Annotated in this window: 50 protein-coding genes, 1 tRNA gene and 11 pseudogenes (1 of these 62 only partly in view); 45 read left to right on the forward strand and 17 right to left on the reverse strand. The window is 38.7% G+C overall.

The annotated features are described in order from the left end of the window. Window positions 1-76 precede the first annotated feature (76 nt). Genes NYZ99_RS20015 through NYZ99_RS20025 form a run of 3 tightly spaced genes read right to left on the reverse strand, consistent with a single transcriptional unit; the run spans window position 77 to window position 1,563 of the window. Window positions 77-325 carry a hypothetical protein gene (locus NYZ99_RS20015; RefSeq protein WP_260572826.1) on the reverse strand — a complete coding sequence of 83 codons (249 nt, stop codon included), beginning with the start codon at window positions 323-325 and terminating at the stop codon, window positions 77-79. Between the two features lie 44 nt (window positions 326-369). Further along, window positions 370-1,038 carry a hypothetical protein gene (locus tag NYZ99_RS20020; protein WP_260572827.1) on the reverse strand — a complete coding sequence of 223 codons (669 nt, stop codon included), beginning with the start codon at window positions 1,036-1,038 and terminating at the stop codon, window positions 370-372. 33 nt (window positions 1,039-1,071) lie between these two features. Then, window positions 1,072-1,563 carry a YybH family protein gene (locus NYZ99_RS20025; RefSeq protein WP_260572828.1) on the reverse strand — a complete coding sequence of 164 codons (492 nt, stop codon included), beginning with the start codon at window positions 1,561-1,563 and terminating at the stop codon, window positions 1,072-1,074. Window positions 1,564-1,923: 360 nt separating this feature from the next. Between NYZ99_RS20025 and NYZ99_RS20030 the strand changes: the two are divergent. After that, window positions 1,924-2,866 (forward strand): annotated as a pseudogene (locus NYZ99_RS20030) (SPFH domain-containing protein). 110 nt (window positions 2,867-2,976) lie between these two features. Here NYZ99_RS20030 and NYZ99_RS20035 read toward each other — a convergent pair. Then, window positions 2,977-4,666 (reverse strand): annotated as a pseudogene (locus NYZ99_RS20035) (glutamine--tRNA ligase/YqeY domain fusion protein). Window positions 4,667-4,888: 222 nt separating this feature from the next. On the opposite strand from NYZ99_RS20035, the gene NYZ99_RS20040 reads away from it, so the two are divergent. The 21 genes and pseudogenes from NYZ99_RS20040 to NYZ99_RS20130 all read left to right on the forward strand — a co-directional run bounded on the left by NYZ99_RS20040 (window position 4,889) and on the right by NYZ99_RS20130 (window position 26,000). Further along, window positions 4,889-5,866, forward strand: coding sequence for a hypothetical protein (locus NYZ99_RS20040; protein WP_260572829.1), 978 nt, complete (start codon window positions 4,889-4,891; stop codon window positions 5,864-5,866). Continuing rightward, a complete protein-coding gene (locus NYZ99_RS20045; protein WP_260572830.1) occupies window positions 5,769-6,779 on the forward strand; it encodes a hypothetical protein in 1,011 nt (336 codons plus the stop codon). Before NYZ99_RS20040 ends, NYZ99_RS20045 begins: the two co-directional genes overlap by 98 nt. Continuing rightward, window positions 6,745-7,137 carry a gliding motility-associated C-terminal domain-containing protein gene (locus NYZ99_RS20050; RefSeq protein WP_260572831.1) on the forward strand — a complete coding sequence of 131 codons (393 nt, stop codon included), beginning with the start codon at window positions 6,745-6,747 and terminating at the stop codon, window positions 7,135-7,137. The genes NYZ99_RS20045 and NYZ99_RS20050 overlap by 35 nt, the downstream gene beginning before the upstream one ends. 8 nt (window positions 7,138-7,145) lie before the next feature. Further along, window positions 7,146-7,667 carry a PorP/SprF family type IX secretion system membrane protein gene (locus tag NYZ99_RS22535; RefSeq protein WP_420845150.1) on the forward strand — a complete coding sequence of 174 codons (522 nt, stop codon included), beginning with the start codon at window positions 7,146-7,148 and terminating at the stop codon, window positions 7,665-7,667. Continuing rightward, window positions 7,564-7,821, forward strand: a complete 258-nt coding sequence (locus NYZ99_RS23115; RefSeq protein ID WP_420845151.1) for a type IX secretion system membrane protein PorP/SprF — start codon at window positions 7,564-7,566, stop codon at window positions 7,819-7,821. Before NYZ99_RS22535 ends, NYZ99_RS23115 begins: the two co-directional genes overlap by 104 nt. Then, complete coding sequence (locus NYZ99_RS22540) at window positions 7,803-9,236, forward strand: type IX secretion system membrane protein PorP/SprF (RefSeq protein ID WP_338039168.1); 1,434 nt, start codon at window positions 7,803-7,805, stop codon at window positions 9,234-9,236. Before NYZ99_RS23115 ends, NYZ99_RS22540 begins: the two co-directional genes overlap by 19 nt. Window positions 9,237-9,749: 513 nt before the next feature. Then, window positions 9,750-10,466: a hypothetical protein gene (locus tag NYZ99_RS20060; protein ID WP_260572832.1), complete on the forward strand. Its 717-nt coding sequence runs from the start codon at window positions 9,750-9,752 to the stop codon at window positions 10,464-10,466. Then, entirely contained in the window at window positions 10,423-12,828 is a 2,406-nt protein-coding gene (locus tag NYZ99_RS20065) for a hypothetical protein (protein WP_260572833.1), read from the forward strand. Before NYZ99_RS20060 ends, NYZ99_RS20065 begins: the two co-directional genes overlap by 44 nt. A 126-nt stretch (window positions 12,829-12,954) precedes the next feature. Then, window positions 12,955-13,233, forward strand: coding sequence for a hypothetical protein (locus NYZ99_RS20070; RefSeq protein ID WP_260572834.1), 279 nt, complete (start codon window positions 12,955-12,957; stop codon window positions 13,231-13,233). A gap of 68 nt (window positions 13,234-13,301) precedes the next feature. Further along, complete coding sequence (locus tag NYZ99_RS20075) at window positions 13,302-13,481, forward strand: SprB repeat-containing protein (protein ID WP_260572835.1); 180 nt, start codon at window positions 13,302-13,304, stop codon at window positions 13,479-13,481. 104 nt (window positions 13,482-13,585) lie between these two features. Then, entirely contained in the window at window positions 13,586-13,756 is a 171-nt protein-coding gene (locus NYZ99_RS20080; protein WP_260572836.1) for a hypothetical protein, read from the forward strand. Next, a complete protein-coding gene (locus NYZ99_RS20085; RefSeq protein ID WP_260572837.1) occupies window positions 13,732-14,004 on the forward strand; it encodes a hypothetical protein in 273 nt (90 codons plus the stop codon). Before NYZ99_RS20080 ends, NYZ99_RS20085 begins: the two co-directional genes overlap by 25 nt. After that, on the forward strand, window positions 13,949-14,500 hold the full coding sequence (locus NYZ99_RS20090; RefSeq protein ID WP_260572838.1) for a hypothetical protein: 552 nt from the start codon (window positions 13,949-13,951) through the stop codon (window positions 14,498-14,500). Before NYZ99_RS20085 ends, NYZ99_RS20090 begins: the two co-directional genes overlap by 56 nt. 146 nt (window positions 14,501-14,646) lie before the next feature. After that, on the forward strand, window positions 14,647-15,885 hold the full coding sequence (locus NYZ99_RS20095; RefSeq protein ID WP_260572839.1) for a SprB repeat-containing protein: 1,239 nt from the start codon (window positions 14,647-14,649) through the stop codon (window positions 15,883-15,885). After that, on the forward strand, window positions 15,885-19,370 hold the full coding sequence (locus NYZ99_RS20100; RefSeq protein ID WP_260572840.1) for a hypothetical protein: 3,486 nt from the start codon (window positions 15,885-15,887) through the stop codon (window positions 19,368-19,370). The genes NYZ99_RS20095 and NYZ99_RS20100 overlap by 1 nt, the downstream gene beginning before the upstream one ends. An 18-nt stretch (window positions 19,371-19,388) precedes the next feature. Further along, the gene (locus tag NYZ99_RS20105) at window positions 19,389-22,613 is read left to right on the forward strand and encodes a SprB repeat-containing protein (protein WP_260572841.1); all 3,225 of its coding nucleotides are present in this window, start codon (window positions 19,389-19,391) and stop codon (window positions 22,611-22,613) included. 29 nt (window positions 22,614-22,642) lie between these two features. Then, window positions 22,643-24,211 carry a T9SS type B sorting domain-containing protein gene (locus NYZ99_RS20110; RefSeq protein ID WP_260572842.1) on the forward strand — a complete coding sequence of 523 codons (1,569 nt, stop codon included), beginning with the start codon at window positions 22,643-22,645 and terminating at the stop codon, window positions 24,209-24,211. Beyond that, window positions 24,180-24,338 (forward strand): T9SS type B sorting domain-containing protein, encoded by a 159-nt coding sequence (locus NYZ99_RS20115; RefSeq protein WP_260572843.1) that lies wholly within the window; start codon window positions 24,180-24,182, stop codon window positions 24,336-24,338. Before NYZ99_RS20110 ends, NYZ99_RS20115 begins: the two co-directional genes overlap by 32 nt. 18 nt (window positions 24,339-24,356) lie before the next feature. Then, window positions 24,357-25,313, forward strand: a pseudogene (locus tag NYZ99_RS20120) (PorP/SprF family type IX secretion system membrane protein). Between the two features lie 50 nt (window positions 25,314-25,363). Continuing rightward, on the forward strand, window positions 25,364-25,741 hold the full coding sequence (gene folB, locus NYZ99_RS20125; protein ID WP_260572844.1) for a dihydroneopterin aldolase: 378 nt from the start codon (window positions 25,364-25,366) through the stop codon (window positions 25,739-25,741). 185 nt (window positions 25,742-25,926) lie between these two features. After that, window positions 25,927-26,000 (forward strand) — tRNA-Cys (locus NYZ99_RS20130). A gap of 27 nt (window positions 26,001-26,027) precedes the next feature. Here NYZ99_RS20130 and NYZ99_RS20135 read toward each other — a convergent pair. Further along, complete coding sequence (locus NYZ99_RS20135; protein ID WP_260575293.1) at window positions 26,028-26,396, reverse strand: DoxX family protein; 369 nt, start codon at window positions 26,394-26,396, stop codon at window positions 26,028-26,030. A gap of 32 nt (window positions 26,397-26,428) precedes the next feature. Beyond that, a pseudogene (locus NYZ99_RS20140) lies at window positions 26,429-27,590 on the reverse strand (DNA polymerase III subunit). 114 nt (window positions 27,591-27,704) lie between these two features. On the opposite strand from NYZ99_RS20140, the pseudogene NYZ99_RS20145 reads away from it, so the two are divergent. The 5 genes and pseudogenes from NYZ99_RS20145 (at window position 27,705) to NYZ99_RS22545 (ending at window position 31,655) form a co-directional block, all read left to right on the forward strand. Beyond that, window positions 27,705-28,896, forward strand: a pseudogene (locus tag NYZ99_RS20145) (phosphoglycerate kinase). Window positions 28,897-29,014: 118 nt separating this feature from the next. Beyond that, window positions 29,015-29,212: a hypothetical protein gene (locus NYZ99_RS20150; RefSeq protein WP_260572845.1), complete on the forward strand. Its 198-nt coding sequence runs from the start codon at window positions 29,015-29,017 to the stop codon at window positions 29,210-29,212. Between the two features lie 58 nt (window positions 29,213-29,270). Beyond that, window positions 29,271-30,647, forward strand: a pseudogene (locus tag NYZ99_RS20155) (lytic transglycosylase domain-containing protein); the annotation flags it as partial. A 14-nt stretch (window positions 30,648-30,661) separates the two neighbouring features. Next, window positions 30,662-31,534 (forward strand): DUF4837 family protein, encoded by an 873-nt coding sequence (locus NYZ99_RS20160; protein ID WP_338039170.1) that lies wholly within the window; start codon window positions 30,662-30,664, stop codon window positions 31,532-31,534. Between the two features lie 22 nt (window positions 31,535-31,556). Beyond that, window positions 31,557-31,655 (forward strand): DUF4837 family protein, encoded by a 99-nt coding sequence (locus NYZ99_RS22545; protein WP_338039470.1) that lies wholly within the window; start codon window positions 31,557-31,559, stop codon window positions 31,653-31,655. A gap of 77 nt (window positions 31,656-31,732) precedes the next feature. Here the strand turns inward: NYZ99_RS22545 and NYZ99_RS23120 are convergent, their stop codons facing one another. The 7 genes from NYZ99_RS23120 to tatA form a co-directional block, all read right to left on the reverse strand. After that, window positions 31,733-31,792 carry a hypothetical protein gene (locus NYZ99_RS23120; protein ID WP_420845239.1) on the reverse strand — a complete coding sequence of 20 codons (60 nt, stop codon included), beginning with the start codon at window positions 31,790-31,792 and terminating at the stop codon, window positions 31,733-31,735. Window positions 31,793-31,794: 2 nt separating this feature from the next. Then, window positions 31,795-31,914 (reverse strand): DUF6747 family protein, encoded by a 120-nt coding sequence (locus NYZ99_RS22550; RefSeq protein ID WP_338039171.1) that lies wholly within the window; start codon window positions 31,912-31,914, stop codon window positions 31,795-31,797. A gap of 248 nt (window positions 31,915-32,162) precedes the next feature. After that, entirely contained in the window at window positions 32,163-32,606 is a 444-nt protein-coding gene (locus NYZ99_RS20165) for an OmpA family protein (protein ID WP_260572846.1), read from the reverse strand. Next, entirely contained in the window at window positions 32,579-33,220 is a 642-nt protein-coding gene (locus tag NYZ99_RS20170; RefSeq protein WP_260572847.1) for a hypothetical protein, read from the reverse strand. The genes NYZ99_RS20165 and NYZ99_RS20170 overlap by 28 nt, the downstream gene beginning before the upstream one ends. Window positions 33,221-33,224: 4 nt before the next feature. Next, a complete protein-coding gene (locus NYZ99_RS20175) occupies window positions 33,225-33,527 on the reverse strand; it encodes a hypothetical protein (protein ID WP_260572848.1) in 303 nt (100 codons plus the stop codon). A gap of 19 nt (window positions 33,528-33,546) precedes the next feature. After that, window positions 33,547-34,536 carry a hypothetical protein gene (locus NYZ99_RS20180; RefSeq protein WP_260572849.1) on the reverse strand — a complete coding sequence of 330 codons (990 nt, stop codon included), beginning with the start codon at window positions 34,534-34,536 and terminating at the stop codon, window positions 33,547-33,549. A gap of 465 nt (window positions 34,537-35,001) precedes the next feature. Next, window positions 35,002-35,187, reverse strand: a complete 186-nt coding sequence (gene tatA / locus NYZ99_RS20185; protein WP_260572850.1) for a twin-arginine translocase TatA/TatE family subunit — start codon at window positions 35,185-35,187, stop codon at window positions 35,002-35,004. Between the two features lie 191 nt (window positions 35,188-35,378). Here tatA and NYZ99_RS20190 point away from each other — a divergent pair, with 191 nt between their 5' ends. From NYZ99_RS20190 to purD, 15 genes and pseudogenes are all read left to right on the forward strand, one after another. Then, on the forward strand, window positions 35,379-36,248 hold the full coding sequence (locus tag NYZ99_RS20190) for a M23 family metallopeptidase (protein ID WP_260572851.1): 870 nt from the start codon (window positions 35,379-35,381) through the stop codon (window positions 36,246-36,248). 5 nt (window positions 36,249-36,253) lie between these two features. Continuing rightward, window positions 36,254-37,759: pseudogene (locus NYZ99_RS20195) on the forward strand (GH3 family acyl-acid amido synthetase). Between the two features lie 41 nt (window positions 37,760-37,800). Beyond that, window positions 37,801-39,479, forward strand: a pseudogene (locus NYZ99_RS20200) (DUF6909 family protein). Window positions 39,480-39,645: 166 nt separating this feature from the next. Further along, complete coding sequence (locus NYZ99_RS20205) at window positions 39,646-40,479, forward strand: hypothetical protein (protein WP_260572852.1); 834 nt, start codon at window positions 39,646-39,648, stop codon at window positions 40,477-40,479. Between the two features lie 22 nt (window positions 40,480-40,501). Then, window positions 40,502-41,525 (forward strand): annotated as a pseudogene (rfbB, locus tag NYZ99_RS20210) (dTDP-glucose 4,6-dehydratase). Next, window positions 41,522-42,379, forward strand: a complete 858-nt coding sequence (rfbA, locus tag NYZ99_RS20215; protein ID WP_260572853.1) for a glucose-1-phosphate thymidylyltransferase RfbA — start codon at window positions 41,522-41,524, stop codon at window positions 42,377-42,379. The pseudogene rfbB and the gene rfbA overlap by 4 nt, the downstream one beginning before the upstream one ends. 328 nt (window positions 42,380-42,707) lie before the next feature. Continuing rightward, window positions 42,708-44,030, forward strand: coding sequence for an O-antigen ligase family protein (locus tag NYZ99_RS20220; RefSeq protein ID WP_260572854.1), 1,323 nt, complete (start codon window positions 42,708-42,710; stop codon window positions 44,028-44,030). Then, window positions 44,011-45,435 carry a lipopolysaccharide biosynthesis protein gene (locus tag NYZ99_RS20225; protein ID WP_260572855.1) on the forward strand — a complete coding sequence of 475 codons (1,425 nt, stop codon included), beginning with the start codon at window positions 44,011-44,013 and terminating at the stop codon, window positions 45,433-45,435. The genes NYZ99_RS20220 and NYZ99_RS20225 overlap by 20 nt, the downstream gene beginning before the upstream one ends. 25 nt (window positions 45,436-45,460) lie before the next feature. Beyond that, window positions 45,461-46,858 (forward strand): O-antigen polymerase, encoded by a 1,398-nt coding sequence (locus tag NYZ99_RS20230; RefSeq protein WP_260572856.1) that lies wholly within the window; start codon window positions 45,461-45,463, stop codon window positions 46,856-46,858. Beyond that, window positions 46,845-47,936, forward strand: a complete 1,092-nt coding sequence (locus tag NYZ99_RS20235) for a glycosyltransferase family 4 protein (RefSeq protein WP_260572857.1) — start codon at window positions 46,845-46,847, stop codon at window positions 47,934-47,936. Before NYZ99_RS20230 ends, NYZ99_RS20235 begins: the two co-directional genes overlap by 14 nt. Beyond that, window positions 47,902-48,885 (forward strand): glycosyltransferase family 4 protein, encoded by a 984-nt coding sequence (locus NYZ99_RS20240; RefSeq protein WP_260572858.1) that lies wholly within the window; start codon window positions 47,902-47,904, stop codon window positions 48,883-48,885. Before NYZ99_RS20235 ends, NYZ99_RS20240 begins: the two co-directional genes overlap by 35 nt. 19 nt (window positions 48,886-48,904) lie before the next feature. Continuing rightward, window positions 48,905-49,657 (forward strand): glycosyltransferase family 2 protein, encoded by a 753-nt coding sequence (locus NYZ99_RS20245; RefSeq protein WP_260572859.1) that lies wholly within the window; start codon window positions 48,905-48,907, stop codon window positions 49,655-49,657. Between the two features lie 199 nt (window positions 49,658-49,856). Next, window positions 49,857-50,852, forward strand: coding sequence for an MraY family glycosyltransferase (locus NYZ99_RS20250; protein ID WP_260572860.1), 996 nt, complete (start codon window positions 49,857-49,859; stop codon window positions 50,850-50,852). Next, window positions 50,849-51,825: pseudogene (locus tag NYZ99_RS20255) on the forward strand (UDP-glucuronic acid decarboxylase family protein). Before NYZ99_RS20250 ends, NYZ99_RS20255 begins: the two are co-directional and overlap by 4 nt. A gap of 42 nt (window positions 51,826-51,867) precedes the next feature. Then, window positions 51,868-53,139, forward strand: a complete 1,272-nt coding sequence (purD, locus tag NYZ99_RS20260; RefSeq protein WP_260572861.1) for a phosphoribosylamine--glycine ligase — start codon at window positions 51,868-51,870, stop codon at window positions 53,137-53,139. 61 nt (window positions 53,140-53,200) lie between these two features. On the opposite strand, the gene NYZ99_RS20265 is transcribed toward purD, so the two are convergent. After that, complete coding sequence (locus tag NYZ99_RS20265) at window positions 53,201-53,422, reverse strand: DUF6341 family protein (RefSeq protein WP_260572862.1); 222 nt, start codon at window positions 53,420-53,422, stop codon at window positions 53,201-53,203. Between the two features lie 215 nt (window positions 53,423-53,637). Between NYZ99_RS20265 and NYZ99_RS20270 the strand changes: the two genes are divergently transcribed. From NYZ99_RS20270 to NYZ99_RS20280, 3 genes are read left to right on the forward strand one after another with little or no spacing between them, the layout of a single operon-like run. Next, window positions 53,638-54,402: a hypothetical protein gene (locus tag NYZ99_RS20270; protein WP_420845152.1), complete on the forward strand. Its 765-nt coding sequence runs from the start codon at window positions 53,638-53,640 to the stop codon at window positions 54,400-54,402. A 30-nt stretch (window positions 54,403-54,432) separates the two neighbouring features. After that, complete coding sequence (locus tag NYZ99_RS20275; RefSeq protein ID WP_260572864.1) at window positions 54,433-55,032, forward strand: DUF4254 domain-containing protein; 600 nt, start codon at window positions 54,433-54,435, stop codon at window positions 55,030-55,032. Further along, complete coding sequence (locus NYZ99_RS20280; protein WP_260572865.1) at window positions 55,019-56,068, forward strand: glycosyltransferase family 9 protein; 1,050 nt, start codon at window positions 55,019-55,021, stop codon at window positions 56,066-56,068. Before NYZ99_RS20275 ends, NYZ99_RS20280 begins: the two co-directional genes overlap by 14 nt. Here the strand turns inward: NYZ99_RS20280 and NYZ99_RS20285 are convergent. The 3 genes and pseudogenes from NYZ99_RS20285 to arsS all read right to left on the reverse strand — a co-directional run. After that, window positions 56,065-56,271 carry a hypothetical protein gene (locus tag NYZ99_RS20285; protein WP_260572866.1) on the reverse strand — a complete coding sequence of 69 codons (207 nt, stop codon included), beginning with the start codon at window positions 56,269-56,271 and terminating at the stop codon, window positions 56,065-56,067. The two genes, NYZ99_RS20280 and NYZ99_RS20285, sit on opposite strands and share 4 nt — an antisense overlap. A gap of 39 nt (window positions 56,272-56,310) precedes the next feature. Continuing rightward, window positions 56,311-56,682 (reverse strand): TetR/AcrR family transcriptional regulator, encoded by a 372-nt coding sequence (locus tag NYZ99_RS20290; RefSeq protein ID WP_260572867.1) that lies wholly within the window; start codon window positions 56,680-56,682, stop codon window positions 56,311-56,313. 327 nt (window positions 56,683-57,009) lie between these two features. Continuing rightward, window positions 57,010-57,671: pseudogene (gene arsS / locus NYZ99_RS20295) on the reverse strand (arsenosugar biosynthesis radical SAM (seleno)protein ArsS); it runs 395 nt beyond the window's last position.

Genomic DNA, 57,671 nt, shown 5'->3' on the forward strand with positions numbered 1-57,671 from the left:
GAACAAGATAGATTGATTAGTAGAAAAATGGCGGCAACAAAACGGTTTTTCATTTGTAATCGACTTTGCTTATTTTCTATTTTACTTTAAAGACTTTGAGCATGTTCTTGGTTGAAGCCTCGGGCACCTCCGAAATCAAGGCATAGGTGCCAGGCTCCAAGATGGCCGTAAAGTATCCGGTTTTACCGGCGGGCATATCATTGACACCACCTAAAAAGGTAAAGCCCTCCGGAACAGGGTCTATGAGCCCATCCAGATTCAGCCAGTTCATCCAGGTTTCAAGTTTTTTTGTATCCGCACCTTCTGATATCTGTACCAAATTCACGTCGTGCCCTTGAAAATGTTCGTGTTTTTTTTGGTCCGGATAGTTTACTGAGAACGTAAAGGTTCCTGCGCTAGACGGTGGTTCAAATGATATACCGGTTTCTCCGGAAATTGTAATGGAAATGTCCGCACTGGGTTCGGAAGGGGAGAAACTTCATCAGACACCACTAATACCTTATACATACCCATATTGGTATGGAACATACCGTTTGGCATTTTTACATAGCACTCCATGATATAGTATCCCGGATTCAATTTAAGAGTGGTCCGGGCGGTATGCCCTCCGGAAATCAGTCCAACACCACCCGGCCATACGGTGCCTCCATACCATTCTGGTATTTTTCCAAATGCGGCAAAAGCCTCATCATTTTTTCCTTCATATAAAAGGGTAATACCCTCGCCAAATGGGGGCAACAACTCTTCTTCAAACTCTTTAACGGTAATAGTGTCGATGGGGTCGTCTATTAAAATAAAATGGGGCTGGGAAGATTTATTTTGGTATTTCCAAGTGACCCAACCGGAGGGTATGGTATCCGGAGCCTGAAAATCCATATTATTGGTGATTACATCAATAACCGATGTTATTTCCTTTTGTTCCGGGATTTCTTCGGTTAGTTTTTTCTTTTCTTCTTTACAGGATTGGATGGCCAAAATGATGACTAGAAATAAAATTAGAGTCGATCTAGCACTGTTGAATCGAATTGGATTTTTCATGTTTTTAGTGGTTTAGTTGGTTATCAGGAGAAATTAATTGTTGTGTAGGGTTTCAAAAGCTATTTTCCATGAGTCGTCGGGTTGTCTGCGCCAGGCGACGATATAGGTGCCCACATTTTTAGTGGTATCCTGGGTTTGTTTGTTAATGAAAATCTCATTAAAACTGTTATAGGAAATCGCCATATCCTCTGAAGCTATAATAGTTGGTTCACCACGGGCCAACAGCTTAACATTGTATTTTTTATAGAGTCCACTCCAGTGTTGTCTTAAAGAGTCGGTTCTGTTTACTTCTATGGGTGAATCTGGATATATGTAGGTATAGGGGTCTTCATAAAAATCAATCCAGTCATAATCGAATCTGGAGTATACGGTATATAAACTGTCTACGTGCTCTTTGATTAAAGCTTTTAATTCTGCATCCGGGGTTTTAGTTTTTGTTTCTTGTATCTTCTCTTCTTCGCAGGCCGTTAAGTAGAAAAGTAAGGCACCCACAAGAAAAATCCGAGTGGTAATTATAGTTTTCATTTTAATAGGTTTTAGTTGGCTTTGGATATTTTGATTGGTGACAAACTCCTTTTAAAATGTAACAAAAATCATTGATTTATTGAGCTTTATACTGTGTCAATCGTTTGTTTTTGTGTGTAAATAGCACGCACACTAAAAATCGGCCCTTAATTATAATGAACGGTATTTTCATTTTGTTTATATTTTCTTACACAAGGGTGACTTAGGTTAAGTCGTTGGCTGACATTGTTTTATGGTCACTTGAATTTTAGGCCATCGTGGCATATAAACGCATCTTTAGTAACAAAACCATATTGTTTGCTACTAATAAAATGCTATGATTTTGTACATTCATTCAAATTAACTTTAAACCAAGGAAACATGGGAAATTTTATTTTAATACCGATAGTAATTATTTTAGGGCTTTTACTTCTGTCCTTTGTATTTATCGTAAAGCAGCAAACCGCGGCGGTTATAGAGACTTTTGGAAGGTTTAGCAGCATACGTCATTCACGGACTTCAGTTTAAGATTCCGTTTGTTCAAAGAATTGCGGGAAGATTGAGTTTAAAAATCCAACAATTGGATGTTATCATCGAAACCAAGACCTTGGATGATGTATTTGTAAGATTGAAGGTGTCCGTGCAGTATATGGTCATTAAGGATAAGGTATATGATGCATTCTATAAACTGGACTATCCCCATGAGCAAATTACATCATATGTTTTTGATGTAGTTCGAGCAGAGGTTCCTAAAATGAAATTGGACGATGTCTTTGTAAAAAAGGACGACATAGCCTTAGCTGTCAAGGCAGAACTAAATGACGCTATGTTGGAGTATGGGTTTGATATCATAAAGACTCTTGTTACGGACATTGATCCAGATCCACAAGTAAAGGCTGCGATGAACCGTATCAATGCATCGGAAAGGGAGAAAATCGCCGCCCAGTTTGAAGGTGATGCTGCTCGTATCCTTATTGTTGAAAAGGCAAAGGCAGAAGCGGAAAGCAAAAGGCTACAAGGGCAGGGTATTGCAGATCAGCGTCGTGAGATTGCCCGTGGCTTGGAGGAGTCCGTTGAGGTTTTGAACAAAGTGGGTATCAACTCCCAAGAAGCTTCGGCCTTGATTGTGGTGACGCAGCACTATGATACGTTGCAAAGTATAGGTGAAGAAACGAACACCAATTTAATTTTGTTGCCAAATTCGCCTCAAGCAGGCAGTGATATGCTAAACAATATGGTGGCTTCTTTTACGGCAAGTAACATGATAGGCGAGCAAATGAAGAAGAATCAGGGAACAAAACCCGATGAAAAAGGAAGAGCCTAAGATTAGATACTTTTCAATACTAAAATCAAAAGGCGCGATATTGAACTATCGCGCCTTTTGATTTATAAACAGATAATAATCAATATTCAACATTAATATACCTTTTGGTTTTAATCATTTTTTTGCTGAATCTTGGCCCAAGAATCACGAAGCCCTACCGTTCTATTAAAAATGAGGGTTTCTTTGGAAGACTCCTTGTCCACACAAAAATATCCCATACGCTGAAATTGAAAACGTTCTCCAGGTACCGCCTCCTTTAAACTTGGCTCCACATATCCTGTAATGATTTCCAAAGAGCTTGGGTTTATAAACTCCATAAAATCCTTGTCTTTTTGTGTGTCCGGACTCTCGTGGGTGAATAAACGATCATATAGACGGATTTCTGCTGGAATCGCGTGGGGTACGGAAACCCAATGCAGCGTTCCTTTAACTCTTCTCAAACTTTCAGGTGTACCACTTCCACTCTTACTTTTAGGGTCATAGGTGCATTGCACCTCAACAATATTCCCATCAGTATCTTTTGTACAGCTCTCAGCCTTAATAATGTAAGCGTTTTTTAACCGTACCTCTCCACCTAATTTTAGGCGAAAGAATTTTTTGTTGGCCTCCTCTTTGAAATCGTCCTTTTCAATATAGAATTCCTTCGAGAAAGGAACTTGCCTAAATCCTAAGGATTCGTCCTCAGGACTATTTTCTGCCTCTAGCCATTCTTCTTGTCCCTCGGGATAGTTGGTAATGACAACTTTTAGAGGATTCAGAACGCCCATAACCCTTGGAGTGGTTTTATTCAAGTTTTCGCGAACGTGAAATTCCAATAATGAAACGTCTATTAAGTTGTCCCTTTTGGCGATTCCGATGGTGTCGGCAAAATTCCTAATGGATTCCGGAGTGTAGCCCCTTCTTCGCATACCGAGAGATGGTTGGCATTCGAGGGTCGTCCCAACCGGTCACCACCTTTTCCGCTACCAGTTGCGCCAATTTTCGCTTACTTACCACAGTGTGGCTTAAATTTCTACGCGCAAATTCCCGCTGCTTGGGCCTTAACTTTTTCGGATCATATACTTGATCCAAAAACCAATCATACAGCTCCCTGTGGGGCAGAAACTCCAGAGTACAAAGAGAATGGGATACCTGCTCTATGTAGTCACTTTCGCCATGTGTCCAATCATACATTGGATATATACACCAATCGGTATTTGTTCTATGATGTGCTCGGTGTAGTACCCTATACATTATGGGGTCCCTCATAAGCATATTGGTCGCGGCCATATCTATTTTGGCCCTAAGAACGTGTGAGCCTTCTTTGTGCACACCCTTTTTCATCTCTTCGAAAAGCGCAAGATTTTCTTCAACGCTTCTATTTCTAAATGGGCTATTTGTTCCTGGTTCTGTCGGGGTACCTTTTTGAAGCGCCATTTCTTCAGAAGACTGACTATCCACATAGGCCTTACCGTCTTTTATAAGCTGCACTGCCCAATCGTATAACTGCTGAAAATAATCCGAAGCATACCTTTCGGTATCCCATCGAAAACCTAACCAAGAAACATCTTTTTTGATGGCATCCACAAATTCTTGCTCCTCTTTTGCCGGATTAGTATCGTCAAACCTCAAGTTTACAGGCGCTTCGTACCGAAGACCTAAACCAAAATTCAGACAAATGGAGCTTGCATGGCCAATATGTAGGTAGCCATTTGGCTCCGGAGGAAACCGAAACCGTAAATCGCTCTTGGAGTAACTGTTTTCAAGATCTTCCTCTATGATTTGTTCAATAAAATTTAAAGACTTGGATGTCTCGCTCATGGTATGATTTTTCAAGCTACAAAAGTAGCAAAATTGCCGAAAAACCTAAGATTAAAATAGGCTCACCCTGTATAAAATGCATTTCACAACAATTTTAATCTTTGCCACAACAATAAATTCCCTACGCGCGTTATTAGAGTCATATTTGTTTTGAGTACCAAAGGTTTAAGGTGAACGACCTACAACATCACTATCATTTGGGGCACAAAACTACACATCACTATGAAAAAAAATTACAAATCTTACTACTTGACCGCAATCATTGTATTCATGGGCATCCTACAGCTCTCCGCACAGGCAATTGTTATCAATGCCCCGGAACCTGCGGATAATCCAAATTTGGCAGGAAACTCGGTTTGGGGATATATTTGCGCCGGTAATGGCGGTTTTAACGAGTATTTCGTAAATATTACTTGGGCAGGTACGGCAAATGCCGGAAACCAGTTTATTCTTGAACTTTCAGATGCCAGTGGTAGTTTTTCGTCTCCAACGACGCTCGCCACAATTACAGATAAGAATTCAACTAACGACTTTGACGTTAGTTTTGCAATTCCCAGCGACACAAGAGGCCTTGGCTACAAGATGAGGGTAAGAAGTACAGATCCTGTGAAGATTGGTACTGCATCACCTGGATACAATATGTATTACATGGACATTACCAGCAACTTGAACATAAGCGAACTAGGCGATGGTGTGCCTCCAGGAAGTGTTTGTGCCACTGGCCCCATTACGCTGCAAGTTGATAATATTCCCAACCCGGAAACCTATCAGTATATTTGGTATAGGAGCGGAACCCTTTTGACCGGAGAGACGGGCCACACCTTGAACGTGACCCGGAGTGGTATGTATAATGCCTATGTGGATTATGGATCTAATTGTACAGGTTACGGAAACACAGATTCAAATATAGTGGATGTGACAATAGGCGGAACAGGTGCAGGAATCGCTATTAATACTCCGAGTAAAACCATTTTGTGTAGTACGGATACAGAAACATTGTCCATTGACCAAACAGACCCATCTTGGAGTTATCAGTGGTATAAAAACGACGTGGCTATTTCCGGTGCGGTTGGAACTACATATACTGTCAATGGTGGAGTTGTTGGATTCGAAGGGGATTACGCCGTTGAAATATCTCGGCACAGGTATTTGTACCGAGCGGTCTGCAACAGTAACCATGAACAATCCTGGTTCCTATAGCGTTACTAGGGTCAATCCCGCAAATGTAGTCGTACTTCCAACGCAACCACAAACGTTGTCCGTCACAACGGATGCAAGTTCGCCTACCTATAAATGGTTTAAAAATGGCGTTGAGGTTACAGGAGAAACCAGTAGCACATTTAACATTACCGAAGCAGGCAACTATTATGCACAAGTAACCGAAACCGGAGGAACCTGTGGCAGTACAAGTAAAAACTCGGAAACAACGGTGGTGGTTACCCCAGCTTCGTTTGAAATAATACTTGATTATGCAGATAATTATACTTCTTGCGTTTCTACCAGCACAGTACTTGAAGTCGTTACCATAAATGCGGTGGCATCTGGTGGTACTAAAACGGATGTTACTGCGAGTCTTGTGGATGCCTTTGCCTATCAGTGGCAAAAGGATGGAACTGACGTACCTGGTCAGACAGGCAAATCCATTAGCTTGGCTTCTAACTTGGAAAATGGAAACTATAGGGTAAATGCGACCATTGATTCCTATAATGAAACTTCCAACACCTTGGCCGTACAATTATTGACCAGTGATACAGTTACTATAAATAGTACAAGTACTGTTTATTGTAGTTCAAGCGATGTTGTAACACTAAGTTCGTCCTTGGATTTGGCCTCGGAATCGTATGAATGGCAAATGGATGGTACCTCCGTAAGCACCACGGATACGGTCTTGAATGTAACTTCAACCGGAACATACCGCTTGGTCTTGGATAGGGATGGGTGTCAATTAATTTCCAATGAAATTACAATTTCCCCCTTGGATGAAAACCTTATTACTTTGGAGCCGTCCGGAAACTTGGTAATCCCGGAGGGGACTACAAGAACTGTAACTGCCTCTCGGAGGAACGGCATACCGATGGATGGATGGAAACAATACCGAAATAAGCACCTCTGACAATGCCTCCATTACGGAGCCTGGAACGTATACACTTATTGCAAGTATAGACAATTGTGATATTGTAAAACAATTTGAGGTATCCATATTGGATACGTTCAAGGTTCCCAATGTAATTACGGTGAATGGCGATGGAATAAACGATCAATGGGTAATTCCTAATTCATATTCCAACAGGGCCGACGTAAACGTAATTATTTACAATGGGCAAGGAGAAGAAGTGCTTAATGAATTTGAATATAAAAACAATTGGCCACAGACCTCAACTGCTTTTACCAAGCAGAACATGGTGTTCTATTACAAGATACGGAACGCCAACGAGGTGCTGAAACAAGGCACGATTACCGTAATACGCTAAAACCAAACATGCTACCTAAAAAACGTATACTGCTTTTATTTGTACTTCTTGCCCTTGGGTTTACAAAGACCCAAGCGCAGGAAGACAATCCTTATTTTGGGTACGAGGTACCTTCCCAAAACTTGTTAAAATATAATCGGTTTTTAATCAACCCTACCTTTTCAACGGTTAGGGAGGACAAATCGTACATTAACCTTCTGCACAGAAACCAAGCGGTACAATTTGATGACAATAACCAGAATTATTTCTTAAGTTATAGTGGTAGAATTAGTGACCGTACGGGGTTGGGATTAAGTTTGTATACCCAGCGTTTAGGGGCATTAAGTAATTATGGAGTCTTGGCAAATTATGCCTATGGAGTAAAATTGAGCGAAAAAAGTAATTTTACTTTTGGAGCTAATTTATCCTATTACAATAGCGGTTTTGATGAAGGAAGGGCCACTACTGTGGAACAAGATCCTTTCTTGGCCGGATTCCAAGACCGAGAACCTATTATCGTTTCAACCTGGTTTCAACCTTTCTTATGGTAATTTCGACATTGGTGCTTTCGCTGAAAACCTTTTTGACTATAATTTAAAGACCAGTGAATCGCTAACGGATTTCAGTAATAAAACATACTCCGGACACCTACAATATACCCATCAGTTTAAAAATACCTCGGGATTTTGGAAGCAGGACGTTTGATGCCTTTGGCTAGGGTACGAATGGATGGTGAGGATGATAACCTGACCTTGGGTGGAAGTCTAATTTTAGATCTTCCCAAAATAGGATGGATTCAAGGAGGGTATGACAGTTTTTATGGTGCCGCTGCGGGGGTGGGCTTTAACCTGAACCAAAGGATTTCGCTAGGCTATACAATGGAGAAAGGGCTAACTAACAACTTCGATAACTTTGGTCTTACACATGAAATATCATTCGCCTATTCCTTTACGCCAAACCTAACTGAAGATAGGGTAATGCTTGAGGATGACAATTTTGATGACTTGGTGGAGAATAATATCGAACCGGAGAATATCGCTACCAATGAGGAAATTGAGGAGCTGAAAAGAAAGTTGGCCGAAAACGATGCTATTATAGAAGAGTTAATGTTTCGTCAGGATTCACTGGAATCTAACAGACAGGCGGATTTAGAGCGTAGGTTCAATATGGTTATGCGAATGATCCGGAACGAGACCGATGGGCAACGACCAGATTTGGAGAAAAGAGCTGAGGAAATTTTTAAGGGAGATGATTCTGATATGAAATTGGCATCGGCCAGGAATACGGAAAATGAAAGGGTTCAAGATAACCCAAATACCAATCAGAATAATATCCAAAAGGATGCATTGGTAACCAACACTAAACCATCTAGGAATATCAATGAAACCAATGTTCCTGAGTCATCTCCAAAAGAAAGCATAACTGTTGCTCCGGATGCGATTTCAAATAATGTAGCTTCAGCTGAGAATAACGCTGAGAAAAGCATTATTAAGGAAGATGCCAAGAGAGACGTTCTTGCCTATAATCCACCTAAAAGAAACTCTGTAAAACAAGAGCAGGAGAAACCTGTGGTTCAGGACAGGGTAAAAAGTAGAAAATTCAATGACCTGCCAAATGTTACCGATGGCTACTATGTAGTGGCCAATGTATACAAGGGCGGTCAATACCTAGATAAGTTTTTGAATACCTTGGAATCTAGGGGAATTAATGCCAATTACATTGACAATCCCAACAACGGCTTAAAATATGTATACCTTGAACGATACGATTCTTGGGAAGAAGCCGTAGCTGCTCATGACACTAATTTTAACGGAGCATATGAAGGCAACACATGGATAATGAACGTGGAGAACAGATATTCCAATGAGGCCTATGTAAACAATGTAAATAAGCTAAGGGAAAAATCCTCGAAATATGATACGGACGTACTTCAAAAAAATGTAGTGGAGCAGGATAAAGTGGCTTCTAATAATACGGAACCCAAAAATTACGAGATTGATGGTATTGGGTCCGGATATTATATTATTGCAAACGTATTTGCAAACCCTAAAAATGCCAATAGATTTGTGGCCCTATTAAACTCCTATGGTCTTAGTGCCAGTTATTTCATCAACCCGTAAAATAATTGGAGATACGTATACCTAAAAAGACATGATTCTTGGACAAACGCATTAATTTCTTATTACTCCAAGATAAATGATGCCTACGATGAAAAAATGTGGATTATGAGGGTATCACCAGGACAAATGGCATAAAGCCCTAAAAAGAACTAAAAAATGACCAAGGGGATACTGTTTTCTTTAGTCCTTTTTTGCGTTTTTAAGTTAACAAAGAACCGTTGGCAATCATATTAATTCATTTTTTATAGTCTGATATTTTTACTAAAAAACATCTTTAGCCAAATCCAAAAATGATGTTTTTTCGAAATTGATCAATCTTTGCCATTCCTGTAAAACACTTGGATTTCACTGATATTTTTAGCCTTTTTAACAAGTATCCAAAATTAGGGAAATTGCGAAAAATGGAGGATTTGTATTCTTCTAACCATCAACAAACCTCTTTTCACAACATATAGCCATCAGACTACAACATTAAATTCCACACCTTCTTAGTATGGACAATCTTTGTTATTGGTGTATTCCGTGGTGTTAGGATCAAAAATCATTTCGGAAGACCGAGAAGAACAAAGTACTATGATCAAACTGACTACTCTTTTTAGATTGACCAAACCAAAATTTAAAATGAAAGCATCTTTCTTGAAGCTTTCCCTATCTGTCATTTTTTTAGCACTAGGAATCTTTACAACATTTGCACAGGTAAAAAATGATTTTGAGGTTAGATATTCGGCAGACATAAGAGGCGAACTAACTTTTGCAGGAAACAATATTGTTAACAGACAGACTCAAGAAGAAACAAGACGGGAATGGCAGTTCATTAACGGAAGGTGGAGAAGGGTAACTGTTACGATTCCGGCCGCATCTCCAAATGACCCTTATAATTTGACGGGTAGCTCATCTGAGTATAATGATAACCTGGACATGCAATATATTGATGTAGATAGCGATCCAAGTACGTTTAGTTCTAGCAGTGCAATACTAACGGTTCCGGATCCTTCTTGTACCTTAATTAGATATGCCGGCCTATATTGGTCCGCAGTCTATGTTAATTCAGATAGAAGCAATATTGAAAATATTAGGTTTAGGGTACCAGGTGGTACGTATCAAGATATTACTGCCGACGAAATTTTGTTCGATGGTGATGGCGATGCAGACTTTGGTTATTATAGCCCATACGCTGCCTATAGGGATGTTACGAACATTCTTACTGCGTTACCGAGACCCAAATGGTGAATATACCGTGGCAAATATTAGGGCAAGCTCAGGAAGTAATATCCAAGGGGGCATTTCAGGGGGATGGAAATTGGTTGTGGTATACGAAAACCCCAACCTTCCAGGCAGTAGATACATCACAACCTTTGATGGGTATGCAGGTATAGCATCCGGTCAAACAGTTGATATTCCAGTAAGTGGATTTACAAGTTTACCAGCTCCATTCCCAGTAAACGCAAAGATTGGAGTGGCTGCTCTTGAAGGGGATAACAGAATTTCCGGGGATGGCCTTGCCATAGATGCCTTTGGGGGAGGAGTTTTTACTCCTTTATCTAATTCTGTAAATCCAGCAACCAACTTCTTCAATTCTAACATTACCGTAAATGATGTTCTTGTAACCGATAGAACACCAAATAGCGTAAATACACTGGGTTGGGATGTAGATTTATTTGAAATCAATAACCAGTTTAATAATGTAATTCCTAATGATGCTACTAGTGCCGTACTAAGGGCAAGTTCTACACAGGATAAATACGATATCTTCTTTACTTCCTTCGATATAGAAATCATTGCACCGAATATTGTATTGGAGAAACGCGTAAACACACCTGGAGGGGTAGATATTACTGGACAGGGAGTAAATTTAGGTCAAGTATTGGATTACGTTTTATCCTTTCAAAATATTGGAAATGATGATGCGGACAATTATACCATTCGAGATGTCCTACCAGTAAATGTTTCTCCGCCTGACGGCAGAACAGACTTTATTCCATCTGATTTTTCGTTACCTCCAGGGGTAACTTATGTATATACGCCAGCTTCAAGGGAAGTTATTTTTTCGATCCCGAATAATCTGGTAGAAGAGGATGGATCTGAATATTCTATTCGTATGCGGGTTCAAGTTGCAGAAAATTGTTTCGATTTTATAGATGCCTGTTCGGATTTGATTCAGAATTTGGCCTACTCTTCATATCAAGGAGTTGAAAATACCGCTATGGTTACAGATGACCCCAGTGTTACCGACTTTAATGCTTGTGGCTTTGTGGTTCCTGGGGCTACGAACTTCCTATTGGATGACCTTTCCGACTGTAATTTTGAACGTACAGTAGAACTATGTGGAAGTTCGGCAATATTGAATGCTGGTGATGGCTTTGACGAATATATATGGGTAAGGGACGATAACGGAAACAATCAATTTGACGCGACCGATACGGTTATTACCGATGGCGACCCGGATAATGACCCAAGCACCATCGTTGTTACTCAGGTTGGCACTTATATTGTTGATAAGATTGTCGCAGATCCCTGTAAGGGATTTAAGGAGATTATTACGGTAACTCCTTATGGTGCCGGGTTAATTCCAAACCCAATCATTGAGCTCATGGATGCTGTAAATAACGATACAGATCCATACAATGATATTCCAGGTGAAATAGTGCAATGTAGTGTGGACAATGCCCTCCTACCTAAATTATTTTTGTGTGGAGCTGCTGACACTAAAGATTTACAGGTCAACATCATTGACGCACAATCCATTGTTTGGGAACAGTTGGACGAAGGTAGTTGTACCCCTTCCGGGGATGATTGTGCTAATAGGGCATTGACGTGTACTTGGAATCAAGTGGCTTCAGGAAATAATTATACGGCAAATACCGAAGGTCAGTTCCGCTTATCTGTCACCTATCAAAATGGCTGTACGAGCCGTTTCTACTTCAATGTTTTCAGAAACAACCTGGACATCCAATACACAAAGGAAGATATTATTTGCGCCAATCCAGGAAATATCACGATTACAAATTTGGGGAACGGTTATGGGTATCAATTGGTAAATGACGACAATGATACTGTAGTAATTCCTTTTAGTGCCAATAATGGGCCTAGTTTTGATTTTAATGCAGGAGAAAATGGCAGTTATGTAGTAGAAGTTACACAGTTGGATCTTAATGGGGATCCTATTAACAATGCTTGTATTTTTAGAACTCCGGTTATTGGGGTTTTGGATAGGGATGTAACTTTTGATGTATCCCATATGGATCCCAACTGTATCTCATTGGGAAGCATCAACATTCAAATAAATAATGCCGAACCCAATTATGAATATGAACTTCGTCCGGACGATGGTTCCAATGGCGGACAAGGGACTTTGATCGATGACGAAACAGCACAAACCAGTAATGACTACACTTTTCAGGGATTAAACCCCGGAGATTATATCGTCATAGCAAGAACTGCGGATGGCTGCAGCTTTACTGAACAGGTAACATTAGTAGACACGAATAACCTAGAAATAGAGGCAAGGGTGTCTCAACATATCACCTGTAGGGAAGGTAATATTCTAATGAGTTCCTCCGGGGGCCAAACTCCCCATAGATACGCAATTTGATCCTATGAAGATGAAACAGGTACTGTAGTTACTTCATACCCAACACCTCAGGATATACCGGCGACCGAATTCCAGTCCAGTCAAATCTTTGATATCTACAATCCTGGTAATTATACATTTGTTGTTGTGCATCGCAATAATTGTTTTGCGTTTTCCAATACGGTACCCATCGAATTTAGGCCGGCAGCTGAGTTTTCCGGCGCTACCATTGAAGATCAAGCCTGCTTTGGTGACCCTTCAGGGTCTATTCAAATGAATCTTTTGGACGACAACGGGTATCAGCTAACCTATTATTTATTCGATTTCGATATTCCTCAAATAGATGTCATTAATGACAATTTTAATATAAATGATGCTATTGCCGCAAATGCTTCCGGTTATTTTGGAAACTTAATGCCGAGATGACTACACTATTGTGGTCAATATGCGCAAAGGCAGTGCTGATTGTAACTATCCATATTACCATACAGTAAATGGTCCCTACAAGTGCCTTGTATGCCGAATCGGCACTAATACAGGATTATTCATGTTTACAAGACGGTATTATTGAGGCGCAAAATGTTTCAGGAGGAACCGCCCCATATAGTTATAGTATCGATGGGGTAAACTTCATTCCGATTCGACCCCAAATGCACACAGGTTCGAAAATTTAACCCCCGGCACATATACCATTACGGTTAGGGATGCGGCCAATTGTACAACGCTAACGGATCCTATCGTTATAAATCCAACGGACACACCAACAGACCTGACCTTTGTGGCCACGCAGATTACCTGTCCGGCTCAGACCGTAGACCTCCAGGTAACGGCTGTGGACGGAACCGCTCCATTCGTTTTTGAAATAGTAGCACCTTCCTCTATAAGTGCGGACACTACTTCGGCAATACGGCAGATTTTAATGGGTTGGCACCTGATACCTACACGGTAAGGGTAACAGATGTAGACGGATGTTTTTATGAAGAGAACTACACCATAATGCCCATTGTTCCTATAACCATGAGTGGTTCTACCATAGTTCCTGTTACTTGTTTTGGGGCTACGGATGGTACGGTACAGTTCAACGTTAATTACCAAGTTGGACAAAATTTCACCTATACCGTAACCGATTCATTCCGGCACCGTGGCAACGGGTGGGGTACAGGCAAGCATAAGCCTACCAAACTTAGGTGCTGGTGATTATACCTTGGACATTGTAGATACGGACACCAATTGTAATTACAGTACAACATATACGTTAGAAGGTCCGCCTTCAGCTTTAACAGTAGCGGCTCCCAATGTTACCCAGCCAACCTGTTTGAATGATGGAAGCGTAATCGTTTCTGCCATGGGTGGATGGGGAAGTTATGTATACACGTTGGTGAATCCGGACACCTCTGTATTTGGCACCAATACTAATGGTTCATTTACCGGTCTTACACAGGGAGGCACCTATACAGGTACTGCAACGGACGCTAATAATTGCGTTGTCCCCTTTACATTTGATTTAAGTCCCGCAACTGCTCCAGTACTTGCCTTAACGCCCAACAATATTTGTTATGACGATGCGGTAGGTTTGACTATTACTGCTAACGTTACTTCGGCGGGGACGGCAATTTTGAATATAATATCAATGGTGGATCCTACAGTACTTCCAATACATTTACAGGTCTTGCCCCAGGAACCTATACCATAAACGTTAGAGATGGAAATAGCTGTACGGATACCCAAACAATAACTATTGACCCGGAATTAAGCGTTATTGCCAGTGCGGCAAACATTTCAGCTTGTGCTACGGATACAGATATAGACATAACAGCTGCTGGTGGTGACGGAAATTATGTGTATGCCGTCGTTGCCGATGGCGTAACTCCTACTTCAGGTGATTTCGCAATTACAAACCCTGTAACAATCAGCTCACCAGGTGATTATGATGTGTATGTTAGGGATAACAATGGGAATGCCGGATATTGTGAAGCTAGTTTTGATATTACTGTTCTACAGGATACTCCAATGGGCATTTCTGTATCCAACACTCCCATTCTTTGTAGTGGCGACAACCAAGCAACGATTACCATTACCGCGAGTGGCGGGGAAGCCCCTTATACTTACAGTATTGATAATGGAACTACCTATCAAATATCCAATACATTCAATAATCTTGGTGCAGGTAATTATAATATTAGGGTAAGAGATGCCAATAATTGTGAAGCAAATCAAACTTACTCAATAACAGAGCCGTTCACATTGTCTGCCTCTGCCGCTGTTACCCAGTTGGTTGAGTGTAACCCAAGCGATGGTGCAGAGGTCAGAATTACCAACGCACAGGGAGGTACAGCACCCTATACCTATAGCTTTGATGGAGGATTGACCTACGGTGCAAATGCCATAGGATATTTATTGGCAGGAACCCATACGCTTTATATACAAGATGCGAACGGCTGTACCTATCCAATGACCGTTACTATTGAGCAGGCTCCAACACCTCCAAACGTTACGTTGACCCCAACGGTTGATTATTCTTGTGACGGAACAGGAATTGTGACGATAAGTCCAGATGATGCCAGTTTAGATTACACATATAGTATTAATGGAACGCCAAATACTCCAGCAGACTCTAATGTATTCACCAATGTACCTATAGGAACACATACCATTTCTGTAGATTACATAAGCAATGCTGCTCCAACACCAAGTACATTATTATTGGAAAGCTTTGGGACAGGTGTAAATACTAGTATCACCCAAATAGATCCTGCCTATTGTTATGAGCCTCAAGATGGAACAGTGAGAGCTTGTGACCCAGGAGTTCCAAATCGTATTAATGATGGAGAATACTCGGTTACCCAAGTTATATCATCACCCTTTGGAACTTGGTTAAGTCCCAATGACCACTCAGGAGACATAAATGGAAGATTTCCGGCCATTAACGTAGGTGGAGTAGCGGGTGTTGGAGGTATTATTTACGCCAAAAGAGGGATTGAAGTGATACCAAATCGGGATATCTCTGTTTCCCTATGGGCATTTAATTTATTAAGATCTGGAACTTCGGCGGTGACCCGACCATCGAAATCCAATTAGTGGATGGTATAGGCAATATTATCGCAAGTACAGCAACGGGCAATGTGCCAAAAAATAATAATGCCAATGACTGGCATAACTATTCCGTAACCCTGAATCCTGGAGCGAACACAAATTTGGATATCGTAATTAGGATCAATTCCGCGGTAGTCAACGGAAATGACATTGCTATTGACGACATTGAGGCCTATCAGCTACGAGAACAATGTTCTCAAACTGTAACCATTGATGTTACCGTACAGGATGGAAATGCGTTTGAAGCTTCTGTTGTAAACGCTACCGATGCCCTTTGTAATGGTGATAGTACAGGAACTATAACCTTTGATGTGGATAACTTTGGAGCCGGAGGTTTTGAGTATAGCTTGGATAACTTTACAACTATATTGGGAAGCTCCACAACATCCCCACAGACTATTTCCGGTCTTTCGGCAGGAAATTATACTGTTTATGTAAGGGATGTGGATAACCCAATTGCAGGTTGTACGGTTACTTTAAATCAATCCATCAACGAACCTACCCCTGTTGTAGCTTCAGCAAGTATTACCGAACAATTTTTATGTACCAATACAGGTGCTACGATTACAGCAAGTGCGACCGGTGGAACACCAACCTATGAATACCAGTTAGAGGATGATTTGGGCGGTATCATTACTGCCTATCAGAGTAGCGCTACATTTACCGGAGTTGCTGCAGGTGATTATATTGTTAGGGCTAGGGATACGAATGGTTGTATAGACACTATAGACGTACCCATAACGGTAGTTGCTCCTGTTACACCCGCATTTACGGTGACACCAACGGCCTGTTATACCGGAAACAATGATGGGAGCATCCAAGTAGATGTAACCGATGGAAATGGATTGTACCAGTTTAGCATTAATGGTGATCCTTGGTTAACACCTTCGCCAAATACGGCTACCACCTATACTTTTGGCAATTTAGGAAACGGAACCTATACTGTTGATGTAAGGGACTCTTATGGATGTACAGCAGCACAACAGAGTGTTACATTGGATCCATTGCTAACGGCGGTTGTGGAGGTTACGCATGTTAGTAGTTGTGCTGACGGAAGTATATCAGTAACGGCCACTGGTGGAGATGGTAATTATGCATATGCATTTATACCTACAACTACGAGCCCTACAGGTTTATTTGGCCCTTCAAATACCTTCACGGTAACAGCAGTTGATGCTGGTACATATGACGTCTATGTAAGGGACAATGCTGGCGGAACCCCGTTCTGCGAGTATATGGAAACGGTAACTGTAAATCCGGCTGTTCCACTCGCATTTACGGCAACGCCAACAGACCCTTTATGTCACGATGGTGTTGGAACAATCGAGGTAAACGTTACCTCCGGTGATAACCCATATACTCTTGAAATTATCGATTTGGACAATGGTGGGGCATCAAACAGAACATTAAACAACATTTTAAACCCAACGACTACTTTCTATAATTTGGCTCCGGGGAACTATACGATCAATGTTACCGATGCTAACGGTTGTATAGTTACACAGACGCCAATTACCATTAACAATCCAGATGAGTTGACTGCGGATATTACAGCGATATTGCCATCTGCTTGTTCAAGTATTGACCCAAATGATTATGGTTTCCAGTTTATAAATTACCCTACTACTTTAGGAACTATCGAGTTTAGTGCCGATGGCGGAGCTACTTGGGTTGCGGACAATAGTGTTCCCGGAACCTCTGATATTATCACGGGCTATCTTTCAGGTGAAAATGTCTATCCTTCGATGAGGACAGTGGACGGCCTAGGAAATACTATTTGTCAGATAGATCTTCCTAGATATACCATACCATATCCGCTGGATGATTTGGATATAACGGTTACTACAGTAGTAGTCAATTGTAACGAGTTACAGGTTACCGTTCAGGGAACTGAAGGTGTAGCTCCTTACGAATATGCCTTTACGGACGATCCGGCTAATTTTAACCCAGCCACTACAACTTGGAATCCTGGGGGCTCGGTAGATAATATGGGAACACCTGTAACTGCTGGACACGGGATGTATCAATGGACGGGTTTGATTCCCGGTAGAACCTATGTATTCTACGTTAGGGATGCAAGTGGGTGTATCAGGCAGAGTAATGTAAATGTTAATGACATCACCACAAATCCATTAGAAATCGATGCTACTTATGAGCCAACTTGTTCAGGGGCAAATGATGGTACCATTACATATACGATTACGGACACTGATGGTAATATAGAGCCTAATATGCATTGGGAATTCTATGATATTACAGGTGCTTTGATTCAATCTAGTGGAGGAAATGTTCCTTTTAACAATACAATTATTGTAAGTGGTATCGCTCCGGGTGAATACTACATCGTAGTTACCGAAGTTACTGCCGGTGGAGTAGACAATTGTATCTCAGGAAGTGAAAACTTGATAATTGATGAGCTAGATCCTATAACTGCTACATTGAACAAACTGAGCGACATATCTTGTAATGCTCCAGGCCTTATTGCCATTGAAAATATCCAAGGCGGGGGTGGACAATACACGTATACCGTGACCGATCCAGCTCCTTTCGTGACGATTACAGGCACTCCGGATAACCCAGTAGAGATTCCCGTGAATTCTGTCGCAGGCCCCTATAATGTGGTTATTACGGATCAATATGGGTGTTCAACGGATTTAGGAACAATTGTTCCTGATCTATCTCCAAATCCAACTATTGATTCTATGGTTGTAGACAATTGTGCGTCTCCAACCTCATTGACCATAAACGCGAGCAGTACGGCGGCTCAAATATTGTACTCTATTGATGGGGGGACTACCTATGTGGATAATGGGGGTGTATTTAACAATTTGGCCCCTGGTTCCTATAATGTGGCCATTATAGACAGCAATGGTTGTACAGATACAGATGTTATTGATATACATCCTGTTCCGGAAGCGAATGTAAGCTTGACGAAATTATTGGATTGCTCTGCCTCTCCGGATGCTGAAATTACTATCGATGTGAATTTTGGCTCAGGTAATTACGATTATGAGATTACCAATGGCCTAGGAAGTGTAGTCGCTAGAACCTCTTTACCTAGCAATCCTTACGTGTTTAGTACTACAGTACCGGAAGACTATACCATAACCATTTATGACAATGGAACTTCTGCTCCTGAGTGTAATAGAATTTTCACGGTAACGGTTCCTCCGGCGGTATTGCCAGTTCTATCTATTGCTTCATATACGGACGTGACCTGTAATGGTGCCGATGACGGAACTATTAGGGTATCTGCAACAGATGGCGGAATCTCTCCATATACTTTTGAGATTATATCCGATCCAGGAAGTAGTGCCTCTTTCCCAATAGCACCTACTTCAAGTACGGCCACTACGGCCACTTTCGAAGGCTTAGAGGGTCTTGTGGCACCTGGTATTACATATACCATTAGGGCAACAGCCGCAAATGGATGTACATCAGACATTACACAAGTTATTGAAGAACCGTAAATAATAGCCAATGTAAATGTGACAGTTGTTGACTTTGCTTGTACGGTTGGAAACAATGAAAACAATGCAACGATTACAATTGATACAGGCAGCATTACCGGTGGTTCAGGAAACTATGTTAGGTATGAATTTATCGAAGAGGATAATCCGAATACCATCCCGGTAGAGTCTCCGGTTGTAGTACAGTCCGGCACAAATCCAGTGTATACGGAAACGGATTTTGCCGGAGGCAGCTATACTATCAATGTATATGACAGTAATGGATGTATAGGTTCCACAACGGCCATCATCGCTCCGTTTGATGAATTGATATCTGCTTCGGTCAACATCACCAATACCGTTACCTGTAACCCAGGAAATGATGGAGAATTGACAATGAGCGTGGTATCTACTTTGGGTGACCCATCAAGGTTTGAATATAGTATCGATAATGGAGGAACCTATCAAGCTTCCAATGTTTTTGGAGGTCCGGCAGCAGGCCCATACACCATTTTGGCTAGGCATATCGATACAGGGTGTATTATCTCAGCATCGGAAACTTTACTGGAACCAAATACCATTACGATCAATGTTTCTAAAACAAGCGACGTAGTTTGTTATGGAACTGCTACAGGCGCGGTAAATTTCGAATTGGTAGATGCTACGTATCCTGGTGGATTTACTTGGACTATTTATGATACGAATGGAACCTTGTCAAACACAGCCGACGATATTTCTGTAGCAACAGGCAATGAGGCCACGAATGGCCCAACTGCGGACATCAATTTACCGGCTGGAAGCTACTATGTGTCCATTTCTCAGGATAACAACCCATTCTGCGTCAATACGGAGGCGTTTACCATTGCAGGGCCAAACGCCGATATTACCGCAGGAATAGAAACTTCTGACATTACTTGTGTTCCAGGTAATGACGGTACTATAGAAATAACCAATACCGCTGGTGGTTGGGGAGGTTATACATACTATATTGGTATCGCTGCTCCAAGTGCCCCTTCTGATTATACCGCCGCTCCATTTTTAGGAGGTCTTTCCGCGGGAACATATCAAGCATGGGTTATGGACTCTCAAGGTTGTGAAAGGTTAATAGATAACAATATTGTATTGGTCGATCCAACACCTATCAATGCTAGTCTGCAAGTTAATCAAGAGAACTGTACCAATTTGGAAGGAGAAATAGAAGTTGTGGGCGTAACAGGGGGTCAAGGCTCCAATTACACTTACCAACTAATTCTGAACGGATCTAATTTCCGCTCTCCGCAAAATACACCTGTATTCTCAGGACTAGGAGCCGGAAGCTATGAAGTAGAGATCACAGATCAGTGGGGATGTTCGTTTATCACGCCAGCCGAATTGTTGTACGAAGAAATGAATTTGACAACAACTGTTGCCAAACCAATCGATTGTACATTAAGTCCGGGTGGTGAAATTACGGTTAATGTAACGGGAAGCTCTACTAACCTTGAGTTTGTGATGACCACACCGTCCGGCGCTATAGTTACCCAATCCACTGGGGTTTTCGTGAACCTAAATGAAATTGGCACCTATGGTTTCGTTGTAAGGGATTTGGATACTACAAACCCTGTGTGTGAAAAAACTATTTCACAAGAATTGTTTGCACCAATTACACCGGTCTTATTGGATGCAACCATCATTAATGTAAGTTGTAATGGAGGTAGCGATGGTAGTTTAAGGGCAATACTGGATCCCGCGACGGATGGAAATCCTGATTATCAATATGAATTGATAGGAATAAGCGCTGGAGCTCCTAGTAGACCTTTACAGAGCAATCCATTGTTCGACAATCTTCCTGCAGGTGATTATCAGGTGAGGGTCGTATCAGGTCTTGGTTGTGAAGACATAAAATCTGAAACCATAACTGAACCGGAAGAATTGCTAATTACTGCTACTGCTACTACGTTCGATTGTGCTCCTGATAATAGCATCAATACGGCTGTGGTTACCGTAACCGTAGAGGATGGTGCAGCTACACCCGGGGTTCTTTCGGGCACAGGACCATACTTATACAGTTTGGATGGTATTACTTACCAGTCAGCAAACACGTTTAACGTGGCAGATAACGGTGCTGTTCAGAATGTAACCGTCTTTGTTAGGGATGACAATGGATGTGCCGCTACAGACACCGTTATCATCCAACCTATAAATAGGTTTACAGCCTCCGTATCAACAGATGTAGACATTACATGTACTAACTACGAAACGGTGACCATTACCGTTTCGGACAATGGCCTAGCCCATAATTATACCTATGAGTTATTACCAATTGGCAACACCAATGCAGTCCAAACAGGTTCTACGGCTACAACGGCTACTTTTGATCTTTTGACAACAGGGTCCTACACGTTTAGGGTCACAGATGTTGACACGGGATGTTATTATGATACCCCGGCCTATAATGTAGAACCATATGATTTCATTAGGGCTACTGCAACAGCGGTGACTCCTGTAACCTGCTTTGGCGATACTAACGGTGAATTGCAAATAAACATAACCGGGTATACAGGTAACTATAATTATCAAGTGTTCGATGCCGCAGGTAACCCAGTAGGCGGAGTGGTAAGTACGGATACTTCCGTAAACCCAAGACTTGTTGGTGGGCTATCTGGTGGCAATTATTATGTGACCATCACCGAAACAGAGGTTCCTTTCTGTTCTGAAGACACCAATATAGTGACGATCGTTTCTCCGGATAGAGATCTAACGGCTGCTGTGGACATACTATCCCAGCCAACATGTACAAATGACATGGGAGCAATACGTGTTGTGCCGGACGGCGGATATGCACCTTATAATATTGTCATGACCAATGGAACGGATACCTACTCAGCAAATGGGGTGTACGCTAATGTATTTAGTGGACTTGCTGCCGGAACCTATGACATCACGGTAACCGATAGTCAAGGTTGTGAACGTGTTTACTCGGAGACCTTGGATCCAGCTATACCTATTCAGGCCGATGCGACGCCTTTGGTTACCGACCTAGCTTGTTATGGGGATATGGGTGCTACGGTAACTGCAAATATTATAGTTGCAGGAGGAAGCGGTTCTTATGAATATCAATTAAATAGATATGATGCTACGGGAACTACCATTGTTTCCACTACAGCATCTCAATTAAGCCCAGATTTTAATGATCTTGGTGCTGGAATTTACAGTATTACAGTTACGGATGGTTGGAACTGTGATGTAACTACCAATACCGTTGAGATTAGGGAGCCGAAGTGATTCGTGCACAATTGATCCGAACCGATCCTTTGACCTGTGCGACCGGAGTAGAGTTTGAGCTTACGGCTACAGGAGGTAGTGGTACCTATGAGTATAGTTTGGATGGTGTTACGTATATGCCAATGACTAGTAATCCAATGGGATTACCGGCAACCGGTACACTTGGAGCCGGCACCTATCAGTACTATGTTAGGGATGCCGTTAATGGCTGTGAGGCGGTTCAGTCAAATGCCATTACCGAAGACATGATTGACCCATTAACATTATTGGTAGATCAATCTGCTGCATATATCAATTGTACGGGAGAAAGTACTGCCATTATCTACGCTGAAGCCTTTGGAGGACTTGGTAACTATCAGTTTGAGTTGTATACAACTGCTTCTTTGGATATTGCTTCTCGAATTGCAGGGCCAACTTCCGTTGGAGAGTTCAGAGACCTTCCTGCTGGTACCTATTATGTATCAGTAACCAGTGAGGATTGTACTACGTTACCGGAAGAGGTTATTATTACAGAGCCTGCTCCATTGACTTATACTGATGAAGTGATAAATGTTACTTGTGAAGGAGAAGGAAATGGTAGTATTACAGTAACACTTTCCTGGTGGCTCGGAGGATATCAATATGCGATTTCTCCCAACCTGAACCAATTCGATACCGTAAATACGTTTACGGATCTAGAACCAGGTGATTACATCGTAATCGCTCAAGACCAAAATGGATGTTTCGAATATCCGGAGTATACCATTACGGAACCTTCAATGCTAATGGTAAATGCGACCACAACTCCAGAGATTTGTGTTGATAGTCAAGATGGTACTATTTCCTTGGATATTACAGGAGGTACCGCCCCTTACAGTACAGCGTTGAACTCCAATGATGATGCGGATTTTGTTCAGGATAGAATAGACTTTGTGGATATGGCTGCCGGCAATTATCTAATCTTTGTTAGGGATGCCAATGGTTGCGAAACCAATATAGTAGTAGATATAGAGCCAGGAGTAAATCTTAATGCAACTGTAGAGCCTATTTATGTTTGTACAGATGATGTTCCGGACAATTATGTGAACATTACCTTAGAGGATGAAAGCGTCATAGGTGATGTTATGTATGCATTGGATTCAACAGACCCATCGGCGTTACAGTTAAATCCGGATTTCACAAATATTGCTCCTGGAGACCATTATATTACAATCGCTCATGCGAACGGTTGTATGATTACCTTAGATTTCACAATAGAGAGTTTTGACCCATTGACCTTGGTACTTGAACAGCGAAATCTTAACGAGATTACGGCTGTGGCAGAGGGAGGAAAACCTGAATATACTTATTACTTTGATGGAATCGATAATGGTAACGACAATACGTTCTACATTACTAGAACCGACACCTATGAGGTTAGGGTAGTGGATGAAAACGGTTGTGAGATGATTGCCAGCATCTTCATGGAGTTTATAGATGTGGAAATTCCAAATTTCTTTACGCCTGATGGTGATGGACAAAATGATTTCCGGATTCCGAAGAATATTCAACAGTTCCCGGAGATACTAATAAAGATTTATGATCGTTATGGTAGAGTGGTTTCCGAGACAGGCCCATGATGCCCAGGGCTGGGATGGAAAATACGAAGGGAAGGAATTACCAACAGGAGACTATTGGTACGTAATTCAACTGAACGGAGAAGAGGATAGCCGAGAGTTTGTAGGCCATTTCACCCTTTATAGATAAAACTTAACCTAAAAAACTATGCGTAAGAGACTATTGACCTTAGCCTTTGTAATAAGTACCTTGGCAGTAACGGGTCAAGAGCTTAATTCTCCCCAACTTTCGCAGTATTTGGCTGACAACCCATTTGTATTGGCCCCGACCTATGCAGGTATTGGGAATACGTTAAAATAAGGTTGAATGGATTGGCCCAATGGGTGGGGATAAAGGACGCACCCAGGACCCAGTCCTTGGCAGCGGATATGCGAATAGGTGAAAAGTCTCGGTATCGGAGTATTTTTGTATAATGATTCAAACGGATATACCAAGCAAAGGGGGGCGAGGGTTTCCTTTGCCCACCATTTGACTTTGGACCGTTATGAGGACGAGTTTTTATCCTTTGGTCTTTCATACAATTTCAACCAATTTAATATTGATACGGCCCAGTTTGATCTTCTTGAATTTCCTGATGGGGGAGTCGTTAACAATAGGCAAACTACGAACCACAACTTTGATGTGGGCGTTTTGTACCGATATGATAAGTTCTACTTTGCCGCCAATGCATCAAACCTATTGGACAAGGACCCAAGGAGTCTTACGTTTGATATAGATGAGCCAAATGAGCTTAGGAACTATTATGTCTACACAGGCTATAGATATACAAAAAGCAGGACCAGTAATTTGGAAATAGAACCCTCTGTGCTGTTCAAGATTTTTGAAAGTGATGGAAGATCCGAAACGGATTTAAACGTTAAATTCCGTTGGTACGATTTTGAGGATTACTATTATGCAGGGGCTACCTACAGATTCCTCAATGATCAAATTGGTAATCCGCTTTATGTTGCCCCAATTGTTGGGTTCAAAAAAAGCAACTTTTATTTTGGATACTCCTACCAAATAATTCTTAATGAGATTTTGGGGTACAGTACCGGAACACATGTGGTAACTGTAGGGGTTGACTTGTTCCAAGGTATTAGTAATTGTAGGTGTACCTATTAATGTTCCCGCTCTTTGTTTAAGTTTGCAGTTGTAAAAATTGATAACTGAAAATGGGCACAATACGTGTAGATAACATTCGGGTATATTCGTATCACGGATGTCTTTCCGAGGAGACAAAAATTGGAAGTGACTATTTGGTGAATGTTGAGGTAAAGGCGGATCTCTCCAAGGCCATAGAATCCGATGAATTAAGGGATACCGTAGATTACGTCCATATAAATCGAATCGTGGTGGAGGAAATGGGTATCCCCTCAAAACTATTGGAACATGTGGCCAAAAGAATCGGGAATAGAATTTTAGGAGACTTGTCAATGGTCAAAAAAACAACTATATCCGTTGCCAAAGTAAACCCACCTATAAATGGCGATGTGGAAAAGGTCTTGGTAAAGTTATCCTTTAAAAGGAAAACAGGTTTCAAATCATTGTAGCAGATGGATTAGGCAAAATCTCGCAAGATTACTATGGTTAGCTTCCAGTTGATGCCTCAAATAGAAAATGATTTCAATCCTAAAATCCATGGCTTAAAAGATCATGGATTATTATTTCGAACAAACCTCATTTCTTTTAAAACAAAAGGATTAATTTTTACTAAATTTGCAATCGATTTAAAAAGGGCATCGTGGCCGAGTGGCTAGGCAGAGCTCTGCAAAAGCTTGTACAGCGGTTCGAATCCGCTCGATGCCTCCAAAAACCTTCCGAGAAATGGGAGGTTTTTTAGTTTTGCAGTAGAAACAACAAAAAAATGCTAGGCATAAGATATATAACGATGGTTCTTGCTCCGTCATAATCCTTGGCCACACGCTGTCCCATTAAGAGCATCAATAGGGTTGCACATCCTACAAGGGCTCCCAAAAAAGCGAATGATGTATTGCCGGAACTTAAAATCCCATAAATTCCAAATAGGGATATTATACCCGTAAATACTTCCGGAACAAGGATAATTCCCAATAAAAGGGGGACAGAATTCTTAAAAAGGGTTTTAGCAAAGTGCCCTTTTAACCATCCTATATTACCCTTCCAGTCCGTAATTTTGTCCAATCCGCTTTGTAGAAAGGTAATGGTTAAAAAAAGAAGCAAAATCAGTTACGGCGCGTAATCTCTTAGTACTTCCATGGTTAACTTATTTTAGTTGGTTTTTTATGTAAAAGCCTTGTAAGACGTATGGATAAATCGGTAAAAATAATTTTTGCGTTCCCATTTCTTTCAACATGGTAGATGGCCTCTTCCAATTCTTTGGTGATATCCAAAATGTTATTTTCATGAACAAAGGGGGCAAACTTTTCTAATTGAAATCCGTCCGAATGTATCTTCATGTAGGCGAGTTCATGTACACCATAGTTAATGAGCATGGCCTGGCGCATTACCATTATGCAATAATGAAGAAACTTTTTTTGTGTTTCCCTTCCTGTTTTCGATACTTCTTCGCTCCATAGAATCAATTCATGTATGGCGGCTTTGTTGCCTTTGGCCTTAAAGGCACTACGAACCCATTGCACGAACCATTTCTCGAACACAAGGTCCTCGGAATCCTTGTTCAATAAATCGAGGGCCTTATTGAAATTACCGTTCGCTTCATGGGCAATTTGCATGGCCTCTTGCTGTGAAGCCCCTTTTTTGAGCAGTTCAGTCAAAATTACATCTTCGGCCGAGAGGCGGAAAATGTAAAATTTGACACCTTGAACGTATTGTCTGAAGAATTTGTTCCTCCTCCTGACAAAGCAATAGAAAAACCGTTTTTTCAGGAGGTTCCTCAATCAATTTTAGAAGCTTATTGGATGCAGCAGTATTCAATTTCTCGGCCATCCACACGATCATCACTTTAAAGCCGCCTTCGTAGGACTTTAGAGACAATTTCTTCACAATTTCCTTGGCCTCGTCCACACCAATCCGGCCTTGCTTTTTTTCAATATCGATTAACCGATACCAATCAAATAGATTACCGTACGGTTGTTCGTTCATAAAGTCCCGCCACTCTTTCATGAAATTATCGCTGACTGCATGCTTTTTAGCCTGTTCTGTGTTGGCAACGGGAAAGGCAAAATGCAGGTCGGGATGGGCTAAGGAACGGAACTTTAGGTTGCACGTCATATTTTCCCCTTCATTCTCGCTATTCGTGTTTCCACAAATCAAATACTGGGAATATGCCAGGGCCATAGGTAAGACACCTGAACCTTCCGGGCCTACGAATAATTGTGCATGCGGAATCCTGCCCGCATCGGCACTGGATGTGAGGTGGTTTTTTATATGGGGTAGTCCTAAAACGTCCTTAAAAAGCATGGTTTCAAATATAGTTGTTTTTAGGCCAGTAAAGAATACGCATAAATTGCCATAGGGTGTTTTAACTACATCTTTTAATCTTTACATTTGCCATTCATTTAAAAGCACCATTCCATGAAAGTAATAGACGACTTTAATTTTGAAAACAAAAAGGCTTTGATAAGGGTAGACTTCAATGTTCCTTTGAACGAAAATTTTGAAGTAACCGATGCGAATAGGATCGAGGCGGCTAAACCAACCATTATCAAGGTTTTGGAAGATGGTGGTAGCGCAGTACTAATGAGTCATCCGGGAAGGCCGAGATGGTAAAAGAAATCCTGATTTATCGCTGAAGCATATTTGCGCCAAGGTATCCGAAGTTATCGGTGTTTCTGTAAAATTTGTGGATGATTGTGTTGGTGACAAGGCAGAAAAAGCAGTTTCCGAGTTAAAAAGTGGGGAAGTGCTTTTATTGGAAAATCTAAGATATTATTCGGAGGAGGAAAAGGGAGATGAGGTGTTCTCAGAAAAATTATCAAAGTTAGGAGATATTTATGTGAACGATGCTTTTGGAACTGCTCACAGGGCTCATGCTTCTACCACTATCGTAGCAAAGTTCTTTCCAGGGGCAAAATGCTTTGGATATCTGCTGGCAAAGGAAATAGACGCTATCGAAAAGGTGATGCAAACGGGTGAAAAACCAGTTTTGGCCATTTTAGGGGGTGCTAAGGTTTCTTCAAAAATAACCATTATCGAAAATATCCTAGACAAAGTGGATGATTTGATTATTGGTGGGGGTATGACCTATACCTTTATCAAGGCACAAGGAGGTAGTGTAGGTAATTCTATTTGCGAGGACGATAAAATGGAGTTGGCGTTGGATATCTTAAAGCAAGCAAAGGAAAAAGGTGTTAACGTACATCTTCCAGTGGATGTTTTGGCAGCCGACGATTTCAGTCCAAATGCCAACACTAAAATTACGGATGTTGACAAGATACCCAATGGTTGGCAAGGTTTAGATGCCGATCTCCAAAGTTTGGAAAACTTCAAAAGAGTTATTTTACAGGCAAAAACAATACTTTGGAATGGGCCTGTAGGTGTTTTTGAAATGGAAAAATTCGCTAAAGGAACGATAGCGATAGGCAATTACATTGATGAAGCAACCCAAAACGGTGCATTTTCACTTGTTGGAGGTGGGGATTCTGTTGCCGCTGTCAAGCAATTTGGCTTTGAGGACAAGGTTAGTTATGTCTCCACAGGGGGTGGGGCCATGTTGGAAAGCCTTGAGGGGAAGACCCTACCGGGAATTGCCGCAATAAACGATTAGTCAGGGCGTTATCGATTAACGGAGTTTATCGATGGAATGTACATTTTAAGAAAGAAAATTTTATTCTAAAGGAAAAATGTACGATTTTCGTTGGTCCCGCTAAGAAATTTTACGCTCTATGATCAAGTCACGTATCCGTAGTATTTTTCTTGTTGGTTTTTTTGTGTTACCAATGACTATTTTGGCACAGCAAAAGGATTCAACAACCGTTGTAAAAAAGGAGGAATTATCCTTAAAGCAGGTTGAAAACGATTCTGCTACGTTGCAAGCAGAACAGGTGATTGACCTTTCTGCAGTAGATTCTATTCCGAGATAATGACTTTATACTTGTAAAGTCTAATGAGACTAAAAAGTACGATCTTAGGAATCATGACTTAGCAGCGAAGTATGACAGTCTTTGGATGAACGAGCTCATTGCCAATGCGCCTCTTTTTGATGCCATCTACGAAGACGTAACAACACTGGAGCCAGATTCTACCTATGTTTTGGACTTGAATACGGATACTCTTAAACTTAGGCTGGAAAAATTAAACCGGAAGACCCCTTTCAATGTTGCATATAATCCTTCCCTTGAAAATGTCATCAAATCATTTTTGACAAGAAGAAGGGGACTAATGCAGCGTATGTTAACTGCAAGTCAATTTTACTTTCCTCTTTTTGAGCAGCAAATGGACAATCATAACATCCCTTTAGAGATGAAGTATTTGTCCATCGTTGAATCCGCGTTAAACCCCAAGGCGAGATCTAGGGTTGGAGCCACTGGCTTATGGCAATTTATGTATGGGACTGGTAAAATGTACAAATTGGATGTCACTAGTTATGTGGACGAGCGTAGTGATCCTATTAAGTCAACAGAGGCAGCTTGTAAGTACCTGTCCAAGCTTTATAATATATTCCAGGATTGGGATCCGGCTTTGGCAGCGTACAATTCCGGCCCCGGAAATGTAAATAAGGCCATCAGAAGATCCGGAGGTTATAAAAACTATTGGAACATAAGAAGGAATTTGCCAAGGGAGACGGCTGGATATGTTCCTGCATTTTTGGCCACCATGTATATTTTTGAATATGCCGAAGAACATGGTTTGAAGGGCCAAAAAGTGGAAAGGCCTTACTTTGAAACGGATACCGTTCACGTAAAAAGCCTCATCACATTTGATCAGATTTCTGAATTGGTTGGCATAGGAAAGGAAGAGCTTAAAATTTTAAATCCTTCTTATAAACTTAACGCTATACCCTATGTAGAAGGCAAAAACTATACCTTGAGGCTCCCAGTAAGCTATATGGGCAAATTCGTTGCAAATGAAGAGGCTATATATGCCCATGTGGAAAAGGAACTAAAAAGCAAGGAAAGTCCTTTACCACAATTGGTAAAACAGGCCCAGGAAGACCAAATCCGTTATAGGGTGAGAAGTGGTGACTATCCGGGTAAAATTGCGGAACGATATGGGGTAGGTGTAAGCCAAATTAAAAGATGGAATGGATTACGGAGCAATGATCTTAGAATAGGACAACGATTGACCATATTCCCAAGAAAACAGCCGGTAGCTTCCGTCAAACCAAAGGATACTCCATCTAAGGAGATCATTTCAAGCAATACCAAGGTGCACGAAGTACGCAGTGGAGATTCACTTTGGACGATTTCTAGAAAATATCCTGGAGTTAGTATCGAAAATTTACGAGAATGGAACGGTATTAGTGGTAATAACCTAAAACCGGGCACAAAACTAAAACTGTGCGATTGTTCATCGTAAATTAGATATGTAAAATGAAGAAAATCAGAACACTATTTTTATTGACCTTAGTAATTCTTTCTTCCTGTAAAGAAGGCAAGAAGCAGGATTATTTGCCGGAATCCATAGGCGCCTACAATACACTTACGGTCGTAATAGATAACGACCTTTGGAAAAGTGAAGTAGGTGACAATATTAGAAGGCATTTTGCAGCACCCGCATTAGGTTTATCTTGGGACGAGGCACAGTTCAGTATTACCCAAATTCCACATCAGGTATTTTCAGGTTCGGTCAGGAACACACGGTGCGTGTTGTATGTTATGCAAGACACCTTGGATATAGCACATATGAAGCGAAACATGTATGCAAAACCCCAACTGATAGGTGTTGTTAAAGGCAGAAACCAACAGGAAATCATTGACAATTTAGATCAAAAGGCCCCTGAATTTATTGCCGACTACAAAGAACTTGAATTGCAAGAGGCACAGAATAAGTTTTTAAAATCCTTGAGCAAGGAAAAGGCCTTGCAAGAGAAATTAGGTATTACTCTAAATGTTCCATCCGTTTATAAGGTGGGAAGGGAAGAAGATAATTTTGTTTGGATCGACCGTCAAATCCAAAAGGGAAACATGAATATTATTGCATACAGTGTTCCATGGGATACCTTTAAGAATGACTCTACCTTCGTTCAGGATATAGTTCGTATGCGAGATTCAATTGGCAACCTTTTTATTCCCGGAGAAGATATTCCTGGAAAAAACAATCATATGATTACTGAGAAGGCTTTTTCACCCTACGTGTTTCCAGCCGAGGTGGCCGGTAGAAAGGCCGCAGAAGTAAGGGGAAGATGGGAAATGTCCGATTATCCCATGGCTGTATCCTTTTCTAACTTATATCATAAACGATGAGGCAAATAATAGAAAATTGGTTTTGGAAGGATTCACCTTTGCACCGGCAACCGAAAAACGTGATTACATGTTTGAGTTGGAGGCTATATTAAAAACTGTAAAGTTTAACGAACTGCAGTAATTTAAACTGTCCAAAATAAAAGCGGCCCAAGAATACTCTTGGGCCGCTTTTATTATAATTAATAAAACTAAACTTCTTTAGAGATTGCTAAATGAGAAGCCTGTGGATATTCTAAAAATTAAGGCATAGGCTGCCAAGACTAGAAGAGCAAAGCAAGCCCAAGAGAAAAATTTGAAATAGTTCTCCGAATAAAACTTTTCCAGTTTTTAAAGGCCTCGATATAAATTTCCTTGATAAGTAAAAGATTCCCCATAATCATATTTTTTAGTTATGGTATCAAACTTCTTAAATAGAATGCAGAATGCTAAAAAGATTAGATTAACGGATTAAAAATTCTTTGAAGAAATGGGGTTATTTTAAATAATCTATGAACGGTTCAAAAGCACGACGAAAAGACAATAGATTCAAAAAGCACTTACAAGGAGATTAATAGTTTCCAAACAAAAGGGCGGGAATCAATGTAAAGATTCCCGCCCTTTTGTTTTAATAAATTTTATGGATCTTATTTTACATATCCACTATAATAAATTCTGATCTTCGGTTTAAGTAGTGTTTTGGTTCTGTACAACGTATACTACCATCGCACTCATTTAATAATCTTTCTTCTCCATATCCAACAGCACTTTGAATTCTCTCCGGGGCAATTCCTTTGGATATGATATAGTCCCTTGTGGACTTAGCCCTTCTGTCTGATAGGTACTTGTTGTAAATGTTACTTCCCCTAGAATCTGTATGTGATTCAATTTTGATGACCATTTGCGGATATTCGTTCATGACACTTACTAGCTTGTCCAATTCCTTAGCAGCATCGGTTCGAATGTAGGATTTATCAAAATCAAAGTGAATCATTTCTGTCTTAAGTTTTCGAATACCATCTTCAACGGCAATCATTTCCTTAAGCCTTCTCATTTGTATATCCACATTTATAGTATCATTATCGGAAGTTGCCACTTCCCTTTCATCGTCAAAATAGGAACTCGGGTCGTTTTTAAAATGTATTTGATATTCGCGTCCAAATCTTCAAAGATGAAGCTTCCATCCTCAGCCGTCTCCATCTCTTTTAACTTAATATTGTTCTCATCTAGCAATGTTACGAGAGCTCTTGGCATCACATCCCCTGTCACCAACTCACTGACTATGCCGGCAATGGCGTTTTGTGCCGTAGGAATTTCTTCTATTTTTAAGGTTTTAAAGGAATAAATATCATCGAAACCTTTACCGCCATCCCTATTGGATGCGAAATAACCCATTTGTTTGTCCTCGTTGACTATAAATGAAAAGTCGTCCTTATTACTATTGATAGGCTTGCCTACATTTTTAACTTCAGAAAAGCCGCCGTCTTCATTGAAGGCCACTTCATATACATCTAGACCTCCGATACCCACATAACCGTCAGAAGAAAAGTAAAGTTTCTCACCATTAACAAACGGAAACATTTCCCTTTTTACCGTATTTATTCCAGGGCCTAAGTTTCCGGGTTCCGAGAAGGACCCATCTTCTGAAAGATCTACCACAAATATGTCAGTCTCACCAATACTTCCAGGCATATCCGACACGAAATACATTTTCTTACCATCTCGGACTCAGTACGGGATGACCGGTAGAATAGGAGTCGCTGTTGAAAGGTACTTCGGTAGCTTCTGTCCATTCGCCATCTACCTTTACCGACTTGTAGATTTTTAAATGATTGATTCCATTGTTGTCCCTACGAAGTTTTTTACCATAGTTGTTCCTTGTAAAGAACATGGTATTATTGTCAGGGGTAAAGGTGACCGCGGCCTCGTGATACTTGGTGTTAATTTTCTTACTGAACTTTACGGCATCTCTAAGTTCTTGGGACTCTTCATTTAATTTTGCGGTATATAGGTCCAAATATGGTTGATTGTCCCATTTATACCGTCTCGGTACTGAACACGGATGAGTCCTTGGCAGAAGCGAAAACAATCTTGTCTTCTTCTAGAAAGACGGGTGAGAATTCACTATACTCTGAATTGATATTAAGATTTTTAATATCGAACTTGTCCTTTGTATTTAAAAGGCGATCCAATATTTGTTCTCTTTGCTCCGTAGTTATATCTGAATTACCTATTTGGGCCGCATATTTTTTGTTATAAAGTCGCATTAAGCGCTTTGATCGGGCATAATTGCCGGTCCCTTTCAAAGAATGCGCATACCTGAAAATATTGTCAGCGGACATTTGCTCCCCGTATGTTTCGAACATGGTATTGTACCATTTGTAGGCTTGCTCCATGTTTGTATTAAAGTAATAGGCATCTGCAATTTTTTGCAGGACTTCATATGAATAGTTACCCTTCTTGTTGTCCAATGCCATTTCATACAGTTTGGCCGCCTCTGCATACCACATTTTGTCGAAGTAGGCGTCGGCCCTTTTTATCAACATACTTTTATTGGGATCATTTTCTATGGCTTTCGATCCTGGCTTGAGCTGTAAATCTTCTTCGTCAAGTAAATTAGAGGCTGCCGCCTGCTCTTGTATCATATCATAGGTAACATCTTCAGGTTCAAGAGGTCTAACAAGGATATCTTTATTTGCTCCTTTTTGTTGTGTATTATTCTCCAAAAAGGTTTTTTTACTGGCAACTAAGCTATTATCAAAGGAATTTTCAATGACCATATTAAGAATCCAAACAGCGTCATTGTAGTTTCCATCAAAATTGGTCTTGCAATCGGATATTGCCCTCTGCCATGAACCGTAATGATTCAGATATAAATAATAAAGCTTATTCTCGGGATTTTGAATGTAACCAGCATCGAAGCCTTTTTTAGTCAGTTTTTTTACTTGTTTATCAAGTTTGTTGGATTTACTAAAAACCCCGGCGATTATATAATAGCCATTTGAAAACCCTTCCAAATCTGTCATGGTTCTTTGAGGAATATTATTTGCCTTTGCAGCATTTAAGAAGCCTTCATCATTCGTTCTATCAACGGGGTAATACGATGAATCCGATGTATTGCTGAAATCCCCATTATTAGTCGATGCCGAGACTCGTCTTAAAATCTTGGGCGCCTAACGACAGGGACAAAAAAAATATACAAAAGGGAAAAATATGCTTCATGCCTTTAAAATCGTTTTCGAAAATCACTTTCCAACTAGTTGTCTTATAACAGTTTTTGGATAGATTTATTTTCGAAAGTAGTTTTAAAGGGGAATATGATTTATTTTTTGTTGTGAAAGAGGTGTTTTTTGTCGTGTAGCATTAATATCTACTAGGTTTACGGGACTATGCCCTGTGAATAACAAAAGAAAAATATACCCTATTTAGGGTACAAAAAAAGCGTTGTTCAATCAATGCACAACGCTTTTTAAATAATTTATAGAATGGTTTTATTCCTTTTTACTATCGTCAGTGGAATCATCTTCTTTGGAAGCATCCTTGAATTCTTTAATTCCACTACCAAGCCCACGCATTAGTTCGGGAATTTTTTTACCTCCGAAAAGCAAAAGGACTACCAAAACCACTATTGCTATTTGCCATGGGCCAATGGCCAAAAATATATTCGCTATTGTCATAATACAAAGTCTTTAATAGAATAACAAATGTAATAAAAACTAGTTTACCTAACTAGAATATTAACGTTAACCGGTTTATCCATAAAGTTGGGATTGTTGTTCTTTCTAGGATATATGATAGCCACATTATAAATAGCCTATTTTTTGATGTAATTGTTATTGTTTACATTTCTAAGATTATCTTTGTTAAGATGGCCAAAAAAGTAAAAAGAAGAAAGGAAATAAAACGAAAGTTGCTTCATAAGTACCGTTTGGTAATTCTGAACGAAAGTACTTTTGAGGAAAAAATATCCTTTAAACTGAGTCGTTTGAATGTTTTTGTTACGGGCAGTCTTTTTATGATTGCATTGATAGGGCTTACCATTCTTCTTATTGCATTTACTCCCTTGCGAGAGTATATCCCAGGATATTCCTCCACTGCACTGAAAAGGCAGGCGACGGAACTTACTTATAAAACAGATTCCTTGGTAAGAACCTTAAATTATACCAATAGGTATTTAGATAATATTCGAATGGTTTTAAAAGGGGATATTGAAAACAACGAAATTAACCGGGACTCCTTGTTCGAACAGTTTAAAATAGATCCTTCTTCCGTTGATTTAACACCAACACGAGAGGATTCGCTTTTAAGGGCGGAGGTTGCCTTGGAAGACAAGTATAATCTCTTTGAAAGGGATCCGAATAGAAAAAATCTAGTTCTTTTTCCACCTGTTAATGGAACGGTATCCATGAATTATGATTTGGAACGTAAACATTATGCAGTGGATATTGTGGCGCCCATTGATACCCCTGTTAAGGCAGTGGCCAATGGGACGGTTATATTTTCGGAATGGACAGCAGATACTGGGTATGTCATAATTTTGGAACATCCGGACGGTCTACTTAGCGTATATAAGCATAACGGGTCCTTGGCCAAATTTCAGGGTGCAGTAGTTCGTGGAGGGGAGGTCATTGCATCCGTTGGAAACACGGGTGAATTTACAACGGGGCCGCATTTGCATTTCGAACTGCGGGACGAAGGCAATCCTGTAGATCCACAGAATTTTATTGATTTCAATTAAATATCATGTCCCTAAAAGTATTTGCAGCCAAGATTTTCGCTAAAAGAATTGGGACAAAAACCAATAAATGGGTTCAAAATCCACATGAAACCCAAAAAAAGGTTTTTAACAATCTCATTAGAAGTGGCAAAGTAACTAAGTTTGGGAGCGATCATGATTTTAAGAATATAAAATCTCACCAAGATTTCGTTCAAAAGGTACCAGTTAGGGATTATGAGGAACTAAAACCCTATATAAACTTGGTAGTTGACGGAGAAAACAATGTTCTTTGGCCGGGTAAACCACTTTATTTTGCAAAAACTTCGGCACTACTACGGGGCGAAGTACATCCCTATAACTAAGGAATCCATAAAAAATCAAGTGGAAGCGTCCGGAAATGCTATTCTAAACTACATTAATGAAACCGGAAGGGCCGATTTTGTAGATGGAAAGATGATTTTTTTACAGGGAAGTCCGAACTAACTGAGAAAAACGGAGTAAAGCTGGGACGGCTTTACTGGTATTTCCGCACACTATGTGCCCAGTTACCTTCAGAAGAACAGATTACCCAGTTGGGAGACAAATTGTATCGAGGATTGGGAAACCAAGGTAAACACAATCGTAGAGGAGACCAAAGAAGAGGATTTGACTGTTATTGCCGGAATACCCTCTTGGGTACAAATGTACTTTGAAAAACTAAAAGAAAAAACCAATCGGAATATTAAAGACTTGTTTCCAAACTTCGAACTATTTATTTATGGTGGCGTCAATTATGAGCCTTACAGAAAGAAGTTTGAAGAGCTTATTGGAAAGAAGGTTCCAAGTATAGAACTTTTCCCTGCAAGTGAAGGATTTTTTGCCTATCAAAACTCGCAAAAAGAAAATGGAATGCTACTACTTTTGGATTCGGCATATTCTATGAATTTATAAGGGCAGATGAATTCCATCAGGAAAGCCGAAAAAGGTTGACGCTTGAACAGGTAGAAAAAGATGTAGATTATGTTATGATTATTTCTACCAATGCCGGACTCGGGCGTATAATTTAGGCGATACCATTCGGTTTATATCTTTAAAGCCATATAAAGTAATAGTTTCCGGGAGAATAAAGCATTTTATTTCCGCATTCGGGGAACATGTAATTGCTAAGGAGGTAGAGGAAGCCATGCTTGCGGCTACAAATGCCACTAATGCCGAAATAAACGAATTTACGGTAGCACCACAAATAACTCCCAAAAACGAAGAATTACCATATCACGAGTGGTTTATTGAGTTTGAAAGAGAGCCTTTAGATATGAAAATGTTCAAGAATTTTTTAGATGAGGCGTTGCAACGCCGTGAACAGCTATTATTTCGATTTGATTGAAGGGAAAGTTCTGCAGCCCTTAAAAGTAACCACTATCAAAAAAGGTGGTTTTAAGGAATATATGAAGTCTATAGGTAAATTGGGTGGACAGAATAAAGTTCAAAGACTAGCGAATGACAGAAGTGTTGCGGATAAACTAGAGGAATTTAAGGTCAAAGGATACGTTTGATCAAAACCAAATAATAATCGTAGTTTTGCGGGAAATCTCTTATGGGCAAAACAGTTACTACTACTAGGGCACAAGAGTCGACCAATGCCATTGAACGCATGTACATCACCATGCGACACCTTTTCAATAGAGGTTTTTATAAACCAACTGGGGTCTCTGGGGAGGCCTTAAAAAATGCACTTTTGCTTATACGGCCCGAAATCTATGGTTCCTTAGGTGAGGAAAAGGCGGAACTGAACGGTCTTTTATATGTTTTGGAAAGACTACCGGAAGGTATTGAGCAATGTAGGTTCATCAACCTTACTTCAGACGAGGGATATGGAATCTCTCATATAGAACCAATTATTCCGCCTAAAAGAAGGCGAAATTGTTACAGGATTGATGATGAACAGATGAACATTGAGATAACCCGTGGGAGATCTGATATCTACGATATTTTAACCCATTTGACCTTCTTGTTCATTGAATCTGAGAAAATATGCAAAAAAATCTTGATTCCGGAGTCCAGCAAGACCATTAGGGATTGGACAAAATTAGAAGATGCACTCCGAAGGATGAATTGGAGCAATCCGAAAAAGAGATAGCTCTTATCCATACTGCCAATATATTAGGGAGGTCATTTGAGGAGGTTTTGGATGTTTATGGTAAGTTGGGCACAGAAACTAATCCGGAGCGATTTTTAAGAATAATCTATTGGTTAGGTAAATTGGCATTGGAAGAAGAGCTCACGGGCGAAAAGCGCTCTATTACCTTTAGCAGTTTGTTAAGGGAGCGCTTGGGCCATCACATCCATGGTGAAAGATGGGCTACCCACATTAAATCGATTTTGGAAGAACATAGCCTATTGGGAAGACCCATACATATAATCTCGGCCAACATGCATAGTGTCATGAATTCTTTCTTTGCCACTAAAGCATTAAATGAGGAGTTTCCCAATGCCAGTAAGTTGGAAATTTTTGAAGCTTTGAGCACACCAGGGAATGAGGCATTAAGAATAAAAGTAAGGGCATTCGCGGAAGCAAATGGAATGATGTCCGTGGATGACTCATCAGGAACCAACATTGATGTACAAATTTTTGATACATCAAGCTTCAATGACAATGTATGTTGTTACAATTTCTCGGACACTTATAAAGAAGAAAAACCTGTTATCTTTGTTATGGACTATGCCTTTGGCGAGCAGGCCTACGAAACTATTGATGAGTTTTTAAAGCCCTATGAGAAAGAGGAAACGGAGGTTTTTTTAAATGTAGTCTCAGTTTCAATTATGGGCAAAGCAGGAATTTTGGAGGGTGGAAAAGGAGACCTTATGATTCCTTCCGCACATATATTTGAGGGCACTGCAGACAACTATCCCTTTAAAAATGAATTATGTGCAGCGGATTTTGGGAATCAAGGACTTAAGGTTTTTGAAGGAGCTATGGTAACAGTTTTAGGGACTTCCCTTCAAAACAGGGACATATTAAAGTTTTTCCATGAGTCCACTTGGAATGTTATAGGTTTGGAAATGGAAGGTGTCCATTATCAAAAGGCGATACAGTCTGCGTCAAAGATTAGAAAAAGTATTAGAGAGGATGTAAAAGTGAGATATGCCTACTATGCTTCAGACAATCCTTTAGAAACTGGAAGTACGCTTGCTTCAGGTGGATTGGGAACCACTGGTGTAAAGCCCACTTATTTAATAACAGATTGTATATTAAAACAAATATTCTACTCATAACATGGCGGAAAATCAATCATTAAAAAATCAGAACAGTTCCGATGAAATCGATTTGGGACAACTTTTTCAATTGGTTAGAAAGGCTTTCAATGCAATATTTAGATTTATTTTAAGAGTTTTTCTATACATAAAGAAAAACTTTTTTATACTAACCGGTCTTATAATTTTGGGCCTGGCCATTGGTTATGGTTTGAATCAAATTGTTTCGAAAAGACTTAAGACAGATGTCATCGTTTACCCACAATTGGAAAGTAAAAATTACTTGTACGACGTTGTTGATGAGGTACAATCAAATATAGAGTCTAAGGATACTATATTTTTTAAGTCAATAGGTTTAGAGAACATAGATTTTTCAGGTCTTGAAATAACAGTGAATAGAATAAGTCAGGAAGGAGCATCAGAATCAGACATGAAATACTTGGAGCTACTTCAAAGTTTTGAAAACACAGAGGCTATTTCGGATATAGTAAGGGCCGAATTGGAGAATAAGAGCTCATTTAATCATCGTATTTCATTTTTCTACAAAAATCAAGTTTCGGGTGTCGAGTTTGCTGAAAAGGTAATTGACTACATTAATGCGAACAATTATTTTGATGAAATGTTAGTTGTATCCGTAAATAATGCCATAAGCAGAATAGAACAAAACCAATTTTTATTGGAACAGGTCGATGAAATTATTAAAAACTACACTAACAACTTAGCCTCAAACAACAACACACTATCTAAAGAACGTATTATTTTAGACAATCAAGAACAAGTAAACATTGCCGATTTATTTGAATATAAGAATCTTTTAATTAGAGATATTGAAGCAAAAAAGATTGAACTCGCAGAAAAAACGGAACCAGTTAGTATTATAAATTTTGGTAAACCACAGGTTACTAAAAAATCATTTTTTGGCAAAACACTTGTATTCATACCTTTACTATTGATAGGAATGTTCTTTACATTTTCCTTTGTCAAATTTTTGAATAAAAAAGCAGAATCCGTGTTAGGATAGTTATATAGAAAATTTTTCCGGTATGTTCAGAACGATATTAATAACTGGAGGAGCTGGTTTTATTGGCAGTAATTTCATTCCTTTTTATCTAAAGGCAAATCCTAATGTTAAAATAATCAATCTAGACAAACTGACCTATGCAGGGGACAGGAATAACCTGAATGAGATAGCTAATAATAAACGCTACACATTTATTGAGGGAGATATATGTGAAAAAAAATTAGTTGAAGAAATATTCTCTCAACATAATATTGAGGGCGTAATTCATTTTGCTGCGGAATCCCATGTTGATAATTCAATAACGAACCCGGATGGTTTTATAAAAACAAACATCGAAGGAACGTTTGTATTACTAGAAGCTGCCGTAAAATATTGGATGAAAGCTCCGTTCCAGGTAAAAAAAAGTTTAGTAGGGCTAGGTTTCACCATATTTCGACCGATGAGGTATATGGGATCTTAAAAGACGAAGGATTATTTACCGAGAACAGTCCTTATGCTCCAAATAGTCCTTATAGCGCTTCAAAGGCCTCTTCCGATTTTTTGGTTCGTAGTTATTTTCATACCTACGGATTAAATGTGGTTACCAGTAACTGTTCCAATAATTATGATCTAAACAACATGATGAAAAATTAATTCCTACAATTATTAGAAAGGCACTTAAAGGCGAAGAAATACCGATATACGGAACAGGTAAAAATATTAGGGACTGGATATATGTTAGAGATCACTGTAAAGGAATTTCTTTAGTATTTGAAAATGGCATATCCGGGGAAAATTATTTAATTGGAAGTAATAATGAGCAACAAAATATAACTATAGCACAAAGAGTTTGTCAAATTTTGGATATTTATTCCCCAAAAGCCGATGGAATTTATGCGGATCAGATTTCTTTTGTGAAGGACAGGTCAGGACATGATTTTAGATATGCCGTTGACGCCTCCAAAATTAAACAGGAGCTAGGCTGGTCTTCCCAAGATGCATTTGAGTCTAGTCTGGAAGAGACAGTTTTATGGTATATTGAAAAATACCAAAGTCAAAACAAATGAAGGGAATAATCTTAGCAGGTGGTACTGGCTCACGTTTGCATCCAATCACAATGGCAGTAAGCAAGCAGCTTATGCCTATTTATGATAAACCTATGATATATTATCCGCTGGCAACTTTAATGTCCGCAGGGATCAGGGAGCTGCTATTTATAACTACGCCACAAGATGCGCCAATTTTTAAGAAACTATTAGGAAATGGTTCTCAATTGGGATGTGATTTTCAATTTGCAGTTCAGGAAAAACCAAATGGAATTGCAGAAGCGTTTATTATTGGAGCGGAATTTATCGGGAAGGAAAAGGTTGCTTTAATACTCGGGGATAATATCTTTTACGGTTCGGGGCTTGCAAAGCTTCTCCAATCTAACAATGACCCTAAAGGAGGAATTATCTTTGGATATCATGTAAATGACCCTCAACGTTATGGCGTGGTGGAATTCGATAAATCAAAAAAGGCTGTATCTATTGAAGAAAAGCCCAAAAAACCAAAATCAAATTTTGCTGTTCCGGGTATTTATTTCTATGATAACGATGTCATTGAAATTGCCAAAAGTATTCAACCTAGTCCCCGGGGTGAGTTAGAAATAACGGACGTGAACAAGGCCTATCTTGAAAGGAGCAAATTGCAAGTCAGTATTCTTGATAGGGGTACTGCTTGGTTGGATACGGGAACTTTTACTTCTTTAATGCAAGCAGCACAATTGGTAGAAGTCATTCAAGAAAGACAGGGATTAAAGGTGGGTTCGATAGAGGAAGTCGCCTACACTATGGGGTTTATAAACAAAAGTCAATTAAAAGCATTGGCTAAACCCTTAATTAAAAGTGGATATGGAGAGTATTTGCTTTCTTTATTATAATAATTGAAGATTTCATATTTATTAATTGAATTGAGAGGGTGTTCTTAATTGAAATACAGTTCTTGGTATATCCTGTTTTTAAATGAATAGAAAAGGACAAAACAATTAAAATGATTTATTATTTAGAGGCTAATTACCTTTCCGTGGGCTTTTCATAGAATAAAACCATAAATCAATGGGGCTGAATTAAAAACTGGGCTCGTTACCGCTTTTGAATATTTAGGTATTGAATAAAAATGGACACAATAAGGGGAATTAATTTAGAAAGGTAGGAATTATCGTAAATTTGCATGAAGCATAAAGAGTAGTATTCTATTTATATGAAAGGATGAATTTAAAACACCAATTAAAATGGGAAAACCTACCATTTTTTTTATTGCTCCTGCTTTCATTTTATCCTTTAATGAAACCTGCCCTGGCATCGATAGGCGCAATACTTTTTCTAAGTACCACGATTATAATATTTAGGGCAGAGGCAAGGTTAAAATTTGAACGAATTGGCATAAAATCTTTTGCTACAAATTGTCTTTTTTATGTTCTGTTAATAATTTCCGTCTTCTACTCAGAAAATTTACACGTAGGATTTAAGGCATTGCAATCCAGTGTATTGATTTTTTTTTTCCCAATAGCCGTATTTTATTTTTTGCCTAATATCACCAATAGGTTTATTGATTATTTTTCATATGGTTTTATCTTAAGCAACCTTATAATATTGTTCTATTTCTATAATTTGTTCGTTGAGGCATTGACTATAGATCGGTTCGCCCACCTTACAGAAAAAAGTTTTTGGGAACAATTGGAAAAGCTTAATTTATATCCCTATGAATTTGTTCTTTCAAAGGCCGAAAAGCACTTAACGATTCAATACGAATCTCATAAAGTCTATTTAGCCCTTCATTTTTTTGTTACTATTTTATTAGCTGTTAGACTTCTGCTTAAAGTCAATAGAGTGTTAATATTTAGAATAATATTGAGTTTATTGATCCTAGTTTTTATAGCCGCAACTATTTACACACAATCCATTACAACCGTATTTTGCTTGATTTTATTCATTATTGGATTTCCCCTGGCATTTTTAAGGTCAAAAATCAAAAAAATCGTGTATTGCACTATCCTGCTAGTGACAGGAGCCCTTGTTCTTTCAAGCGGGATACTCAAAACCTATGAAAATAAAAACACTACTTCAATAATTAAATTATTCACCTCAATTAATGGAGATTTGGAGGAAGAAGTTGTAGACAAAAGAATATACATATATAGATGTGCCGTTAACTTAATTAAAAAAAATTCATTTTTGGGTTACGGTGTTGGTGATGTACAACAAAATTTAAACAATTGCTATAATGAAAATAATTATAAGGTAGCCGAATATAAATCAATTGGTTCAGATATTAATTCCCATAACTATTACTTAAATCTATGGTTATCTGCTGGATTGTTTTGTATACTTACATTTCTTTATTTATTGTATCACAATATTAAAGTTTCAATACTGCAAAGGAATTTCATTTATACCTCATTTTTACTTTTCTTCGCAATCAGTTTAATGACTGAAAATATCTTGGTTAGGATGTCAGGGGTCTTCCTGTTTACTATCTTTAATTCTCTTTTTTATTCATCAAGCAACTTAAATGTCAAAAAGAAGGTATGATTCAAAAGGCGGCCTGTTAAAAGGTTCTATCATATACGGAATCGGGAATATAGGTACGCTCGTTATCAACTTTTTCTTAGTTCCACTGTATACCTTTTATCTGACTAATGATGAATTAGGCTATTTTGACTTGGTCGCATCCTCTATTATTATACTCTCCCCCATTTTTTTTGGGCATATTGAACTTGCAGTAATAAGGTGGTTATTGGCTTCCGAGAAGGTGTTGGTAAAGACTAGAGTGGTTTCTAACTGTTGTTTTATTTTTATATGTGGGAGTTTAATTTTTACCGCTCTATTTCTACTAATCAATTACTTTGTCACTTTTGAATTGGCCTACTTTATTTATTTGTATTTAATCTCAAATTTCTTCTATATTATTGCCAAACAGGTAATTAGAAGCGTGTATTCTGCAAAGCATTATATATTCTCAGAATTGTTTTATACGCTTCTTGTCCTTATTATAACCCTATTTTTAGTAGAAAAATACTCCTTGAAAGCAATATTCTTTGCTTATTTAATTGCTTCCATTGTGCTATTGGGATATTTATTAGGGCTAAGAATTTTTAAGTATTTCAAACTTCGTGCTATTAGTAGAAAATTAACGTTTGAGTTATTGGCTTATTCAAGTCCTCTTGTATTAAATACATTAAGCTTGTGGCTAAATAACCAATCCGGAAAGTACCTAATAGCAACCTATCTAACATTAAGTTCTAATGGCATTTACGCCATAGCCTTCAAAATTGCCTATGTAATTCAAATATTGAATAGAATTTTTTACCTCTCTTTTCAAGATAAAATCTTTAGGGTCTACAAAAATGAGGGCTTTAGTGAATATTTTTCTGAAACCCTGGAAAAATATTGTTCTATTATTTTTTCATTGTGGTTTTTAATGATAGGCTCGCAGAAGCTAGTGCTTCCATTTATTATCGAACATGAGTTTTTAGGTGCTGTCAACTATATTCCCTATTTGGGATTAGGAGTAGTATTTATGTCTCTTTCGTCTGTATTGGGTATAATTTATCAATGTGAAAAGAAAAACATTAACGCGTTTAAGACATCAATGGTCTCCGGAATTACAATAGTATTGATGAGCCTCATTTTTATACCTTATTTCGGACTTTACGGTGCGGTAGTCTCTTTTACAGTTGGAAATTTAATTTGGTTAGTATATAGATTTAAGGATGTTCAAAAGTTTACAAGTATATCGATAAGATTAGAAAAAATAGTAATGTATATAGTTTTAGGCTTGATATTAACTATTATTACTATTAACCATAACCCATTAAACCTGATACTTGGTTCCGTTCTCGCCATAGCTATTTCTATTTACTGTAATCACCATTTAATTAAAAGTAATTTTAACGTATTAATTTCTAAGTTAAAATCAGGGACAAAAAGGAAATGAACAAAAAAATTCTTATATCATTCGTATGCTGTTTATCCAGTATTCGGGAATTATTCTTCAGTCCTTTGAGATATCGTTATTCTTATCACTGGTTTCTTTTGCCTTGTTGGTGTTATATACAATTGATATTGTAGGTGTAAACTCTGTTCTTTTTCTGTTTGTAATATTGTTCGGATTGTATGGATACAGTGTTCCGGTTTCTGTTTTTTTTAATGCTGATATAGGTTGGCATAGGGTTGCAAAACTTAAAACGTGGCAGTTGGTTGACGACACCTTATTTTCATTTATGTTGTCTAATCAGTTGGCTCTACTGGCTATCCTCATTGCATATATAATTTTTGTAAGGAGGAGGACTATGAGAATTCCCTTCAACGGAAACAATGGGGTTAGATTTGGTTATTTTCATTTTTCAATTATTGCTGGAATATTATCCAGTTGTAGTGAGGGAATTAATTTTTTAAGGGTAGGAGGATTTAGTGCAATAAGAAACGGAAAGGCTTTTTATCAAGGAGCAGTCAATGACCTGATCCTTAACATTCCGTATGAAGGGTTTTTCTTTATTTCCGTTGCCTTATTTGCCATATTCTTCACTTCTTTAAAGACACCTAATGGAAAGTATCTTATATATCTTCCTTTATACATGGCTAGTATTTCTTTTGTGCTGTTGGTTAATTTGATGATTGGGGAAAGAGGTTTGTTAGTAGTGGCCCTTTTCATATTTTTTCCGGGTTATACAGTGGGATATAGGATTACAAAAGTGAAAAAAAGATATATTTTATTACTCGGTATTTTATATGTAGGATTTAGCTTCTTAACGTTACTACGTGAGGACAGAATAAAATATGAAGGGTTTTTCAAATTTGTTGATACTTACCAAAATCTCATAGTTAGAATAATGAATCCTGCAAATACAGAATTTGGATCTCCTGCCCTGAACTATAGGATTTTTATGGATAAAAAGGAAACGGGCTATAAGTACAAATTGGGTAAAACTTATTTGGAGATCAGTTATGCCTTCATACCAACTTATATTTACCCTGGAAAGCCAATTGGTATAGTATACGAGTTTAGAAATAAATATTTTCCTGAGCGCAGACAACAGGGTAGCACAGCGGGAACCGGATTTTCTTCATTAATGGAGGCCTATATGAACTTCGGATATATAGGACCACTCCTTGTTTATTTTATTTCGATATTTTTCTTGATTTACTTGGAAAGTAAAAAGGGTGGAGGAAATATGTTCATCAATCTATTATATTTGTTGAGTTTTAATCTTTTTTTGATTTTTTCTAGATCTTCATCCCAATATATCTTACAAAACGCAGTATTTTATCTCGTTGAAATTGTTGTGGTAGTACTTATATATAAAGCTTTACCCAAGAAATTATTCTCAAAACTAGAGGCACTAAATGAGAAAGCTTAAAATCTGCATGTTTGTGCCCTTTTATCCAATCGTAAAGGGAGGGGCGGAATATCAATCTAAACTCATCGCTGTTAAACTTAAGGAAATAGGGCACGAAATCATTTTCGTATCCGATGGTTTACAGGGAGGAAAAGTAGAAATGATTCAGGGTTTTAAGGTTTTTGGCACATATCCACCTTCTTCGCCTATTGACAAACTAACTCTTTATAAATTTTATCTTGACTTTTTCAAAAAAGTTCTTACACAAGAAAAGCCTGATATCGTTTACCAGCGAATACTTAACACCTATACATTAAGAGCATCCAAAATTTCGAATAGCCTCAATATTCCATTTGTTCTGCACATTGCCGATAATTATTCGGTAGAATTTAATGGGTGGAAGGGTTTTTTTAAAAGGCTGATGTTTCAACAAATATTAAAGGCGAAAATTGATGTCATTTGCCAAACTGAATATCAGTATACAAGAATCAAGGGTTTGGGAGAAATTAATAGGAACATCATATCAAATATGCACCCAAGAAGCATGACAACCATTCAAAGGAAAGACGAAAATTTGATCTTATGGATCGGAAATGTTAGACCTGTAAAACAGTTGGAAGTTTATATTTGGATGGCGAAGAGGCTGATTCACACCCAATACAAATTTATGATTATTGGTGATATCCCTAAAAATGAATATGGAATACAATTAATAGCTGAAATTGAAAAATCCTGTAATATTACATATGTAGGGCAGAGAGATAATAAATATATAAATGAGGAGTTGGCCGGAGCTTCCCTTCTAGTAAACACTTCAATTTCTGAGGGCTTTTCCAATACATTTATTCAAGCATGGATGTGTGGAACCCCAGTACTCTCATTAAATTCTGATCCAGATGGAGTAATGAAAAGATATGGCTTGGGTATCAGTTGTAGCGGTAGTAAAGAGAGAATGTTGGATGAGATTGGGACGATTTTGAAAGTTAGTTCTTACGAGGAGAGGAGCAATAGAATAAAGGCAATTGCGGAAAACCAATTTTCAATAGACAGGAATATATGTAAGATTGAAAAAATTTTTGAGGAGGCATACAATAAATGAAGAAAGACAGAAAAAAAGAATCTTATGGACACACAATTTCCCTTATGATTCAACATTAGGTGGAATATGGATGTTTAATCAACATGAATTTTTGAAAGATGAAGTAGATCTGTATTATTTGAATAATCTTAGGAATCCAATTTACTTTATCAAGCATTTACTTAAACTAAGAAAACTCTCGAAGGACTATGATATTGTCCATGCACAATATGGTTCGGCAGTTGGCTTTATCACAAGTTTTGCAAAATGTTCAAGAATCTTGTCTTTAAAAGGGTCGGATTGGTACAAGGCACCCAACCCTTCTATTTTTAATAAGATAAGAATTTTTATCGGGGGGTATTTGACTAAGTTTTCAATAAAACGTTTTGATCATATAATTGTGATGTCAAACCATATGAAGGAACAAGTAATAGCAAAGTTCGGACAATTAAATATTGATGCAATTGTGCATCCAATAGATTTGGAAAAGTTTCAAAGTGGAGGATCAAAAATTGACAAAAAAACTAAGAAGGTTTTGTTTGCATCCGTAAATGTACGTAACCCAATAAAAAGGTTTCCTCTTGCGGAGGAGAGTTTTAGACTATTGAAGAATAAACTGCCGGAAGCCGAATTAATAGTAATGTCAAAGATTCCTCATGACGAAGTTTGTGAATTCATGGATGGTATGGATGTATTGTTACTAACCTCAACACATGAGGGCTGGCCAAACGTAGTAAAAGAAATGTTGGCTCTAAATAAACCATTTGTAAGTACACGTGTTAGCGATTTAGGGGAAATAGCCGAACAAACGTCATCCTGTTTTGTATGTGATGATGATGCAGAACAATTATCCGCGGCTTTGTTTAAGTCACTAAATGCCCCTGAAGAAAACTTAAGGAAATTTGTAACTGGTTTTAGTATGAAAAGTAGTTTATATGCTGTAAAGGAAATTTATTCTAAATATCTATAATTGTTAGGCTAAATAAAATATGAATAATTTAGTATCGATTGTAACACCTACATACAATTCCTCAAAGTATATTTTGGACACCATTAAGTCCGTTCAAAACCAGACTGTTGAAAATTTCGAGATGTTAATAATAGATGACTGCTCGATGGACAATACAGTAGAGCTTATTAATGGAATTATTGAAAATGATCCTAGAATAAAATTATTTGAACAAACAAAGAATCAAGGTGCTGCTGTTTCAAGAAATTTGGGAATTAAGATGGCGACGGGAAAATTTCTTGCTTTTTTGGATGCTGACGATATATGGAAGCCTAACTTTATTGAAGTGTCCATAAATAAAATAAGGGAGTCAGGTGTTCCCTTTGTTTTTTCATCGTATGAGAGAAAAAATGAAAAACTTGAACCTTTACTTTCTGATTTCATTGTCCCGGAGAGGGTCTCTTACGAAGACATATTAAAATCTTGCCCGATTAGCTGTTTAACGGCTTTTATTGACATAAGTGTTCTTGGAAAGAAATATATGCCCTTGGTTAGAAAGAGACAAGATTTTGGGTTATGGTTATCTTATTTGAAAACAATTCCTTATGCTCAAGGAATAAAAAAACCTTTGGCTATATATAGGATAAGAGAAGATTCTCTTTCAAGGAATAAAATGGAATTGATTAAGTATCAATGGTTTTTTTATTATCATAAAGAAAAATTGGGTCTTTTTAAATCGGTATATTATTTGTTTAATTGGGCAATTAGAGGATTTATAAAGTATAGGTCTTAACTTTGAACATTCTAACATATTAGATTTGTATTTTCTAGAAACAGCGATATCAATTTTTATTGGGGCTTTTTTGATTACGTATTTAACAATACCGAAAATCATAAAGGTTGTAGAATACAAGCGACTCATGGATAATCCCAACCACAGGAGTTCACATATCTATAAAACTCCAACTTTAGGTGGTGTTTCTTTTTTTTATGTGTTGATTTTCGCCTTATTTTTTATAAAAGGATATGATTCTTTTGAAGAGGGAATATTCATAATTCCTGCATTAACAATTTTATTTATTGTTGGTCTTAAAGATGATTTGGTTATGATTAGCCCAGGTACTAAGATGTTGGCTCAGGTAGCTGCTATTTGTTTTATATTGGCCAATCCTAGCTTTACTCTGCACTCGTTAAATGGATTTCTTAATATCAATGAAATACCTTATTATCTAAATCTAATTATTAGCGGATTTATAATGTTGACAGTCATAAATTCATATAATTTGATTGACGGAATTGATGGGCTAGCCTCAATAGTAGGTATTGTAATCATGGTAATCTACACAACAATATTCTACTTGACAGAAGAATATTTTTTCGCTTTAATCAGTATTACAATGAATGCCAGTTTAATGGCTTTTTTTGGATATAATATTTCTTCGGATCGAAAAATATTTATGGGTGATACTGGCTCATTAATAGTGGGACTGATAATTAGTGTTTTAACTCTAAAGTTCCTGGCCCTGACTCCTGAGGCATACACTGATCTTCCCTTTTTGTTGGAAAATGCGCCATTAATTGCTATAAGTATCTTAATAGTACCTCTTTTTGACACGGCCAGGGTTTTTGCCATAAGAATAGCAAACAAAAGAGGTCCTTTTTCTCCGGATAGAAATCACACACATCACGTCTTAATTGATTATTGGGGGCTAAGTCACAAGCAGGCTAGCTTTATAATAGGCTGTTTCAATCTACTCTTTGTAGTTCTATTTATAGTTTTGGGTACCACGGCAAAAAATTGGGGAATGCTTTTAATGTTAGTAGGTATTGTATTGTTTTTAGGATTTGTATTTTTTAAGTACAACTATAATTTCACAACTCTTAAACAAAAAATTAAGATAAAAAGAAAAGTTGATAAAATAAAAGGAAACCTCGAAAGGCCAAAATCCCAAAAGTCCAAAAAGGACAAACAAGAAAAGGAAGAGTGAAGAAAATTCTAATTACCGGAGCTGCCGGATTTCTAGGATCACACTTGTGTGATAGATTTATTAAGGAAGGGTTCCATGTTATTGGAATGGATAACCTTATCACAGGTGATTTGGAAAACATAAAGCATCTGTTTCCTTTAGAACAATTTGAGTTCCATCATCATGATGTTACTAAGTTTGTGCACGTTTCAGGTAAATTGGATTATATTCTTCATTTTGCCTCCCCTGCTAGTCCAATAGACTATCTTAAGATTCCTATCAAAACCTTGAAGGTGGGTTCCTTAGGCACTTTGAATCTATTGGGCCTCGCCAAGGAAAAGGGAGCCGAATTCTAGTTGCCTCCACATCGGAGGTATACGGGGACCCACTAGTACATCCACAAAACGAGGAGTATTATGGTAATGTCAGCCCTGTCGGCCCACGAGGGGTTTATGACGAGGCCAAGCGCTTTATGGAGTCCATTACAATGGCCTATCATAGACACCACGGATTAGATACAAGAATTGTGCGTATTTTCAATACTTATGGTTCTAGAATGCGGTTAAACGATGGTAGAGTAGTACCCGCTTTTATGGGGCAGGCCTTGAGGGGAGAGGATTTGACTGTTTTTGGGGATGGCTCGCAAACTAGATCTTTTTGTTACATCGATGATCAAATAGAAGGGATATACCGACTGTTATTTAGTGATTATACCGAACCTGTGAATATTGGAAATCCGCATGAAACTACTATTAAAGAGTTCGCAGAAGAGATAATTGCCCTTACCGGAACCAACCAAAAAATTATTTATGAACCTCTTCCAAAGGACGACCCGTCACAGCGTCAGCCAGATATTACAAGAGCAAAGGAAATTTTGGGCTGGGAACCAAAGGTGAGTCGTTCAGAAGGCCTGAAAATCGTATACGATTACTTTAAATCTCTGTCACCTGAGGAATTACAAAAAAAGGAACATCGAGATTTTTCTACCAAGTAGTATTATTGTCTAGCAAACCTTACTTTTGTCAAAATTAGTATCATGAACATTTTAATTCTTGGATCAGGAGGTCGCGAACATGCATTTGCCTGGAAATTATCCCAAAGTAACAAGTTAAATAATTTGTATATCGCTCCTGGAAATGCCGGAACAGCTCATCCGGGAGAAAATATACCAATCAGCATAACTAATTTTCTCGAAATTAAAAACGTCGTTATTGACAAAGAAGTCGATTTGGTAGTAGTTGATCCCGAAGACCCTTTGGTTAATGGTGTTCATGATTTCTTTCTAGAAGATTCAGACTTGAAGAATGTACCCGTAATCGGCCCTCAAAAACTGGCCGCTACTCCGGAAGGGAGCAAGGAGTTTGCCAAGGAATTTATGATGAGACATCAAATTCCTACGGCACAATACCAAAGTTTTACTTCAGAAACCATTGAAGAAGGTTATCAATTTTTAAACAGTCTTGAGCCTCCATACGTATTGAAAGCGGATGGTTTGGCCGCAGGTAAAGGGGTCGTTATTCTAAATAGTCTTGAAGAAGCAAAGGCTGAGCTGAAATCTATGCTGGTGGATGCAAAGTTTGGAAATGCCAGTACTACTGTTATCATAGAGGAATTTTTGGACGGTATAGAATTGAGTGTTTTTGTACTTACAGATGGCGAAAACTATAAAATTCTACCTACGGCCAAGGATTATAAAAGAATCGGAGAGGGTGACACAGGTCTCAATACGGGTGGAATGGGCGCCATTTCACCAGTTCCCTTTGCCGATGGTGCTTTTATGGGGAAAATACAAGAACGAATAGTTAAACCTACGGTAGAAGGTCTTAAAAAGGATAATATACCTTATAAGGGATTTATTTTCATCGGGTTGATTAAAGTGGGGGATGACCCAAAGGTGATCGAATACAATGTTAGAATGGGCGATCCAGAAACTGAAGTGGTATTGCCAAGAATTCAAAATGATTTTGTGGATTTGATGAATGCCGTTGCCCAAAACAAATTGAATGAGGTAGAGCTAAATATTGACGAGCGTACGGCCACCACGATTATGACAGTTTCGGGTGGATATCCTGAAGCGTATGAGAAAGGAAAGGAAATAACCGGAATTGAAGCTATTGAAGATTCGATTGTATTCCATGCCGGAACTACATTAAAGGATGGTAGGGTCGTAACGAACGGCGGAAGGGTTATGGCCATAACTTCCTATGGGACTAATTTCAAGGAAGCTTTGAAAACCTGCTATAAAAACGTCGAAAAAATAAAATTCGATGGAATTAAGTATCGAAGCGATATCGGTTTTGATCTATAGAAAAACCACATAGTAAATAAAGAATTATCTACTATGTGGTTTTATGTCTCGGAATGTATTCCTATAAGTAAGAGTGGGAGGAAATAGACTTATCTTCCTCTCCATTATCATTGAATTTTTTTAGCTCAAGCATCCAATAAACAAATGCTACAAAACCTATCAACATAAAGATCCAGTTCAAAATGTTGGACAATGTCCAGCTCTCAGTAAATCTCAAAGCATCTAAAGGGGCAAATAGTACGTTGACGAACAAATCCTCGATACCGTAAAAAAATGACTTCATCTTATTCCTATATTTACAGGGCAAAAATATAAAAATCATCCATGATTTCAAGCATATTTGGCAAAACAAAACCAGTAAATTTTGTCATACTTCTAAGTTTTATCTTTTTTTTCTATCCGGTTGTAAATGTGTTTGTACTTAATCGGGAAATAGCCGATTTAAACCTCCTCAAAGAAATTATAGCTATTTCAGTGTTGTTGTTCAGCATTTTCATTATGGATTTCATAGTAAAAAGAAATAAGCTCACTAAGAACAATTCCTATGCGATTCTGTTTTTTACCTTACTAGTCATTGCTTTTCCGGATACCTTGGGCGATTCCAATGCTATATTTAGCACATTTTTCCTACTTCTTGCAATAAGGCGCATTCTGAGCATTAAATCTCTTAAGAATATAAGGTTGAAGATTTTTGATGCCAGTTTATGGATACTCGTTGGCAGTCTTTTTTATGATTGGGCCATCATATACATGGTTTTGGTACTTTCCGCTATTTACATATATGAACCTAAAAATATAAGGAATTGGTTTATTATACTATCCGCGACAGTATGTTTTGTGTTAATACTAATAGGGTTTTTATCGATTTTTGACCGGATTGATTGGCTTTTGGAACACTACCGATTTAATTTGGATCTTAAAAACCTTTTTGTGTTTGATATGGTTTCAAATGTTAAAATAGGGGTTTACTTTCTCATTAATGTAATTCTAATCATTTGGGCCTTTCTTAAACTGGGTAAAGGAGGTGTGGGAAGGATTATCATGATACGCTTGGTGGTGCTATCCTTTGCATTGGGAATGTTAATGAATATACTGGTCCTTTCAAGTGAAAGCCATGCATTGATTATTACGTTTTTTCCTTCGGTTATTTTAATGACCAATTATATACAATCCATAAAGCGTGAAAAATTCCGTGAGATTTTATTAATGGTTAGTATTTTGATCCCGGTATCAATTTTCTTGGGAAGGCTGCTGGTTTCGTGATATAAGGTATCTTTGTACAAAACTAGGTCTATGTTCAGCGATTTTGCTTTTAAGGTTTTTGAGGAAAGCATCAATACCTATCATGAGAAGGATGATGTCTACCAGAGCTTTAATAACCCCTATCCCAAGGAAGATATTGCTCATTTGCTATACAGAAAGAACTGGATAGATACTGTTCAGTGGCACTACGAGGATATCATAAGGAATCCGGATATTGAACCTAGTGAAGCGTTGCTCCTAAAGAGAAAAATAGATGCCAGCAACCAGGATAGAACGGATCTTGTGGAATATATTGACAGCTATTTTTTAAATAAATACCAATCAGTACAAGTTAATAGAGATGCTACCATAAATACAGAGAGCCCGGCTTGGGCCATTGACCGTCTTTCCATCCTGGCTTTGAAGATATACCATATGCATGAGGAGGTTGAAAGAAAGGATGCCTCTCGAACACAGACAAAAATGCAAGGAAAAGTTGGCCGTACTTTTGGAACAAAAAAAGATCTTTCAACCGCCATCGACCAGCTGCTGAATGATATAGAGCTGGGCAATAAATATATGAAAGTATACAAGCAGATGAAGATGTATAACGATGAGGAACTAAATCCCATCTTGCGTGGCCAAAAGTAACATCCGTCATATATTGGTAATTCGGCTTTCGGCGATGGGAGATGTGGCCATGACCGTTCCTGTACTTCTTGCCTTGACCCAAAAATACCCTGATATAAAAATTACGTTTCTTACGAAACCCTTTTTTGGGCCTATTGTAGCCGGAATTCCAAACATTAATGTTTTTACTGCGGATGTCAAAGGTACCCACAAAGGCCTTTTAGGGCTTTGGAAGCTTTTCAAACAACTTAAAAAATTGGATTTGGATGCTGTGGCCGACCTGCATAATGTTCTCCGAAGCAATATTTTAAAGGTTCTTTTCAAGCTTAATGGCATTCCAACAGAACAAATGGACAAGGGTAGAAAGGAGAAAAGGGAACTTACATCCGGTAAATTGAAAGAACTTAAGCCCTTAAAACCCATGCACCTTCGCTATATATCTGTATTTGAAAAACTGGGCTTTCACTTTCCCATATTCAAAGATCATATTCTTGCAAAGCTGGAAGTCAACAAGGATTTGGGTAGAATCTTTTTGACCGAGAACAAAAAAGTAATAGGTATTGCCCCTTTTGCCGCATTTCCTGGAAAAATATATCCCCTTGCTTTCATGAAGACATTAGTTTCCCAATTGGAAGCCCTGCAAGATGTAAAAATTGTGCTTTTTGGCGGAGGCCAAAAGGAGCAGGCAATTTTGGAAGGTTGGGAAAATAGCCTTTCAAATAGCTTCTCAGTGGCGGGAAAAACAACTTTTAAAGAGGAGTTGGCACTCATTAGCAATCTTGACCTTATGATTTCTATGGACAGCGGAAACGGTCATTTGGCGGCTATGTATGGTGTCCCTGTGATTACCCTTTGGGGAGTAACACATCCTACTGCTGGATTTGTGCCTTTTGGCCAATCCGAAGAAAACCAAATTACCTCAGATCGTAGGAGTTACCCGTTGATACCTACATCGGTATATGGAAACAAATTTCCTTCAGGATATGATAGGGTCATGGAGACCATAGCTCCGGAGCAAATATTTAAGAGGGTTAAGCTAATCCTTCAAAAAGACTAAACAGCAACTGTTCTTGGTTCCAAAGATTTAAGATAACTCCTTAATTGACCCATAAACCTGTATTTCCTAGCGCTAGGTGCTGCCCCCACCATTAAAGTACGAATACCAAAATAAGAGCTCATGAGATAGGTTGCCGCAGCCTCACAATCCACATGACGGTCTATATAGCCATTAAACTTTCCTTTTTGAAGTGTGGAAACCAAGTTAACTTCCCGAGATAGAAACGATGTCGTTTAAATGTTTCATGATGGTTTCATTTTTACCACGAAATTCTGAAAGGAAATTGTTGAGCACGCAACCGAAGTCCATTTCATTGTGAACGGCGGTTTCCGAGCCTCATCAAAACATGAAGTAATGGATTGTAAAGGATTATTAAAACCTTCGATGGGCTCTATCAAGGAGCTATATACCTTTCTAGAAAGTAGATTTTGTATGATTTGAACAAAAAAATCTTCTTTGGATTCAAAGTGGTAATAGAATGCCCCTTTGGAAAGAGAAAGTTTTTTTAAAATGTCGTCAACACTGGTAGCATAATAACCATTTGCATAAAATAGTTCCAGTCCAGCGGTTTGTATGCGGTGCATGGTAGCCATGCGTTTTAAGGTTTTGTCCATAATTTCAAGATTTGGGTTAATCCGACCGTTTGGTCTATACAAAGAACTGACGTACCCTTGGTGAGTGTAGATTCTTTGGATGTAGCTACGAAAAAATTCGGTGAAAGTTCAAAAATTCGACGAATAGCTACTTTTTGGAAATAGAAAACCGACTGCTTGGTCGGTTTAAGTGTGTGGTTTTGAGGATTATTGGCATGCTAGATCGGCAATAATGGGAAAGAATCCCCGAAACCAAATCCAAACCATGCAAAGATTTAGAAGTTCCAAATAGCTAAAAATAAATGACCTAAAAAACTTGATCCTGGTTTTTATAATAAATTCAAATGTCTAAGCCACTGTCCCCTGGCAACTACTACCTGCACCTGCAGTACACCCATAACAATGTTGGGAAATAATGATGTTTCTATCGTTAAGGATATCCTCATTATAATCCTTGATGTGCTTGATTTTACTGGCTACTTTTAAATCCAACATCTGATTAAAGTCGCAATCATATAACCATCCATCCCAACTTACGGATATGGTATTTCTACACATAACATTGGTTACTGCTGCAGGATTGTAGGCCTCTACAAGGGCGTACATATAGTCTTCATAATTTTCGGATGCAATCAAATAATCCGAGAAAACGGGCGATAGGTAAATTTGTGATGGCGAATAAATTGTGAAACTCAATACCAAAATCCTCCTTGAGCGCCTTCTTGAAATCTTTTTCCATGGCGGCCTGATCTCCCGGCAAATAAGCTCCGGATGGGTTATATACTAAATCCAAACGTAAATTACTGCCAGGCATACCGTAGCCTCTTTCATTGAGCTCCTGTAAAGCCTTTATAGATTTGTCGAAAACACCGTCCCCTCGTTGTTTGTCCGTTTTTCCTCTAGTCCAATGGGGCATGGAGGAAATAACATGCACATTATGCTCTTTAAAGAAATCCGGTAAGTCATGGTATTTTTTATTGGACCTAATGATGGTAAGGTTGGATCTTACA

The organism is Maribacter litopenaei, from assembly GCF_025244665.1.
GTDB classification, from domain to species: Bacteria; Bacteroidota; Bacteroidia; order Flavobacteriales; family Flavobacteriaceae; genus Maribacter; species Maribacter litopenaei.

What these genes read in the sequence shown, in the direction of transcription:
- NYZ99_RS20020 (WP_260572827.1), bottom strand. Translation starts at nt 1,038, where the DNA reads ATGAAAAATCCAATTCGATTCAACAGTGCTAGATCGACTCTAATTTTA.
- NYZ99_RS20025 (WP_260572828.1), bottom strand. Translation starts at nt 1,563, where the DNA reads ATGAAAACTATAATTACCACTCGGATTTTTCTTGTGGGTGCCTTACTT.
- NYZ99_RS20040 (WP_260572829.1), top strand. Translation starts at nt 4,889, where the DNA reads ATGAAAAAAAATTACAAATCTTACTACTTGACCGCAATCATTGTATTC.
- NYZ99_RS20050 (WP_260572831.1), top strand. Translation starts at nt 6,745, where the DNA reads ATGGATGGAAACAATACCGAAATAAGCACCTCTGACAATGCCTCCATT.
- NYZ99_RS22535 (WP_420845150.1), top strand. Translation starts at nt 7,146, where the DNA reads ATGCTACCTAAAAAACGTATACTGCTTTTATTTGTACTTCTTGCCCTT.
- NYZ99_RS23115 (WP_420845151.1), top strand. Translation starts at nt 7,564, where the DNA reads ATGAAGGAAGGGCCACTACTGTGGAACAAGATCCTTTCTTGGCCGGAT.
- NYZ99_RS20065 (WP_260572833.1), top strand. Translation starts at nt 10,423, where the DNA reads ATGTTACGAACATTCTTACTGCGTTACCGAGACCCAAATGGTGAATAT.
- NYZ99_RS20075 (WP_260572835.1), top strand. Translation starts at nt 13,302, where the DNA reads ATGGTCCCTACAAGTGCCTTGTATGCCGAATCGGCACTAATACAGGAT.
- NYZ99_RS20115 (WP_260572843.1), top strand. Translation starts at nt 24,180, where the DNA reads ATGGTAGAGTGGTTTCCGAGACAGGCCCATGATGCCCAGGGCTGGGAT.
- folB (WP_260572844.1), top strand. Translation starts at nt 25,364, where the DNA reads ATGGGCACAATACGTGTAGATAACATTCGGGTATATTCGTATCACGGA.
- NYZ99_RS20150 (WP_260572845.1), top strand. Translation starts at nt 29,015, where the DNA reads ATGATCAAGTCACGTATCCGTAGTATTTTTCTTGTTGGTTTTTTTGTG.
- NYZ99_RS20160 (WP_338039170.1), top strand. Translation starts at nt 30,662, where the DNA reads ATGAAGAAAATCAGAACACTATTTTTATTGACCTTAGTAATTCTTTCT.
- NYZ99_RS22550 (WP_338039171.1), bottom strand. Translation starts at nt 31,914, where the DNA reads ATGATTATGGGGAATCTTTTACTTATCAAGGAAATTTATATCGAGGCC.
- NYZ99_RS20170 (WP_260572847.1), bottom strand. Translation starts at nt 33,220, where the DNA reads ATGTATTTCGTGTCGGATATGCCTGGAAGTATTGGTGAGACTGACATA.
- NYZ99_RS20180 (WP_260572849.1), bottom strand. Translation starts at nt 34,536, where the DNA reads ATGACAGATTTGGAAGGGTTTTCAAATGGCTATTATATAATCGCCGGG.
- tatA (WP_260572850.1), bottom strand. Translation starts at nt 35,187, where the DNA reads ATGACAATAGCGAATATATTTTTGGCCATTGGCCCATGGCAAATAGCA.
- NYZ99_RS20190 (WP_260572851.1), top strand. Translation starts at nt 35,379, where the DNA reads ATGGCCAAAAAAGTAAAAAGAAGAAAGGAAATAAAACGAAAGTTGCTT.
- rfbA (WP_260572853.1), top strand. Translation starts at nt 41,522, where the DNA reads ATGAAGGGAATAATCTTAGCAGGTGGTACTGGCTCACGTTTGCATCCA.
- NYZ99_RS20220 (WP_260572854.1), top strand. Translation starts at nt 42,708, where the DNA reads ATGAATTTAAAACACCAATTAAAATGGGAAAACCTACCATTTTTTTTA.
- NYZ99_RS20225 (WP_260572855.1), top strand. Translation starts at nt 44,011, where the DNA reads ATGTCAAAAAGAAGGTATGATTCAAAAGGCGGCCTGTTAAAAGGTTCT.
- NYZ99_RS20230 (WP_260572856.1), top strand. Translation starts at nt 45,461, where the DNA reads ATGCTGTTTATCCAGTATTCGGGAATTATTCTTCAGTCCTTTGAGATA.
- NYZ99_RS20235 (WP_260572857.1), top strand. Translation starts at nt 46,845, where the DNA reads ATGAGAAAGCTTAAAATCTGCATGTTTGTGCCCTTTTATCCAATCGTA.
- NYZ99_RS20245 (WP_260572859.1), top strand. Translation starts at nt 48,905, where the DNA reads ATGAATAATTTAGTATCGATTGTAACACCTACATACAATTCCTCAAAG.
- purD (WP_260572861.1), top strand. Translation starts at nt 51,868, where the DNA reads ATGAACATTTTAATTCTTGGATCAGGAGGTCGCGAACATGCATTTGCC.
- NYZ99_RS20265 (WP_260572862.1), bottom strand. Translation starts at nt 53,422, where the DNA reads ATGAAGTCATTTTTTTACGGTATCGAGGATTTGTTCGTCAACGTACTA.
- NYZ99_RS20270 (WP_420845152.1), top strand. Translation starts at nt 53,638, where the DNA reads ATGGATTTCATAGTAAAAAGAAATAAGCTCACTAAGAACAATTCCTAT.
- NYZ99_RS20275 (WP_260572864.1), top strand. Translation starts at nt 54,433, where the DNA reads ATGTTCAGCGATTTTGCTTTTAAGGTTTTTGAGGAAAGCATCAATACC.
- NYZ99_RS20290 (WP_260572867.1), bottom strand. Translation starts at nt 56,682, where the DNA reads ATGGACAAAACCTTAAAACGCATGGCTACCATGCACCGCATACAAACC.